The sequence below is a fragment of the Candidatus Clostridium helianthi genome (genome assembly GCF_045310795.1).
In the GTDB taxonomy this organism is placed as follows: Bacteria; Bacillota; Clostridia; order Clostridiales; family Clostridiaceae; genus Clostridium; species Clostridium helianthi.
The window spans coordinates 1-57,671 of sequence record NZ_JBJIAB010000004.1 but is presented as its reverse complement, the minus strand read 5'-3'; the positions used below and the strand labels follow the sequence as shown (position 1 = coordinate 57,671).

The following is a 57,671-nucleotide window of genomic DNA, read 5'->3' as shown; positions in this document are numbered from 1 at the left end:
CCCAAAACTTCATAGCTGGTTTTTCGATAAAATTAATTCTCATCCCTTCAATGGCCATGCATATGAAAAATATAAGAGGAATAGTAATTAATTTATTATCTTACAAAATACCTCCCCAGTCTATCCCCTACACATTTCTAAGGGGGGGCTATCTATTTGGAACTAATTCTCCTTTTTTTATTTATATGTTTTTAGCTTATTGGTATTTCGCAAAAAATTTAAAACTCAGTTTTAAGCAATCTATACTTTCTCAGTCTCTAATAATACTTATTGTAATTCTATTCGTTGTAATAGCATAACTATTAATCAATCTTACCAGCTACATTTACTTTATATTCATTAATTCCTAGTATTCATATTAATCTTCTAACATATTTCTGTTATATATTTTATCTAAATTCTAATAATAAAATTTGAGCGGTTCAATATTCGAATTTAAATTATGAAAGGTGGTTAAATAATGAAAAAATTTACTTTTGCACTTTCTATTATTTTACTAATCACATTTAATATTAATAAACCAACTGCTAATGCTGCATCTCTCCCACAAAACTTTTCGGAAGGATTTTATACCATATCGGATTTAAGTATCATGCAAAATGTTATGTATAATGTTCAGAACCTTTCTCCTAATGAAGTTTTTATGATTATATTCGACGGCAACAAAAGGATACAACAATCTATAAGGTTTGAAGGGCATTCAATGAAATATGTAATGCGTCCTATGAAATATGATTATAAAATTATAATCATTGGTGATGGCAGCATATCATTTTCACCAATGAATATAAATGGCAGATAAATATTCTTTATAGCTATAAATATATATACAAGCTCCTCCTTTAGGAGCTTTTCTGAAATTTTAATATTTTTCTACTTAACATAAACAAGGCGATATGTCATATACTTAGTTGCATCATTTTGAAATTTTCACATTACTTAATTCCTTTAAATAATCCAATTTTATAACTCAACATTTTTATAATTCCATACAAAAATAAAGCTATTTTTATTATATTTTATTAAGACTTTTCCTTTATTAGCAGTCCTTTAACACAAAAAAGAGCCTTAAATATAAGACTCTTAATTCTACATTACTGTTAAACCCATAATTCATGACTTTCTCTTTTTAGCGAATATTGACATTTTCCTAATAGCTTAGAGTTTAACTCACTCTTAACATTTCTATGAATATACTCATAAGCATCATATATATAGAGAATGTCTAAATCTAAATCTTTAGTATGTTTGTTTAAAGTACTCTCTGCATATAAAAAGTGCTTTTGCAAAGATGGTTGAACTATCCACCTAGATTTTTCTTCCCCTAGTTTAATAGACTTATCATTATTCTCAATCATCGATTTCATGTCTTTTAAACACATAAATTTAAATTTTTCTGTAGGAATTCTATTGATTATAAGATAATTTTCTAATCTCTTATAAAGATTTTTCTCAACAGAAATATAGATATTTTCTTTACTTCTTATTCCTTCTTCTATGTAATTATATAAATTAACAATTAAATGCTGCTCTCCATAGTAGTATAAAATAGAATCTCTTTCACCGGTATTTCTTCGATTGGAACTATATAAATTGCTTGTGTTGCAAAATATACAGTCAGATATTAAATCGTCAATAGATTGACTTAAGCAAATTACTTCGTCATCCAATAAGTTATTTTGCTTTTTAGCCAACAAATCATCAAGTCTTTCCTTCCATTCCTTAATATGACATTTCAAACCACAATTATTACATAATACTCTCATTATCTCACCCCATTTTAATTTTAAAACCCTTTTACAATTAAATTATAACATCTTTCTATGTAAATTTATGTCATTACTTGTAAGTTAAAAAAATAATTGCATTTTTTGTAGTTTAAACATACTGTGATTTTCTAAACCCTTCAATATTTTTGTGATTTTTTTAATTCATCTTGAAATAAATAATTATATAGTCTATACTACATTGTTTTTTTATTTCAGGCATTCATATATTCCCCTCTTTATGCTATAATAAAATTAAATAAGTTAGAGTTCAAACTTTCCACTTTGCTTTCTCTAATTATTGATAGGCACTCATAATGAGTGCCTTTTATTTATATGGTGAAAAAATTTTAATATATGAGTTACAAGAAAATGAAGTTTGTTCTTTCATAAAAAAATATCTTGGAATTTATTTCAAGATATTTTTAGTCATCACTTTTTAGTAGTTTCTTAATTCCCAAATTATTATATTTTCTTGATTTATTCCTACTGGTATTTCAAACAGAGAGAACTCAACCACCATGTCAATTAAAAAATTTTGTGATATATAATCTATAACTTTAGATAATCCACTTATTGGCGGATCTCTTTTTTCTTTTAAATCGTAATTATAAATATTATATACTGGCTTTTCCATTGCAATTCTATTTGATATTCCTTTTATATCACTTAACGATGCTCTCATAATAAAATCTCTGTCTATCTCTATGTCACCTTGTAATATTAATCTACCATCTGCAATAGCTAAACTCTCATATACTGCATATCTCTTGTATTTTTTGCTTTTTAGCAACACCTGTTCTTTAGTAAGCATATATAAAAACTTACCTCCTGATACAGATTTATCTCTTATATTATAATATTCATAGGTATTCTCTTCTAAATAACTTTTAATTTCATCTAAAGTTGAATTATCCGTAAATATCTTTTCTGACATTCTATTTAATCCAAGCTTTTTAATCATATAATCACTTTCATATTTATTTCTAATCATGAAATCACTCCATTTTAATTTTGTGTAATAAAAAACACACCTCCATTTCTGAATAATGTGATATTTCTAACCTTTATAGTTATTATAAAACCTTCCTTGTTCCCTATAGAACTTGTCTCTACCGACTTTAATTTATTTTAGCATATTTTAAACAGGTTTTATATTTTATTAATATTCTTTAAAATTGATATAATTAAAATAGGAAGGTTTCCCTTCCTATTCCATTCCTATAAACTCAACTTTTTCAACATTTCTTATGTTAAGTAAGCCCTCTGTCAATGTTTTTATATCTCCATCTACAGTAGATAAATCTATGGTTATGCTTAAGTTAGCATAGCCATTTAAAGGTATACCTTGATTTATTGTCAAGATATCTCCACCTTTTTCTGTAATATAATTGCTTATGTTTGACAAAAGCCCTTTTTCATTCTTAAATATAATATTATAGGTAACTTTTCTACCCTCTGAAGTTTCTGCAAAATCAAATACAAAATCTCTATATTTATAGTAAACACTTCTACTTATTCCTGCTATTTTTACTGCTTCAGTTATTTCTTTTACTTTTCCATCTTTTAATAATTTTTTTGCAAAAAGAACTTTTTCATAAACATCAGGTAAAACCCTTTTATCTATAACCAAGTAATCTCCACTCATCATTTTGTACCTTCTATAATGGTTGCCCCCGCATTATCTAAAGATAACTCTAATATGTTCCATTCCAATCCTTTTATTTGCAAGAATTCTTTAAGCTTATTGCTAAAGCGCTCATCCTTTTCATCGATAATCGCCATGATTGTAGGACCTGCTCCACTTAAATAGCAAGCTAGAGCTCCTAATTCATAACTCTTATTATACACCTCTTCAAAACCAGGAATTAATTTACTCCTGTAATTTTGGTGAAAGGCATCTTTACATGCATACCTTAATAGTTCATATTTTCCGCTAGAAAAACATGCAACCATAAGAGCTGCTCTTGATACATTATATACTCCATCTTTTAAACTTATCTCCTTCGGAAGCACTTTTCTTGCTTCTTCAGTAGATAATCTAAAATTAGGAATTATCGAAATAAACTTAATTCCATTTTTTACATCTATCTTATCATAATAGGTCTTGTTTTCATCAACTATTGCAACAACCATGCCCCCAAGTAAGGCTGGTGCAACATTGTCTGGATGTCCTTCAATTTCTACAGCCATCTCCAACAACTCTTCTTCTGAAAACTTCTTCCCCAAGATTTCGTTAGCTCCTACTAGTCCCCCAACTATACATGTAGAGCTACTTCCAAGACCTCTAGATACTGGAACATTTTGTTTAATTTCACTTATTTCTAATCCTTTTATTTTATAGCCCGCTTTATCAAAACAATATTTCATTGCTTTGTAAATAATATTATCTTCATTACAAAACTCTTCTGGCATTCCATTAAACTTCAAACCATCTTCTATTTCCCTGAATGCAAAATCATTGTATAAATTTAATGCTATTCCAAGCGTGTCGAATCCAGGTCCCATATTTGCTGATGTAGCTGGTACTCTAACTGTAATCATATGTTTATCACCTATGAATTCAAATAAGATAATAGAGCATTTCTCATCTCACTCTTATCCCAAACTTCATCATGTCTTACTTTTGCATTTTCCAAAGTGCTTAAACTATTTGGTATTTTATTATTTGTTGAATCAGATAATTTATTTAGTACTTTAAAATCATCTAATCCCTCTACATCAATATCAAGTGCATTACAAATACTTCTTGGAAATTTAAACGGACTTGCTGTTGAAAGTATTAAAGTTGGTTTGTCGTCTTTAGTTTCTTCTATATACTTCTTTTTAACTACATATGCCACTGCTGTATGAGTATCCATCAAGTAATTATCTTTCTTATAAACTTCCTTTATAGCATCATACACTTCTTCTGTAGTTGCAAAGTTTCCATAAAATTCTTTTATGAAGCTTTTAATTTTTTCATTTACTTCATAAACACCTTTAGTAGTTAGATCTTCCATTAATCTACTAACAACTTCAGTATCTCTACCGCTTGCTTCAAATAATAATCTTTCAAGATTAGATGAAACAAGTATATCCATAGACGGTGATTCTGTTAAAATAAGTTCTCTTTTCTTGTCATATACCCCAGTTTCAAAGAAATCTGTAAGAACTTTATTTTCATTTGATGCACATATAAATTTATCTATTGGTAATCCCATTTGTTTAGCATAATATCCTGCTAATATGTTTCCAAAATTTCCTGTAGGAACTACAACATTTATAGGATCATCTCTTTGTATTACTCCTTGGTTCACTAAATTGAAATATCCATAAAAATAATACACTATTTGAGGTACTAATCTTCCAATATTAATAGAGTTTGCCGATGATAAGATAAATCCTTTTTGAGATAGCCCTTCTCTGAATTCATTATCTCCGAAGATTTCTTTTACGCCTGTCTGAGCATCATCGAAATTCCCCTTTATTCCAATGACCTTAACATTGTTTCCTTCTTGACTTGACATTTGTCTTTCCTGAATTGCACTAACACCATTCTTAGGATAATAAACTACAACTTTAAAACCATCAACATTTTTAAAACCTTCAAGTGCAGCTTTTCCTGTATCTCCTGATGTTGCTGTAAGAATTGTTATATCCTCTTTAACATCACAAATCTTTTTAGCTCTTTTCATGATTTGTGGTAAAAATAACAACGCTGCATCCTTAAATGCACAAGTTGGTCCATGATATAATTCTAAAAAATTGTTCTTTACTTCCACACTGAATCTATCATTATATGCGTCATTAATTGCCCCAGTTAATTCCGCATCATCAATATCTGTGAAAAACTCATTGATAACTTTAAATGCTAGATCTTCATATTTAATATGCGTATCTTCCTTCAATTCATCATAGACTTTAGGAAATTCATCTGGAACATACAATCCGCCATCTTTTGAAATTCCATTAATTATTGCTCTAGCAGATTCTATATTCTTATCCAGACCCCTAGTACTTCTAAACTTCATCTAATATCACCTCAAAATTGTATTAAATATGAAAATATATCTTTATTAATTAACAAATTTAAGTATATATAAACATATTCCACCTGTAATATATATTATCATGTATCCTATAGATAAACAAGTGTTTTTCCATAAAACACATGAAAATCATAATATTTTTTTACATGTAAATGTTTAATGGCATTATTTGGATTGCGCACTCATTAATTCTTAAATCTGGGCACTCTGGTACAAAAATATCATTTTTCTCTAAGCACTCTATAAGAGGAGTAAATTGCTCAAAAAACTTCTCATAAAACTGTTCTTGACCAGTTTTTCTAAGTAAACTTATAGAATCGTGTTCTTCGGTGCACGTTTTTATTACTTTTCCTATAACCCTACACGGACAATTTATATTATCAAATATATTAAATTTATTATTCATAAAATTATCTTTATTGACGTTTAATATTATTGTTCCATTTCCACACTTCATAATTAAATCTGTAGTATTATTATTTTCTAAAATACTTTTCATATAAGTCAGCATTTTTAAACACATTGAAAAATTTATTTTCACATTACACTCTTTAGTTAAATCATCTAAGTATTCTGCTCCAAATATTGTTATCAAATTAATTAGAGTTTCAATATAAGACATAATGCTTTTATTTGTGATTGTTCCTTCAATCTCAATTAGATCTCCTGGATATATGTTATTATTTTCTATATCTCTTTCATTTTTATGCTGCAACTGCTTATTTTCATTGAAGTAGTTAATTAAACTTCCATTTAATACGAATGTAGTATAAGTAGTTTTGACTTGCCTTTCCTCTCTTACACATTGCCTTGCATCTATTTCTTTATCAATATGATGATGCTCAAAATTATTATTAGCATCTAATTCATTTTTATCCTTAAATCCTTTTCTCTCAATTCTTGTAACACTTCCTTGATTAGAATTTTCTATTCTATCTCCCTCATGAAACCCTGCTGATAATGTTCTATCAAAAGCTTGAGTTCTAGTTATTGTTTCTATGAATCCAGTTAACACTAAAGAGGATAAATTTCTAACTAAAATTTCATCCAAATAAACAAGTATACCAAAAGGATTGCTCATATCTTCTCCTTTCAAAAAGGTTAATAACTAATCGTCTCTTCTTATATATTATTCATATTCATACTAATATAAAATATTATTTATACTTTTATTTTTATTAAAAATGTATCCATTTTTTCCCAATAAATTGCAAATTTCTTAATTTGCGAATTATTTAAATCTTTTGTAATATAAATTTATAGTATAAATTTATATTAATATAGAAATTCTAATATAGTCTTTAAGTGTACTTAAATGCCTGTTTTCTATACACATTCTTTAGACTGCCTATATTAGTATTTTGATATTATAAAATCTTTTCAGAAAGGAGATATGCCTAAATTATTATAAATACCTAAGTAAATTTTATTAAATATTAGGCATGCAGTATTTAATGAAGAAGTTTTTTAAAAGATTTTTCTCAATTTTATTTATTGTACTTTTTATTTTTAGTTTATTTTTCTACAAAAGAATTATATTATCGTATAGAATTGCTGATAAATATATTTCTTTAAAAAATCATGTATGGACAATACAGGAATTCAATACTCAAAAGTCATCAAGTTCAATGAATTACAAAGATGTTATTTATAAAAATACTAATGATGTCCCATTAAAACTAGATATTTACGGTCCAATAAATCAAGTATATAAATCTTCGCCAGTACTTGTATATGTTCATGGTGGAAGCTGGGCTTATGGAGATAAAAATATTCCTGATGCATTGAGTCCAGTACTCGATACTTTTAGAGAACAAGGTTATACAATTATAAGTACTTCCTATGAGCTTATGAAAGAAAAGGAAAATTTCAACAAACAAATTTCCGATGTCAAGGATACAATAAGATGGATAAATAAGAATCAGTATTCCTATAATCTTAATACAAGTGAAATAGGCATTATTGGTGTTTCATCCGGCGCGCATCTTTCTCTCATGGCAAGTTACAGTGGTGATGATGAATTTATAGATGATAACGAATTAAGCAATTATTCTTCAAAAGTAAAATACTTAATTGATTTTGCAGGACCAACTGATTTAAGTCTATTAAATACTCAAAATTTAAATTATGATTTATCAAAAATTTTTGCTTCTATTTCAAATAAAGAAGAAGTAATAAAAAAATATAATCCTATAAACTATGTAAGCAAATCGAATCCAAATACTTTGATAATTCATAGTGATTCAGATAATATGGTTCCTTATAAAAGCTCAAAGGAACTTTACGATAAATGTGTTCAGGAGCACTCAAAAGCCAAGCTGATTACATTAAATAGCAGTGCTCACGATTTATCAAATATCTCTAAAGATGATATTATGGACTTTTCTGAAGGATTACTTAAATTTATAATTTTCAATTCACCTTTATAGAGTAAATATTTATAGAAATCGTAGGTAATGTGATGCAACAAATCTAATCCTCAACTGTAATTCGTATATCTGATGCAAGACTTTACCTTCGGTTTCCTTCAGATTATACTTCACGTCGGACATTCTTCTCCTAGACTAATGATTGATACTATCAGCCAAATTACAGGCTATCATCATTAGTACTTTCCAACTCTTTACACATAGGTATAAAAAAATAAAGGGTATGCCCTAATTTCTTTATGGCTCACCCTTAACTTTTTAATGTCCTAAAATATACATCTTATAAAGCGCAGCTATGCACTTATGAAAAGAGCAGATATACTGCAATACAGAACTTTTCTGCATATAAGAACATTCTATGATAATTGGGACTTGTTATATAGTTTCATCTACTTTACCTGACACTTCACCTAGAAAATTAATATTCGTAATTTTTTACATTTTCACATATTACTATATTTATTTTCTTATCCTCTATTACTTTTTTATATGAGCATAAAAATTCATTTAACTCATTATCATTTAAGTCTATACTTTTCTCACTAACTAATATAACATCTAAATTCTCTAGAAGTACTTTCAAATCATTTTTCTCGTTTTTTATGAAATATTCTGACATTGTTTTATTAGATATTCTACTTTTATATTTTTCCTGAAACCCCATTGTCTTTTTAATAGTCTGATAGTCTAAGTTGCTTCCACCCGTATCAAATCCAGGTATTTTAAATTGCCCCTGAATTAAAGAAGGATCTACTCCATATCTTTCTAGAAACTTTTTTTGTATATTTATTAATTTATCTTGTGATATATTATTTTCTTCCATGTAAGCTAATATATTTTTGGAGAAATCAGACATATTCATTTTGCCCTCAGCCAGTTTATAATACATAGAATAAATATAATCTTCGAATTTATCTATGTCTTTATCTTTGACCTTATTTTTTAATTCATTAAAATCTATAATTTTATCAGACACATTAATCCTCTCCTTTGTATTATTATATAATATTAAGTATTTATCTGTTGTACTTTTTTTATTATATTTTATTTAATAATTGCTTACTTATTTTTTTCATTATGATCGTTCATTCTTTCATTTTTAGAAAATACGCATCCACAATAATCTTGCCTATATAATTTATATTGTTTAGAAAGCTCTATAGAACGTTTATACCCTTCTTTCTTCTTAAAGTCAGAATATAAATATTTTACATCATGTTCTTCAGATAAACTTTTACCAATTTCGTTTAATTTAGCAGAATTTTTATGAGGGCTTATAGATAATGTTGTTGTAAAATAGTCATAACCTTTTTCCTTGGCCATTATAGCAGCTTCATTAAGTCTTAATTCATAACAATTAAAACATCTAACTCCACCTTCTTTTTCCTCTTCCAAACCTTTAGTTAACTTATAAAAACTTTCCGTATCATATTTTCCTTCAATAAATCTTATTTCATTTTTGACTTTCATTTCTGATATAAGACCCTTTTGTTCCGCAACTCTTCTAGTATACTCCTCCATTGGGTATATATTAGGATTATAAAAGAAGATAGTTATCTTAAAATATTGTGACAAATATTCCAACACATAGCTACTGCAAGGTGCACAGCAACTATGAAGCAGTAAAGTTGGAACCTCTTCATTTTTTACCAAATTTTCAATTAAGTAATCTAATTCCTTTTGATAATTAATTTTATTCATATGTAAGTCATTCCTTTTATAAGTTTATTAATGCATTTTATTATAAACTCATTTTATTTTCATTTGATGCAAACTCTTCAAATGCTTTTAAGAAAGCATCTATATGACTTTCTTTATGTTGTACACTTAAAAATAATGCTTCAAATTGTGACGGAGGTAAATTAAATCCTGATTTTAACATATGTTCAAAATATCTATTAAATCTATTCACATCACATTTCTTAACATCATCATAAGTTCTAACTTCTTTTAAATCATTAAAGAATAAAGTCATCATTCCTCCAACTCTATTCATTACAACCGGAAGATCATATTTTTTTGATATATTTATTATACCTTCTTCAAGTCTAGCTCCTATATTTTCGATGTGATCATAATAATTCTGATTATTTTTTAACTTATTTAAAGTTGCTATACCTGCTGCCATAACAATTGGATTTCCTGACATAGTTCCAGCTTGATAAACTCCTCCTAAAGGGGATAGATTCTTCATTATTTCTTTTCTTCCACCATATGCACCACATGGAAGTCCGCCCCCCATAATCTTAGCATAAGTAACCAAATCTGGCTTAACGTTAAATAGTGATTGTGCTCCTTTAAATGCTACTCTAAATCCACTCATTACTTCATCAAATATTAGTAGTGAACCATATTGATTACAAAGATCTCTTAGAGTTTCCATAAAATCATTTTCTGACTTTATTACTCCCATATTTCCAGCTACCGGCTCAATAATAACTCCCGCAATTTCATTACCATATTTTTTAAATAATTCTGTAATTTGTTCCTTATCATTATATATACCAATTAACGTATTTTCTATGCTTTCATTAGGTACACCAAGTGAACCTGGTATTCCTCCTGTCATCACTCCTGATCCAGCTTCAATTAAAAAACCATCAAAATGTCCATGATAACATCCTGCAAACTTAACAATTCTTTTTCTCTTTGTGTATCCTCTTGCAAGTTTAACTGCACTCATAGTAGCTTCTGTTCCCGAATTGACCATTCTAATCATCTCAACATTATCCAGATTAGTGCATATAAATTTTGCTAAATCTAATTCTAATTTTGTTGGTGCTCCAAAAGCCAATGCCATTGAACTAACTTCCTTAATAGCTTCTACAACATCATCGTCGCAATGTCCTAGAATTAATGGTCCCCAGGCTAATACGAAATCTATATATTCATTATCTTCCTCATCTTTGATTATTACGCCTTTACCGCTTTTTATAATAGGCGGATTTAAATCAACTCCCTTAAAGGCTCTAACCGGACTGTTAACTCCACCAGGCATGTATTCCTCTGATTCTTTAAATATATCAACGTTTTTCAATTTAACTCCTCCTTAGTCCGCATAAAATCTATAAATATTTATATATATTTATATTTTTATTGTTTCATATTTACATATTATTATATTTAAATTGTAAAAAATTTATATATTTAAATATATATGTTGCAATGCACAATTCACAATTACGACTAAAATTCTTGTAATATTTTTAGAATTATGGTAATAATTATTTTTGCAATATATAAATTTTTTAATTACTATCTATTTGTGTTCTTTTATCTTCTTAGAACTTTTGCTGCCTCTAATGCATGATAAGTAATAATTATATCTGCTCCAGCTCTCTTAATCGATGTTAAAGTTTCCATCATCACTCTTTCTTCATCAATAACACCAAGCTTTCCAGCAGCTTTAATCATAGCATACTCGCCACTTACATTATAAGCTACGAGAGGAAGATTAAAGTTTTCTTTACAATCTCTTATTATGTCTAAGTAAGAAAGCGCTGGCTTAACCATAATGAAATCTGCTCCTTCTTCTATATCCATTTGAGTTTCACGAATGGCTTCCATCCTATTCCCTGGATCCATTTGATATGTCTTTCTATCTCCAAATTGTGGCGCTGAATTTGCAGCATCTCTGAATGGTCCATAAAAAGCCGAGCAATATTTAGCAGAATAACTCATTATGCTAACATTCTTAAAGTTATTCTCATCTAATGCACTTCTTAATGATCCAATTCTTCCGTCCATCATATCTGAAGGAGCTATAATATCTGCACCTGCCTTCGCATGTGATAATGCTATTTTACTTAAATATTCTAATGTTTCATCATTATCTACATATTCATCATGGATTATTCCACAGTGTCCATGTGAAGTGTATTCACACATGCAGACATCAGTAATAATAAGCAATTCTTTATCAAGCTTTTTTATTTCCCTTATTGCTTGTTGAACAATTCCATTATCATTATAACTTTCAGAACCACACTCATCTTTATGGTTTGGAATTCCAAAAAGTAATACTCCAGAAATATTAGCTTCTCTAACTTCTTCAACTACTTCATACAATCTATCAACTGAATAATGATAAACATCTGGCAGTGATGAAATTTCATTTTTTATATTGTCTCCCTCAACAACAAAAATTGGATAAATAAAATCCTTTGAATCTAAACTTGTTTCTCTTACCATATCTCTAATGGCAGCATTAACTCTAAGTCTTCTACCTCTTTTAATCATAACAAACTCCTCCATTATTTTAGCCATCTTCAAAGATGTCACTCATTTTATTTACTATCTAAATTTATATATTAATCATTTTAAAAAATCTATTTCCTCTATTGCAGTAAATTTTCTATCTCTTTCAGAAACCCTTCCTCTGAGTGTTCTTTACATACGTATGCTTTTATTCCATACTTTTCTAAAGGTTCATTAGTCTTTGGTCCTATAGCTATAATCTGCTTTTTCTTAATTTCCTCGATACCTAACATATCAATCATGTTTTCAACTGTTGACGGACTTGTGAAGAATACTATGTCAACTTCATCAAAAGATCTCTTATTAACTACTGATCCACAAACCGTATCATATATATACACTTTATCTACACTCGCACCACAATTTGTTAATTCTTCATAGATATATTTTCTGCTTTTTGCAGAACACGGCAAAAGTAGTGTTTGGTCATCTTTTAAATGAGGTTTTAATATACTTACTAAACCTTCGCCAACAAACTCTCTGGCCTTTGCAAAACAGATAATTCCTCTTTGTTTTAAAGAATTTGCAGTAGCAGCTCCTATTGCAGATATTTTAGCCTTAATTCTTCTTATATCATAATCTTTTTCAATAAGATAATCAAAAAATATTTCTACACTGTTAACTGAAGTAAATACTATATGATCATAATTTTCTATCTTATCTATATAATCATTTAAGTTTTCCGCACTGCTTTCTATCTTAATAGAATTAAAACTTGTAACTTCCGCTCCTAAGTCAACTAATTTATTTTTTAATTTCTCAGATTGTCTCCTTGATCTTGTAATACATATATTCTTTCCAAACAAAGGTTTATTTTCATACCAGTTCAAATCTTTATTTAAATTTACAACTTCACCAACTACAATTATACATGGAGATTGTAATTTAGCATCTTTTACTTTTTGTGAAATATTCTCAAGAGTTCCTACTACCTTTTTTTGCTTAGCTGAAGTTCCTCTCATCACTACTGCACATGGAAAAGTTGGTTCTTTTCCATTATTAATAAGCTCCTCAACTATATTATCTAAATTGCTTAATCCCATCATAAATACTAATGTGCCTTCTTCTTTAGCTAATGCCTTAAAATTCACATTTAAATCTTGCGCAGATTTTCCTGTTATAACATGAAAACTTTGTGCTATCTTTCTGTGAGTTATTGGGATTCCCGCATAATTTAAGACTGCAATAGGAGATGTCACCCCTGGTATTACCTCAAATTCTATATTTTCATCAACTAAAGCCAATACCTCTTCTCCGCCTCTTCCAAAAACATAAGGATCTCCACCTTTAATTCTTCCAACTGTATGCCCTTCTTTTGCAAGCTTAACTAAAAGCTCATTAATCTCTTCCTGAGTTTTTGAATGAGCTCCTGGTTCCTTTCCACAATAATAAATTTCACAATTTGGCTCCAGATAATTTAACACATTATTTGAAACTAACCTATCATAAAGGACAGCTGTGCATCTTTTTAATACCTTGACAGCCTTTAATGTTAATAACTCTTCATCTCCTGGACCTGTACCTATTATATATACTTTACTCATATTCCATCTCTCCTATAGCTCTAATATCTTATTTGCTAATTTTCTTCCTAATTCAATATGATCGTTTTTATCTCCTAAAATATCTTTTTTAACTATTCTTCCGCCTATATCATATATACCAATCATATATAAATCATTACCTTGAATTTCAGAATAAGCTCCAATAAGGCTGTGACAATCACCATTTAGCATTCTCATAAAGCTTCGTTCAGCCTCAACTGTTAGCTTAGCATTTGAATCTTCCATTTTTTCAAAATATTTTTTAGCACTGCTAGTTTTTAAACACTCTATTCCCAAAGCTCCTTGAGCCACTGCTGGTATAAATACTTTAGGATCAAAATACTCAGTGATTATATCTTCTTCATTTAATCTTTTTAATCCTGCGGAAGCTAGTATGATTCCATCTAAATTCTGATTTTTCATTTTCTCTAATCTAGTTTGAACATTTCCTCTAATTGGAACTATCTCCAAATCATTTCTCATAAGCTTTAACTGACAAGCTCTTCTTATACTGCTAGTTCCAATGATTGCACCTTTTCTAAGCTCTTTAAATGGTATATTATCTTTAGAAATTAATACATCCCTTATATCTTCTCTTTCTGTTATAGCCGCTATTTCAAATTCATGACTCAATTCATAAGGTACATCCTTCATACTATGAACTGCGCCATCAGCTCTTTTTTCTAAAAGTGCAATTTCTATATCTTTTACGAATAATCCCTTTCCGCCTATCTTTGCTAAAGAAACATCTAATTTTCTATCCCCTTCAGTAACAATAAGCATTTTTTCACTATCTATATTAAATTTATCCTTTAAACTTCTCATTATTATTTCTGTTTGTGTCTGTGCCAATTTACTTTTTCTTGTTGCTATAGTTAATTTATTCATTAATTTAATTCTACCTCCAAAATTCATTTATCTACAAATCCATTTAAAAATTGATTAAATAATCTACAATTTCCTTCGAAAATCTGCTTCTTAATGCTTTTTCAGCTTCACCCTTATCAAAAGATTTTTTAAATTCATCATTTCCAATAAACGAAGTTATCTGTATTTTAAGCTCTGGAAATGACTTTGCTTTATTTCGTATCAATCCTATATATCTAATAAATTCATCATATTCTTTTATAGTATTTTCTACTTTGTTAGAAAGTAAAACTGCTCCTTTTGGATTTCCATACTTGGTATTTAAAGCAAATACTGCATTTTCTGTACTTCTTTGAATCGGAACAACTCCCATTCCACTTATAAAATCAGATGAATCTATATATATCTTATAGCTCTCTTCACAGTATTTCTTTGCCATTGTTTTTAAATTCTCATCATCTAATGCAATAATTATAAGATGCTTATCTCTTAAAAATTCATAGCTTAAATCTTCATCTATAAGCTTAAGTCTTTCTGGAAATACTTTAGAAAGTTCTATTAATTCTTCATCAAAAGTTTTAGAAATTACCTCGACACAGCATTTATTTCTTACAAAATGTCTTGCTTTTATTATGCCTGCTTTACCTCCGCCAACTATTCCAACTCTTAGCTTTTTAGAAATTAACGAGATATAAGAATACTCTATTCCTTCGTCATAAATATTTTCTCTATTATTCCTATCCATTCTTCACCACATCCTTTTAGAGTCTCTTCTTTGATAACTTCAATTGCCCTATTTATGTAAAAATCAGATGTACTTTTAATTAATTTATGTGCTAAAGCAATATCATTTTTATCTTTGCTTTTATGTGAAAAAGTTTGAACTCTTTTCTCGTAAACATCATTTCCAACAGTTTTTAAGTTTTTGATTACATGAGAAATACTTCTTAATTTTAACCATTCATCATATTCCTTCAGGTATTTATTCATTATATGTCTATTTTCTTCCATCTTGTCTTTTCTTAATTTTTTATTTTCATCATCTATACGACTTATTGTATCAATATTATAAACCTCAGTCCTAGATAATAACGCCACCTCTTTTTCCACATCTCTCGGAACTGATAAATCATATATTACTAACCTACTTCCACTTTCACTAATATCTTCTGTTTTTACAACTGGATGTGGTGCTGAAGTACAGCTTATTATACATTCTATACTATTAATATATTTATTCTTTTCTTCAAAAGTAATTACATTTACTCGTTCATCCTGTATTTCATCTTTTATTTTAGGATTTCTAACAACCAAGTATACAGTTTGGATTTTATGTGAAAGCAAATATTTCATTACAAGCTGTCCAACTTCCCCATAACCTAAAACCATAAATTTAGTACATTCACGCTTAATAGCTTCGCTAACCACTATCGAAGAAGATGATACTGGTATTTCAAACAACTTAGCTTCTTTTCTGAATCGCTTTCCACAAGTAATAGCTTCCTGAAATAATCTATGTAATTCCAATGAAACAGCTTTAAATTCTAAAGCTTCTTCATAAGCGTCTTTAACTTGCCCTAAAATTTGATCTTCTCCTAATATTTTCGAATGAAATCCAGAGCAAACTTCAAATAAATGCCTATAAGCATCCTTATCATTAGTTATAAAAACATATTTTTTATATTCATAGTCCCAATTAAAAATATCAAAAATCTTTTTTAATAATTCTTCTTCATTTAAAGAAGCATTAAAATAAATTTCTGTTCTATTACATGTAGCTAAAATAACTACTTCATTTAGCTCCTTTAATAATTCTCTAAAATACTCGTTATATTTTTTAGACTTAACTATAAATTTTTCTCTAATTTCCAATGGAGTATTTTTTCTTATGCCTATTAAGCCTATCACGTATTTACACCTCACATACTTTTTTATTTACATTTTCTATTTATTTCCAAACGCTACATTCTCAAAAGGAGAAACTGCAGTAACCAAATATAAAATTTGGATCCTCACTTTTGGACTTATTAGCTAAAACTCGACTCACATTCGTTCGCTGAGTAAGTTCGAGTTGCCAAATGATACATTTGGACTCTCACTTAAGTTTATCAGATAGAGATTGTTTTTTCCAAGCAATTCTTATAGGAATTATAGATTAACTCTGATTAATATAGAAATGAAAAATATTTTTCTTACTCTTTATCAAATAAAATTCTAATCAAAGTATATTCCTTAGAATATATTAACATAACATTGTTCTAAAAAAATTTTAAACTTAGATAAACATCTTGTTCTGCTAATATTTTAGTATATACTATTTTAGCTCAAAAAACATTTAATTTATAATTAATTATTAAATATTTATAATCAACTCACATAACTTAATAACTTATACTTTATAGAGATGCAACCCTTTATAAATATTATTGCATAAATTAAACATATTTTTTATTTCTGACATATTTTTGACACATTTCAGGATTATACTAATATCGTAAAGTAGTTAATTATTTACCCCTTATTAATTAATAGAAGTCGTTTATATATTATAATGACTCACCCTAAGCATGGGATCCCCTAAACTTGTGCTTAGGGTTTTTATTTTTTAAGTTTATATCCAACTTATGTTTCTAATTATGCTTTTCCATTTTTTCATAAATGAGTACTTTCTCACCTGATTTCCTGGTTGTACTTAATAAGTTCCGAATTGTGCTTCGCACCCTTTTCATATGTACGTGCTTTTTCATCTAAGATCTTGGTTGCGCTTCGCGCTTTTTTCATACTAAGTTCTTAATTGCGCTTCGCGCTTTTTTTAAAGGTGTGTATTTTTTTGGATTAATTGGGTTATACTCTTAAAAGCAATATCAAATTTGAGAGGTGAAAAAAATTATGCGAATCCCGAAACACATAGGCATCATTCCTGATGGAAATAGACGTTGGGCTTTATCTAACTCATTAAGCAAAGATAAGGGATATGATCACGGAATAAATCCAGGACTTGAGGTCTTTAAATTATGCCAAAAAGAAAATATTCAGGAAGTAACCTTTTATGGATTCACAATTGATAATACCAAACGTCCCAGCGAGCAAAAAGTAGCGTTTACTAAAGCTTGCATTGATTCTGTTATGCTTTTGACGAAAGAAGATTGCGAAATATTAGTCTTAGGTAATACTGAGTCTAACTGCTTTCCAAAAGAACTATTACCCTTCACTAAAAGAAAAAAATTTGGTTTAGGCGGAATAAAGGCAAACTTTCTAATCAATTATGGTTGGGAATGGGATTTAAATTTACTAAAAAGTTCAGATATTTCAAAAAAGCATATTCAACCATATTTACAATCAAAAGATATTTCTAGAATAGATCTTATAATTAGATGGGGTGGGCGAAGAAGATTAAGCGGCTTATTGCCAGTTCAATCAGTTTACTCAGATTTTTATGTTTTAGATAATTACTGGCCTGATTTTAGGAAAGAAGACTTTTATGATGCTTTATCGTGGTACAATGAGCAAGATGTAACTTTAGGTGGCTAATTCCATATATTCAAAATAAGCAATACTAATAGACTTTAGTAGATCCAACTTTTTTCATTCTATATTCCTATATTTTGTGCTCCAGTATAAATTATGTTATCATTAATATCAAATTTATATTTAATATTATATTGGAGTGAAATTTATGTTAAAAATCCTATTTACATATTTATTGATTATCAACCTTCTAGGCTTTCTTATTATGCTTATAGATAAACAAAGAGCTATTCATAAAGAATGGAGAATACCTGAAAAAAATCTCATAGGTATTTCTATTTTGGGTGGCTCTATTGGCATGCTTATTGGAATGTCTAGTTTTAGGCATAAAACAAAGCATAAGAAGTTTACAATTGGAGTTCCATTCATACTTCTTATGCAAATTTTCCTAACTGTACTATATTTAAATTATTAATACTGACATATTAATATTCAAATTTTGTTGAAGAAAATATTATTGCTTTTTCTTTAGTAAATTCTCATGATATTTTCCCAGCGTTAACACTGAAACTATTGAACCTAAAAGCGCAAAAATCATATCCCACTGAGTGTCCCAAATATCTCCTTGAGTTCCTAAAAAGGCAGTTGCACTTTCGCCAGTAATTAATGCGACAATAAATTCTATTATTTCATAGGAAGCACTAATAGCAAGGCAAATTGATATTGTAATAAAATTTGTCCATGCTATATTTTTAGCAATTTTGTTTCTTATGAAAATTTCTCTAATAATTATTGCTGGTATAAATCCTTGTGCAAAATGCCCAAGCCTATCATAGTAGTTTCTGCTCAAGTCAAAAGTATCTCTTAGCCAATTAAATAAAGGCATTTCTGCATATGTATAACGGCCACCCACTATTAATATAACTGCATGAATCCAAATAAGAGTATAAGTTAAGTTAGTAAATACGAATTTATTATAAGTAGTTATTAAGACCATAACTCCTATCACTGCCGGAAGAACCTCTAATACCCATGTAAATCTATCATGAGGATTTATTCCCGATACAACTAAAATTGCAGATATACTTATTAATAATATTAAATGAAAATTCTTTTCCTTCATCAATCTCTCCTTATATACGATTCACAAAATTTAAGAACAAAATAATAAGTGCTTAAAAAGCACTTATATTTATCTATAAAATTTCTAAAGAGCATTAAGATCAAAAGGTGTATTTTGGTATACGCAATAATTTAGCCAGTTTCCAAAAACTATGCTAGCAGGACCTCTCCATGTGTACAACGGTTTTTGATTTATGTCATCATTTTTAAAATAATTTTTAGGTAGAGCTATTTCATCGCCTTTTTCTTTATCTCTTATATACTCATCCATCAATGTATTTCTATCATATTCCATATGTCCAGTTACAAACACATTTCTCCTATCTTTTGTTGCAACTATAAATACTCCAGCTTCCTCCGATTCGGATAAAATTTCAAGATTTGAAACTTTCTCTATATCTTCACGCTTGACTTCAGTATGTCTAGAGTGAGGTGCATAAAATACATCATCTAATCCTCTTGTCAAATCAGCTTTCTCATCATTAACCCAATGTGAGAACACACCAAACATTTTTTCATCTAAGTCATATTTAGGTATATTATAGTGATAATATAGACCTGCCTGTGCCCCCCAACAAATATAGAATGTTGAAAATACATGAGTCTTACTCCATTCCATTATTTCAGTAAGTTCTTTCCAGTATGTAACCTCTTCAAAAGCCATTTGTTCAACTGGAGCTCCAGTTATTATAAGTCCATCAAATTTTTCTTGCTTTATATCATCAAAATAGCTATAAAATTTATTTAGATGCTCCGGCGGTGTATTGTGTGAAGTATAGCTCTTAGTTTGTATTAGACTTACCTCTACTTGTAGTGGCGTGTTAGATAAATATCTTAATAATTGATTTTCTGTTACTATTTTTTTTGGCATTAAATTAAGAATTGCTATTTTTAGCGGTCTGATATCTTGAGTATTAGCCCTTTCATTATTCATTACGAATATGTTTTCATCAGATAAAACCTGAAATGCAGGTAATTCTATAGGAATTTTTATTGGCATCTTTGTTTCCCCCCAATTTGATTATTGCTTATTTTAAATTGTTATTTGATTATTTTTGTATATAAATATTATTATATCAAAATTCCACTTCTTATCAACATTATAAAAATAAATATAATACTAAAATTATGTAAACTTAAATAATATATTTATGTTGCTATCACTTTCACAAGTTAAACTATGAATGTATAACATAAATTCTTTAAACAAATTTATATAGGTTTAAATTCACAATGCACATTTCACAATTCAAAATTACGGCTAAAATTCTTGAAATATTTTCAAAATTATGATAAAGATTTTTTTTGCTACTTACTTGCATAAAACTAATTTTATGGTAATCACTGTTAATAAATCATAGAATTACTTCATTTACAGTTTATAAATGTTTATAATTAACTATTTACAAAAACTTACTATTATTTAATTGTATTTTGACATTAATAATTATACACAATTATTAATTTTTTTTATTTTTTCCACTACTATAATTAAATGATTAAAATCAATAGATCTCTGCAAAATTTCATAAATATCTTTTACTTCTATTTATGCTATACTAATAGATATACAATAAAAGGGGGCATATATAATGGTACTAAAAGAAAATATTTCAGTTGGATTTATTGGAACTTATACCAAAAATGAAAGCAAAGGAATCTATAGAATTAATTTTGATACAATTTCAGGTAATATTGAAAATATCAATTTAGCTTACAATATAGAGAATCCTACATATTTAACTCTAGATAGAGAACGACACATTCTTTACTCAACATGTAAAGTCAAGGAAAAAGCTGGGGTATCTTCATTTAAATATTGGAAAGAAGATAATAAACTACACTTAATAAACTCTAATCTTTCAGAAGAAAAACCACCTTGTCATGTAAGTCTAAATAACAGTCATGAGATTTTAATTTCTTCAAACTATCATGAAAACAAGATGTTTGTCTACAAAACTTTAGATGGCTTGATTTTAAATTCTCCTATGCTTGGAAGTCATAGTGGGTCTAGTGTAAATCAATTAAGGCAGGAAAAACCTCATATTCACTGCTCAATGTTTTCTAATGATGAGAAATATATTTTATCTATTGATTTAGGGATTGATAAAATGATAGTTTCTTCAATAAAAGATGGGAAACTATATCAGAATGAAAGTTTAAGCTATACATTCCCTGCGGGCACAGGGCCAAGACATATTACTTATGCTAATGGAAAACACTATTACTACGTTTTAAGTGAATTAACTTCTGAAATATTTGTTTTTGATTATAAAGTAAAATCAAATATTGCTTTTGAAAATATTCAAACTTTAAGTTCATTACCAAAGGACTACAACGGGACAAAATCTGGTTCCGCAATTCGTATACACAAGAATAATAAATTTCTCTATACCTCAGATAGAGGAAATAATTCTTTAAGTTTATTCCATATAAATTCAGATAATGGAAAGCTTAAGTATATAAACACTATTTCTTGTAATGGTGATTCTCCTAGAGATTTCCAATTGGATCCATCTGGTAAATTCCTACTTTGTGCTAATGAAAATTCCGATAATATATCTATATTTTCTATTAATTCAATAACAGGAGAATTAACTTTTATAAAATCTGAAAACATCCCAACTCCAACATGTATAGAATTTATTTAGTCAAATAATTAATCATATAATTAAAAGTTGGTGCATATTATAATCTAAATTTATAATATGCACCTAACTTTCTTATCTCCATATTATGTACAAAAGCCCTTTGCCTAAACGTTATCACGAATAAATAATATATATTTTTTATTTGTAAACATTTTTACTTTTGACAATATTCACAAATTTCAATTATAATAAGGCAATATATTTTTTAGATACAGTGAATATAACTAATAAAAATGCGTAATAAGGAGGAATTTGATTTGAATAAAGATACATTAATAAATCATATTAAGGCTTCTAATGGAAGTATAAAATGTGATCTCGTAATTAAAAATGTTACCATAATTGATGTTTTTAATAAGAATAGATTCGTAGATACTATTGGTATTAAAGATGGATATATTGTTGGTATTGGTGACTATGATGGGTATGAAATTGTAGATGGAACTAACAAATATATTTGTCCTGGACTTATTGATTCCCATTGCCATATAGAATCTAGTTTAGTCACACCTACTGAATACAGCAAACTGGCGTTATTAAACGGAATCACATCTGTTGTTGCAGATCCTCATGAAATCTCAAATGTTATGGGAACTGATGGTATAAATTTCATGCTTAATTCTTCACAAAACATCCCATTTGATATATACTTTATGCTTCCGTCCTGTGTTCCTGGTACCAGCTTCGAAAACTCTGGTGCAACTTTGCTCTCTAAGGATTTAAAAGATTTTTATAAAAATGATAAAGTTTTAGGTTTAGCTGAAGTTATGGATTATCCTTCAGTCTCAGAATGTGATGATAAGATAATTGATAAGATATACGATTCAATTATTAATAATAAAGTTATTGATGGTCATGGGGCTGGCTTCACATCTATGATGACAAACACCTATAGGACCGCCAATATTTTAACCGATCACGAATGTAATAATGCTGAAGAAGCTCTTGATAAAATCCGACGTGGTATGTATATTCTAATTAGAGAAGGTACCGTTGCTAAAAACTTGAAGGAATTATTACCTGCAGTCAATGAATCTAATAGTAATAGATTTTGCTTCTGCACTGATGATAAGCATATTGACGATATTGCTGCTAATGGATCAATTAATAGCTCAATTATTTATACTATAAACAACTCTAACTTAAATCCAGAAACAGCTATTCAAATGGCAACACTAAATCCATCTCTCTTATACAAACTAAATAACAAGGGAGCAATTGCCCCTGGATACATTGCAGATTTTATATTATTAGATGACTTAGAAAGATTTAAAATATCTCAAGTTTATAAAGAAGGCAAACTAGTTGTAAACAATAATGAACTTGTTAATTTCGATACAGATTCGGTAAAAAACGCAAATAATAGTGCTTTTTATAATTCTATAAATCTTCCACCGCTAAGTGAAAATAGTTTCAAAATTAATATACCAAATAAAAATGCTAAGATATTAAATGCAATAGAAATAATTCCAAATAAATTAGAAAGCATTCACTTAAAACTAAATATTTCAGATATTAATTCAATAAAAGACAATGATTATAAATTTTTCACTTCCTCAACTAAAGATGACTTATTAAAAATTGCAGTTATTGAAAGACATAAGGCTTCCGGCAATTTAGGACTTGGAATCTTAAAAGGTTTAGGAATTTCAGAAGGTGCAATTGGAACCACCATTGCTCATGATTCCCATAATTTAATAATAGCTGGAACAAATGATAAAGATATGCTATTTGCCGCTAAGGAATTGGAGCGAATGGGCGGCGGTATAATTGTAGTTAAAGATAAAAATATTCTTGCTCATATTAAACTTGAAATTGGTGGGCTTATGACAAATAGAACATATGGTGAAATTGAGTTTGATTTAAAGAATCTCCATTCAGCTATCAAAACCATAGCACCACAAATTGATTTCAATCCATTTTTAACATTATCGTTTTTATCATTACCAGTAATACCAGATTTAAAGATTACAGATAAAGGTTTATTTGATGTTATCAATTTTAAGTTTATTGACATTTTTGAATAGTTATAAAGGCAATCTTTAGATTAAGATTGCCTTTATATTCTTATACTAATCAATTTCATATTTCACCCCGGTAATAACTATTGAAATTTCTTTTATAAGATCAATTTTCATACTAATTCTACTTACCCTAGGACTTTCTATTACTCTTACAGTTGGCCTGAGCGGGAATCCTGGTATTGTTTCTTCAACCACAGCAACTTCTTCTGTACTTAATTCTACAATAGTTCCCTTTGGATATGGAATTACTATTCTACAAAATATATTAACTATATTATAATCAAACATTGTTCCTGCATTAGACATTAAATATTCCAGTACATCACTTGGAAACATTGCTCTTTTATTCGGCAAATCTGTTGATAAATTATCATATACATTGGCAATACTTACAATGTTACTTAGTTCAATAATATTATCCTTAGTTAATCCATCTGGATATCCATTTCCATCTGGTCTTTCATGATGTTGAAGAACTATTAATTTACTTAGACTATTAATATTATAAGTAGTTGATAAATACTTATATCCAAGTCTTGGATGTTGTTTTAATATTTCTTTTTCTTCTTCACTTAAACTTCCCTGTTTATCAAATATCTCTCTAGGTACTAATGATTTTCCAATATCATGTATCAATGCGCCTATACATAGGGCCTCCAATTTCTTTTTTGATAATTGAAGCGCAATTCCTATAGTAAGGGATATTACTGCAACATTTACAGAATGAGAATACATATAATTATTCATACTTCGTATATCTACTAATGCAAGCATTACATCCCTTCGATTTAAGATATCATCAATTAAATCTACTGCCATCTTTCCAATATTATAAAAATAACTCTGCTCTTGCCAAGTATAATCACTTTCTTTATTCCTTACTGAATTATTATTAAGTCTTCCTATGTTAGAAAAGGCTTCTTTTATTGTTATAATTGCTTTTTGTCTAAGTTCTGGCTTAATAATATCTTCAATTTCTTCATTACTATATTTATCAACTATATATATTGATAAAATATTTATTTCCTTTATTTTTGCAATTGTATTTTCTCTTAAAACTACTCCAGCTCTAAGTAGAATTCTACCATTAATATCATACAGCGATTTTCCAAGTACTGTGTTTGGCTTTACGTTTTCAATTGGGACTAATCTCAAAGCTTATATTCCCCCTAAATAAATCATTATTATTTATACCATACCCCTAAATATAGATCATATGTACATAACCTTCATTTGCACAACACCCATAATAATTCCCAAATAGCTAATCTCAATTTTTAATTATCAAGCAAATTAAGCCTGCCATATAGGTGCATAAATATATTATATTACCTTAAACATCAAATTTCATTAATTAAATATATTTATTTTATATTCTTTTAATCCCCAACTTGCGTGGACTATTATATACGTTATACTCTCAAGTAACACAATCCCCTTATATTTCAGCCCATTATAAATTTCTACAAAAACAAAACTATTTTCATTATACTTTGAGAAGACTTTGCCTTCATGGGTAATTCCTAAATAATAAAAAGAAATTGTTTCATATTGCCTATCAAAATGTGGTTAGTCAATAATAAAACAATTTCCTATAACTTACTATTTAGATTCATTTAGAATAAATTTTTCTATTACTCTTACTATTCCATCTTCATCGTTTGAATCAGTGATAAAATCCGCAGCTTCTTTAATTTCTTCAGTAGCATTCCCCATTGCTACACCAAGTCCAGCATATTTTACCATTGATAAATCATTACCAGCATCTCCACATGCAATTATTTCTTCTCGCTTTATCCCTAGATATTCACCGAGTTTTTTTAATCCAAGTCCTTTATCTACTTCCTTATGAGTAAATTCTAAGAAGAAAGGTGCACTTTTAAACACACTATATTTCTCATAAATTTCACTAGGTAATTCCTTTATGGCTGGATCTAATATTTCTTGTGGATCTATCATCATGACTTTTATAATATCTTCATTGTCATCAACTTCATCGAAGTTTTTAATAGTAATATTTATTCCATTCATTGTAGCTTCATATTCTGTATATTGACTAGTTTTAGGAGCTATTAATCCATCCTTTGCAGAAAAAGCATGTACATTGACATTGAGTCTTTTGCTTATCTCATATATATATTTTAAATCAGTTCCTTTTAAACATACCTTTGAGACAATTTTTCCTCTAGTATTTTGAACTAATCCTCCATTAAAGCTAAGTACATAGTCCTCACCTTTTTTTAAATCAAGCTCTTCTAAATATCTATTTAACCCATCTAATGGTCTTCCTGATGCTAATACCACCTTAACACCCTTTTCTTCTGCAGCTTTTATAGCTGCCTCAGTATTTTTTGAAACCTTCTTATCAGTTGTAAGTAAAGTTCCATCCATATCTAGTGCAAGTAATTTATACATTTTATTCCTCCATTTATATAATATAATTTACAGCATATTTACTGGTATTTTTTAGATATATATGTTGCGATTAAATTGCTACATTATAAATACTTAAATTACCAAAAGCTATATATATGAATATGTTATTAAAACAATATATTACATATGTTGCAATTCACGATGTACATTTCACAATTCACAATTACGTCTAAACTTCTTACAATATTTTTAGAATTATGATGAAGAATTATTTTTGCAATATATATTATATATTCATTGTTATTATTTCTTATAGTTTACAGGGATTCTATAGGAATTTCAATTATTATTAATAAATCTATTCCAAAATAATATAAAACCTCAAAATTTGTAACTAATAGTAGTTTTCTTTCATATCATGAATTGTATCTAAAACTTATGAGGTAATAGTTATGCTTGAGTCTTTATTATTAGTATCTTCGTTATGCATAGATTCTTTTGTTGCAAGTATTGCTTATGGTACTTCGAAAATTCGTATTCCACCCATATGCGCAGTAGTAATAAATTTAGTATGCACCATTACACTTGCTTGTTCTTTACTTATTGGCTCAATAGTTAAAAGCATACTCCCAAGTAACCTTCCTGCAATTTTAGGATTTGTACTTTTGATGTTACTTGGAATATATAGATTATTTGAATATATTTTTAAATCATATATTTCAAAATGCTCGAAATCCGATAGTCCCTTAACATTTAAGATATTTGACTTTCAATTTGTCTTGCAAGTTTATGCAGATGAAATAAAAGCTGATTTTGATAACTCTAAATGCCTAAATATTAAAGAATCATTTTATCTAGGTTTAGCATTATCATTAGATAGTCTTGCAGTAGGAATTGGATCTAGCCTATGTAACATTAACTATACGGAAGTTTTAGTATTATGCTTTATCATAGGAGTTTCTCTAGTATCTCTTGGGGTAGTTATTGGACGAAAATTTGCTCAAAAAGTACACCTTGAATTATCTTGGTTATCAGGAGCTCTACTTATATTATTAGCAATACTTAGAGTATTAAAATGATAAATTTATACCCAGTTCATATAGTATATTATTACATAAATACTATAAAAACTGGGTATAAAAATTGTATCTATTATTTTCTTTATTCTTTAGAATACATATATGCTCTATTTATATAAATTTACTTCTAATACCTAAAAGCGTAATTATTATCTTTAACTACGATATGTTCGCTTAATAATTATTTTTTAACTTAATACTATAAATTTACAAACCTATTGAACTGCTTATCTAATTCCTCTAGGTCTGATTGTAAAAACTTATGAAAAGTCTCCTTTTCTAACCTATATGAAAATATTGGAGAGTTTAAAAACTTTAAATACTTTTCTGTTACCTCCATAATTTCTTCGTCTGGGACTTTATAAACTTCTCTAAGAAGATCAAAGAATGTACCGCCTTCATACTGCTTTAATCTTCTTTCAGCCGCATACATAACACTCGTATACTTATCCCCACCAAATAAATCTACCTGTTCTTGTATTGATCCATATCCCTTTTTAAGCATATCAATATATTCATCTATAATAGCATCTTTGGAATTTCCTATATTTTTTCTAGCTATTACATTCTTTAAAACCTCATATGCCTTTTCTTCAGATATCCAAAACGCCTGCTCTAATATATCCGTCATCTTATAGAAAGTTTTACCCTTAACATTTGCTCTTGCGCGTTCTTCTATATACTCTAATAATCTCTCTTCAGTAGCCGTTAACATCTCTATCCCCTTCTTCCTAAAGTTCCATTATTTTTCTCAACTGATATATATCTATATTTTCTTCAAAAAGTTTAGATAATCTATCATATTCATTATCTTTATATTCATTTACTTTTTCTATAATTATATCTTCTGTAACAACAATATCGTTGTTCTCTTTAAGAGATTTAACAAATGAACTTATAAATTCTTCTGAATCAAACATACCATGAAGATAAGTTCCTGCAACAATTCTTTCTTTGTCGCATACACCTACGATATCACCGTCTAAATCCTTAATAAAAGGTATTGCTTTCTTACCAATCTTGCTTATTCCATTATGAATTTCATAGCCACTTATAGTGCTACCTTCTATAGACTTAATTGATTTTAGATCACATAAAATATTTCCCTTAGTCTGCTTTGTAACTTTCGTCTCATTAAATCGTGTCTTTATATCCAAAAATCCGAAACCATCCTCTTGAGATATATTACCCTCAACGCCTAATTTATCGAGTATCAACGTTCCAAGCATTTGATACCCTCCACAAATTCCTAAAATGGGTGTACCACTCTCTTTTAATTCTTTTATTTTATCAAATAATTTATTTTCTTTCATACTTCTTAAATCTTCAATTGTATTCTTTGTTCCAGGTATTATAATCAAATTTGGATTTTTTAATTCACTAGGTTTATCCACATATCGTATAGTCACATCTGGAATTCTATCTAAAATACTAAAATCAGTAAAGTTTGACATATGAGAAAGCCTGATAATAGCAATATCTAAAGTTCCAACTTCTTCTTTGTTCCTAATTCTTTCAGTTACACTATCTTCATCATCAATATCAAATTTTTCATATGGCATAACTCCAAGGACTGGAATATTTATAATCTCCTCTAACTGTTTTATTGCAGGTTTAAATAGTTCTATATTACCTCTAAACTTATTAATTATTACCCCTTTTATTCTTTCACGCTCTGATTCGGGTAATAATTGAATTGTACCAACTATAGATGCAAAAACTCCACCTCTATCAATATCGGATACTAAAATTACAGGTGCATCAGCAATTTCTGCCATAGCCATATTAGATATATCACTATCTTTCAAATTTATTTCAGCACAACTTCCAGATCCCTCCAGTACAATTACATCATGCTTTTTACTTAGCTTATCATAAGCTTTCTTAACTCTGACCTTTAAAGTTTCATTAAGTTCCTTGTATTTATAAGGCTCAATATTACAAAAAACTTTTCCATCTGCTATTACTTGTGTATATTCACCACTTGGTTTTAACAAAACCGGATTCATCAAAGCATCTGGCTCTAATTTGCAAGCCTCTGCTTGAACTACTTGAGCTCGTCCCATTTCCAATCCATCTTTTGTTACATAAGAATTTAATGAAATATTTAGGGCCTTAAAAGGAGCTACATTTAACCCTTGATTCTTTAAATATCTACATAGGGCTGTTACTAAAGTACTTTTACCAACAGAAGACGCTGTACCTAAAAACATTATACTTTTTTTATCCATTTCTTTACTCCCCTCAAATTCGAGTTCCAATACTTAACATTTAATTTTTAATCTCTGACTTCCAACATTTGAATTCAAATTTCGAATTATTTTTCCAAGTCCTATCATTAATCTAATAATCCGTTTACTGTTAAATATCCATAATTCTCTGTAACCTCTGTACCATTCTTATTAAATTTGATTGAATTCTTAAATATAGGACCATCAAAAACTAATGTATGATATTCTCCATTTTCTCCACAAGGATCACATCCTAAGTTTTTTATTTCATTAACAACATCTTTGGTTAATTCTTTTCCTAAGAATTCTATTCCTAGCGCCTTTAGATTTACCTTTTTAATTATAGCCTTAAAACCACAGTCTATAAATTCATTAGTAAGCTTTTCCCTATTTTCTTGCCATAAAGGAAATACTCCTTTAATTTCTGCTGCCTTGCACCTATCTAAACACCAGCTTCTATGTGCTTCTATATCTATATCTCCAAATACACAAATTTCAGCGCCTTTATCTTTTGAAGCTTTTAATGCCAGCTCAAATTCTTCTTCATAATTATTCTTATTGCTACAATCTATTTCAATAAGTGGAATTTCCAATTCTTTAGAAATGTCCTGAAAAACATTCCTTGGTATTTTATGAAAATACGAATCATTTTTATTTTCGAAAGTAACTAATAATCCTATTATTTTATAACCACTTTTAATCATTCTATACAAGGCTAAAGTGCAATCTTTTCCCCCGCTGAATGAAACTACAACTTTTTCTTTATCCATACTACCCCTCTTATTTGTTTTTACTTTAATTCAAATTCAGCAGCACATCTTCCGCTAAACTTTACTATTCTATATTTCCCCGCAGTTAAATTCTCTAAATTTTCTAGAGAAATAACTTGACTACTTGTTTTTCCTGGTTCTAAATTATAAGCAATTTCTATAAACATTGGTTCATCTTTAAAAGGGACTTTACTCCATCTATTATCTACAAATTTTTCAACTGCATATTCTACTCCATAATAAGCTGATTCCTTTCCATTGTTTGTAATATACACAGTAATTTCTTTAGTATTTAGACCATATTCATTTTTTTCTGTTTTCATAGTAATATTATTTTTAAATTCATCATTACTTTCCGTCGCATCGCTAGTTGAATTTTTTTCAACCCAAGATCCATCTACTCCTAAATAGTATCCATCAACAGTATCATCGGAAACCATTTCTCCATTTTGGCTTAAATAATACCAAGCCCCTTTATACTGAATCCAACCTGTTTTCATGGCTCCAGATTCACTCATATAATACCACTTGTTATTAACATTAATCCATCCTACAGCCATATTCCCATCGTCTTTAAGGTAATAAAAATTCCCCTTATCATTTACCCATCCAGTTTTTACACTGCCATTTTCATAATAACTCCAGCCATTATTGTTATTGACCCATCCATTGCTAATTTCTGCATTAACTTCATTAGAGATTCCTATACTCATTCCTACAAGCACGCTCATTATTGAAGCAATAAATTTTCTATTCATATCCTGGCTCCTCTCATTATCAAAGCTTAATATTTCATCTGATTCTAACAATAAAATTAACCTATACATAACTTAAATTATTGTTCATTTCTGTGCATTTCAAATATATTTTTCATTATTTTTATCAGTTTGTAATTCTCTTCATGACTTCGTACAGCAATCCTATAATATCTATTATCCAATCCTACATAATTGCTACAACTTCTAATTAATATATTATTCTTTAGTAGTTCTTTTTTCAAATCTATTTTGATCAGAGTTTTTAATAAAACAAAATTCACACTTGGTTCAAAGACTTTAATTCCATCTATTTCTCTTATTTCATTATAAAGGTATTTTTTTTCATGGTCTATAAATTCTATAGATTTCTTTATATAATTCTTTTCATTAAGTGCTGCTTTTGTTGCTATTTCTGCCAAGATATTTATATTCCAAGCAGGAGATATAGTTTCTATCTTCTCTTTTAGTGTTGAATCACTGCAAATAGCATAACCAATTCTTATACCTGGAAGCGCAAAAAATTTGGTCAAAGATTTTATTATAATTAAATTTTTATATTTATCTATATAGGGAATCATTGAAAAACTTTCTTCTCTGAAATCCAAAAACGATTCGTCTATTATTACCCTAACATTATTTCTCTCCGCTTTGTTCAAAATTCTTTTTAATAAATCTATTTCAGTTATAACACCTGTTGGATTATTGGGATTACATATAAATATCAAATCTAAGTTTTCATTTATATCATTTAGAATATCTTCTCTTATATTAAAATCATTTTCTTCTTTCAAATTATAATAAATAATATTACTATTTATTGCCTTTGCTGCCTCTTCATATTCTGAAAAAGTTGGGGCCAAAATTAGTGTATTCTTTGGATTAATTCCTCTTACTGAATTAAATAAAACTTCTGCTGCTCCATTACCTAAAATCAAATTTTCTTTACTAACATTTTCGAACTTTTCTATTGAATCCTTCAATTCAAAATAAGTTATATCAGGATATTTCTCAATTTCATCTATACCTTCAATAATCGCATCTTTTACACTACTTGACATTCCCAATGGATTAATATTAGCTGAAAAATCAATTATGTCTTTGTAATTTATTTTGTTTTCTCTACTTATTTCTTTAGCATTTCCACCATGTCCAAAGCTTGCCATGACTTTCCTCCCTATGCATAGTGCATATATGTTTCAATTAAATTTCTCCACTTCAATCTTAATTTATTTTTAGCTTGTTATAAGCTTAAATATAAATTTACTATTTCAATATATATATTAATTTTAATTTAATATTAACTCTCACATCTCTATATTATAATATTCGTTAATCACCCAAATTTCTGACACTTAAAACATTGTTATCATTAGCTTTCTAAATATTAAAGTAAGTACAAATCCTATAAAAAATGATAAATAGAGGACCTTAGCAGTCTTCTTAACATCATTGATATCAATTTCTTTAATTTTATCTCCTATTGTAGGCTTACTTACAAGTTTTCCAAAATAATAATTTGCCCCTCCAAGCTGTACCCCTAATGCACCAGCTATAGCTGCTTCTGGATGCGCACTATTGGGGCTTGTATGATTATGTCTATCTCTTCTGTATATCTTAAAGCTATTTTTATAATCATATCCTAGAAATGCAGAAGCTAATATTATCAACATTCCTGTTATCCTGGCTGGAATAAAATTAAAAATATCATCCAATTTCGCCGGAAAATACCCAAACTCTATGTATTCATCGTTCTTATATCCAAACATCGAATCTAATGTATTCACCGCTTTATATGCGAATGCGAGAGGCGCTCCAAAAATCATAGCATAAAATAACGGAGCTATGACCCCATCTGCCATATTTTCTGCTATAGTTTCAACAACTGCTCTTATTATTCCTTCTTTACTCAAACTTACAGTGTCTCTCCCCACTATAAATGATAGCTGCTTTCTTGCGCCATCTAAGTCATTTATTAATAAAAACTTAACTACTTTATATCCTTCAACAACTAATGCTTTCGATGATATGCAAAAATATATCAAGATTCCCTCTAAAATAATTCCAAAGTAAATATTAAATTCTCTAGATAAGTTAATAATTGCGAATACAATTGCAAATATTATTGACACAGTAAGAATCCATACAATAAGACCTGCTGCTTTTAAATGCTTTCTAAGGATTCTTCTAAACAGTGCTTCAAGTTTTTTAGCCACATATCCAATTCCTCTAACTGGATGAAGCGGATTATTAGGATCGCCAATTAATAAATCCAAAACAAATCCTATACTAAGTTCAATCATATAGTTCTCCTCGTTATCTTCTTTCGCATCTCCAAAATAGTTCTAATCATATTATCTTGCTATATTTGAGATACATTTTTTATTTCAAATTGCTTGTCTTCTCTAATTTTTATTGTAAGTTCGTACCCTTCTCCATTGCTAGGCTGCCACTCATAGAATTTTTTCTTATTATCATAAAACATTTCCAATAGTATACCTATACTTCCTCCATGAATCACTCCAAAAGCAGTATCTATATTTTCTTTAATGAGATAATTTATAAGCTCCACAAATCCATCATTAACTCTTTTTCTAAATTCTGCTCTGCTCTCTCCACTTGGACATTTTACATTTCCTTCTTTGTCTTCTATCCAAGTTATATACTCTTTTAACAATTTTAGTTCTTCATATGATCTTAATTCAAAATCACCAAAATCATACTCAAAAAACTTGTTTAAAATTTTATACTTATTCTGTGGACAAATGATTTCTAATGTTTGATTTGCTCTCTTTGCCCCACTTGTAAAGTAAAAATCGCACTTTGTATATTTAACCCTTCTAGAAATTTCCCTTAATTGCTCTTTCCCACTTTCACTTAATTCAACATCACTTTTACCACAATATAATTGTCTTTCATTGCAATAAGTTTTTCCATGCCTGACCAAATATAACTTAATTTCGTTCATACCTTAATCGCTATAGTTTTTTCAATTAAATCTATAACTAATTTACCTCTTTCTTTAAATTGTATTATTTTTCAATTCCTCTTCAATTCCAAAAAATATTCTATATACATGGGAAGAATGCTTTGCTAGAAACTGAAGTAATCGCCCAGTTTCTTCTCTCCATATTCTATCAAATTTTTCGATTGGAACAATTCCAGAATTTATTTCGTCACATATTATTATTTTATTTTCTAACAAATCCATTTTATCTTTTAAAACTTCTATTGGGTTAAGCTTATTAGAAACACACGCTTTAACAAAAATATGTAATCCACATATGATTTCCTTATTATATTCTATATTTTCATCCCTACAGAAAAATATCTGTTCATTACTTACTTTATATTTTTCTTTTACATAATCTAATTTTCCATTATAAGCTCCACCAAAAATTAATTTCATAAACGCCACCCTTCCCTTTACGGGATTATTCCTAGTATTAATATTCCAACTACTTCACCTATAACCAAAGCAAATCCGGCAACATCTCCAGATATTCCACCAAATTCTTTTCTGCATTTTTCTACTGACAATTTAATTCCTAAACTCATTAATAAAACTAATATTATTCCATAAATATTTAACAAAATTACTGATATTATTAATGCTATTATCAATGTTATTATCATAATAAGCTTATCATACACATTTGTCCCTTTTTTAAAATAAGTCCCTAAAGTACTTTCTTTTATAGTTGCTCTGCTTAAAAGATAATACGCTACAACACTTCTGCTTATTATTGGAATCAAAATTAATGTATAAAGAGAACTATTTTTTTCTAAAATAGAATATACCCCTCCAAATTGTAAAAAGAACAAAATCACTAGAGATATTACTGCAAACGCTCCTGTAGCTGAATCTTTAAGTATTCTGAGTTTTTCTTCCTTACTTCTCCTTGAAAGAATTGCATCGCAAACATCCATAAAACCATCTAAATGCAGCATTCCTGTTATTATAAATGGTACTATGGTAATTATTGAACTCTTTAAAATTATTGAGATATTTAATATACTCGCTAAATAATATATTATACTCCACAAGATTCCAATTATTAATCCAATCAGTGGGTAAAATTTCATCATATTTTTTACTCCATCATCATCCCATTCAACATATGGAGTTGGAAGTATCGTAAACATGCTTAATGCCATAATAAATCCTTTGTATAATTTCTTCATAAAGTTATTTCCCCTCATGTTTAATATACTTAATTAATCCGAAGCTACATTCTATAACATTCTCACAATACTTTGTTAAACCTCTATTTATAATAGCTAGTTCTTTCTTGAAATTTTCAGTTATTTCATCATATTGTATAGCATCATTAAATATGTAATCACTCACAATAACAACATTCTTCGCATTATTCATAACTTGCTTTATATCATTTAATATCTTATGCGAAGGATTTTTTATAATATTATTTTCAACAAACATCTCATTAGTCAAAAGGGAAGTTATACTATCTATAAGTACAGTATTCTTACAATTGATTGTATTAATCACACTATCCAAATCTCTGGTAGCTTCTAGTGTCTTAAAATTTAATCCTTCTCTACTTTTTTTATGTCTCTCTATTCTATCTTCATCTTCTTTATCATATGGATTCATCGTAGCAATATATATAACTTTGTTTCTACTTAAAGTCAGAGCTATTTTTTCTCCAACTTCTGATTTACCACTCTTAGAACCTCCAATTATCAAATAATTCATATACTCTAATTTAAGCCCAAAATACTATTAAAAATAAATTACTTCTCTATACCTATCCTTGAGCCTATTCCTTTCTCATATGGATGTTTTACAGCTTTAATTTCTGAAACATAATCTGCAAGTTCAACTAACTTTTCATTAGGATTCCTACCAGTTAGAACAACTTCTAATCCCTTTGGTTTGTTTTCTAAAAAATTTATTACCTCACTTAAAGGGATTAAATCTAAATTAGTAGAAGCAATCACTTCATCTAATATCAATAAATCAAAATTTTCTTCTGCAGCCTTCTTCGTAACTTTGAAAAATCTTTCCTCATGTTCTCTTTTAGTTTCTATCTGCTCTTCTTCACTCATAAATTTAAAAAATTTCTTTACAGAAGCTCCTTTAAAAACTTCAAAGTCATTTCCTAGCTTATCAATAGAATTTAACTCTCCAGTCTCATTATCTTTTAAAAATTGTGTTAATAAAACTTTCTTTTGACGTCCAACAGCCCTCATCCCAAGACCCATAGCCGCTGTTGTCTTTCCCTTTCCATCTCCACAATAAATATGAATAAGTCCTAATTCCATAAACACTCTCCTTTCTTATTCATAAAAACAAGTATTTTTATATTCAAAAATGCTACTTATTTATTACTTTATAACAGTTTGTCAAAACAAATATATTATTATCAAATTATTAAAACATAATATTATCAGTTTTAACTGCTTTACATACTCATATTTTCATAGAGTATACAGTTATTATAACATATTCTTTAAGTTCCATATTAACCCCACTATGATGATCTTTTACTTCCTCGCACGACTAGAAATATACAACTTATAAAAAGTAGCTATACACTTATGAAAAGATCAGCTATACTGCAATACGGAACTTTTCTACATAAAAAAACATTCCTTAGTAGTTTTTTACCTATTATTTACTTTCATGTGCCTTATTAAATTATAAATAGTTAATTTAATCCCCTGCAATCATTTAAATATTTATCATTTATTCATAACCTTAAGTTCATCTAAATAACTGTCGTTGATTTCTGCTTCTTCAAAAGTTGCCATGTTATTCATAACCGCACACGCAGATTTCATTATTGAAAATGCTAATGGGCATCCACTTCCTTCTCCAAGTCCCATATCTAAATCTAGTATTGGGCTTAAGCTTAATTCTTTCATTGCAACTTTAAATCCTAATTCTTTTGAATCATGTGAAGTAAACATATAATCTCTAGTTTTTGAATTTAATTTAAAGGCTATAAGCGCAGCAACTGCTGATATAAAGCCATCAATAACAACTGGAACTTTATAATAAGCAGAACCCAAGAATACTCCTGCCATGGCTGCTAAATCAAAGCCTCCAACTTTTGAAACTACATCTATTGGATCATCTTTTTCCGGATTGTTCACCTTTATTGCTTTCTTAATAACTTCCTTCTTTTTCTCAAACGCTTTGTCTGTGATTCCAGCACCTCTTCCTACAACTGTTTCCACTCTTACGTCTGTTAATGCTGACAACACGGCACTACTAGTAGAAGTATTGCCAATCCCCATCTCTCCAACACCAAGAATTTCGTAGCCTAGTTCTTTCGCGTTTTTAACAGCCTCTATTCCAATTAAAATTGCTTTTTCTGCTTCTTCCCGTGTCATTGCAGGTCCCTTTGCAATATTATTAGTTCCTTTTCTTATCTTTTTATTAATTACTCCAGGATAGCTAAAATCACAGTTAATGCCAACATCTATCACCATAAGCTCAGTATCATTTTCTTTTGCAAGAACTGCTACACCAGTTAATCCTTTTGTGAAGTTAATTGTTTGAGCTAAAGTTACCGATTGAGGCGCTGAAGCAACTCCTTCTTCAACCACACCATTATCTGAAGACATTATTATAACCATTTTTTTTGTTATGTTATTTTTCACTTTGCCCGTAATGCCCGCAAGTTTTATAGCAATTTCCTCTAGCTTCCCCAAACTCTTCAGCGGCTTTGCAAGCGATGTCATTCTTCTATCTGCTTCAGCGATTACATAAGCATCTGCTTCTCTTATACTATTAACAATATCTTTTAATTCTTTAGAATTAATGTTCATTTCATTTCCCCCAATTATATACGCTATTATTTTTTGTTTTAATATAACATAAATTCATAAAAAATGCGTACAATTTATTTATTATCTTTAAAATAATTCATCTCACATTCGAAATCTAAAAGCTGAAGATTTTGTTCTTGAATAACTCCTATCAGAAGTTTCGAATAAATTTCTTCTCCCTTGTCATTTTCTACTGTACTATATCCAGCCTTTTCTATAGCATTAGCCTGGTCTAGATAATTAGCTGCCTGAAAAACTCCACTTTGTTTATATCTTTTATTATTGCTGAGAAATTCTCCATAATCTTTTATGGAATCTTCTTTACTATTATATACCCGAAAGTAATCCTCAATCTTTTGTTTATAATATTCTGAGGTACTCATTTTAATTTTTTTTCCTGTCCATCCTGAATCTGCTTTTATTCCAAATAGGTTATTGGCTTTAGTGCTCAAATCGGATTTTCCCCAGCCACTTTCTAATATTGCCTGCGAGATAGTTATAGAAGGGAGAATACCATACTTATCATATATCTCACTTGCCTCTGGATATAAATCATTAATAAATCCTTGCTTAGATTCATCTTTTAAATTATTCTTTTGAGATCCAATATATTTTAAATCATCTATATACTTATATACTTTTTCTTTTTGTTCTTTATCAAAAGATAGCTTATCTAACACTGTATCCAAGTCGACGAGCTTATATTGACTATTTTTAATTTTAACGCTTGTACTATTATTGTTATCTATGAACATATTAGCTAATTGATTTACGCTACTATCCGTTACTTTAGAAAAATCATTTTTGTATCTAACACCATCAATAGCCGCCATGAATTTCCAATTTACTTGAAGTTTACCTTTGCTCGCATTATCTGCATCCTGTATATACATTTTTGTGTTTAAATCCTGCAGGTTTATACTATTATATTTTGCCATATAGCCGCTATAAACTCCAAAAATAGCAAAGGCTATAATACCAAATGCTATAATATTTAGTATAAATCTTTTAAATCCTCTTTTTCTTTTTCTCGTGTTCATAATAATTCTCCCTTTCATCCCACATAAAAAATATATAATTATAAATGAAAAATCATAGCCTCAAAAAAACTTCTCTTAATAAGCTATAAAACGTTATGCTAAAATAATAAAATTACATTCAGAATTTCAGTAAACCAATACTTAATGGTAACTTGTATTATCTATAAGTTATATATTTAAATTATATAATGTAAATATGAATTTCAAATAACTATTTTTATTAAACTTCTATTACTTTTTGCATAATATTTCGACAATCACTTATTCTTTTAAATATATTTTTAAGTGTAATTACTAAAAAAATTATTAATGAATTAACAGCTAGCTTCTTTAACCTAAACATCATATATATGTTGCAATTCATAATTCACAATGCAAATTTCACATTTCACAATTATGGCTAAAATTCTTTTAATATTTTCAGAACTATGATAAAGAATTTTTTTCCAATATATATTCAAAAAAAAAATAAAGAGCCTCTTTTTGTGATATTATCATTATCCCAAGAGTACCCTTTAATTATCATGTATATTAGTTTGCTGGCTCCCATTTGCAGCGGACTGGTGATACAATAGCGCTTTCTTTCTTTAATTCCTTGAATGCATTATCAATTTCTTTACGATCTAAACCAGATAACTTTTCAACCTCACCTGCACTAACTGGCTTTCCAGCCTCTCTCATAACTTCTAAAACTTTTTCCTTAACGCTCATTACTTTAACTCCCTTCAATAAGAATTATTTCTTTTCTTTGATTATATTCCAAAAAAATAATTTAATCAATAATCATTTTCCAATAAAATCTATTATTGATCTTAAATATTCTTCCTCATGTACACAAAATTCATGCGCTCTTATATTAAATTTTGACTTTCCATCAGTTGAAAAAGCTATAATATGGTCATAGCCACCTAATACCAACTTCTTAAATTCACTAAATGATAACTTTACCATCTTCTCCACTTCAAATCCAATATTAAATTTAGGATCTTCTACATTATATAAATATACTTCACATATTTCATTATTTAAGAAGCTACTTAGATTAAATTTTTCTCTTATACTTCCAACAAATCTTAATTTCTTAAAATTAATTTCTATTCCTATTTCTTCCTTAACTTCACGTTTTAATGCATTTTCTATTTTCTCTCCAATCTCAACATGTCCCGCTGCTGAGATATCATATAATCCTGGAAAATCTTTTTTCTTATATGATCTCTGTTGAAAATATATCCATTTCTCATTGCTAGACTCATCTACTATCCAACAATGAACCACCTTATGTAGAAGTCCATTTGCATGTATTTCTGAACGAGAAGCTACACCAATTTCATTTAATTCTTCATCGTAAAATGACAGTTTTTCTTCGCTTTCCGTAAGTATCTCCCCCTTTTATCTATTTTGTTTCGATGAAAAACATTTTTATAGCTATATTAACATCTCTATAGTAAATTTCTCTATCAAACGATTTTCTTCATACAAATACTATTACTATCATTTATATATGGTCCATAGTTTTCAGTTAACTTATATCCCATACTCTCGTATAAACTGACAGCGGCCTTTTGTCTGCTTCCTGTCTGCAAAATAATATTTTTAATATTACTTTCAATTGCTAACTTTTCAATTTCTTTTACTATAATCTTAGCTACTCCTCTGTTTCTATATTCTAATGATACATATACCCTCTTCACTTCCGCTAAATCACAATCAAGAAATTTTAAGCACCCACAGCCTATTGGCTTTTGGTCAACAAATATTATAATTGTCTTTAAATCTATAACTGTATTGTGTGATGAATAATTACTTTGCATATCCCCATATATTTCGAATAACTCATCATCAAGTTGCTTCTCTAAAAACTTAAAATCTACATCTTCCGAAGTAGTTCTTTTGACTATATAATTCATTTTTACCCCCATTTTATTTTTTATATTTCATCAGAAACTCTACTAATTTTTCTTCATGATTAAATACTAATTCATAATTAAATTTTGGTTTTTCTATTACTATTAATTTAATCTTGGCTTCCCGAACTGCTTTAAGCTTTTCTAGAACTCCGCCTTCTTTACCACTGTCTTTAGTCAAAATTGCCTTAATATTATATTGGTAAATAAATGCTTTTTCTAGTTCATACGATATCGGACCTTGAAGCGCTATAATATCTTTAATATTAATTCCCTTTTCGACTATCTTTTCTAATACTTTAGGTGATGGTAAAATTCTATGTATTACTCTATGATTAAACTCTAAATTTACAAACTTAGAAACATTATTTCCGCCTGTAGTATTTAAAATATTCCCATCTATATTCTTTATAATTTCAATAGCCTCATCATAATCCTTAACTCTTACTATATCTTCTCCAGTAATACTCTCAAGAGCACCTAATCTTTCATATCTTACATACTTAATCTTAAGTGAATTTGCGCACTTTAATGCGATCTTTGTAACTTCTTGTGCATAAGGATGAGATGCATCAACTAGTATATCAATTTGATTAATCTCTATCCATTTTAGCATTTCTTCTGCATTCAAAGGTTTTGTGTTTAGTTCCTTTATATTAAATTCCTTGAGTAGCTCTCCTCCATAAGCTGTAGCAGTTGTAACTGCAATGTCACTAGTATATTTATTTATTAACGACAAAATTTTTCTTCCCTCTGAAGTTCCTAATATAAATCCAATCATACTTTCTCCATTCCAGATTGCCAAGACACATTAAGAAAAATAATGAGCCAACCATGCGAATTTATTTCCAATTAATGTAGCGCATCATCGACTCATTATTTTCTTTTATATATCTAAATACAATCTATTTCTATCTTTTATTTTCATAACCTCTAGGTGTTATGAATTTTTCATCTTTATAATAACTTTTTGAATTTCCTACTATTACAATAGACATCATATCTACTATATCTTCATCAAAATCTTTGATAGTAAATAATTTATAACTTTGCCCTTCTCTAAGTGCATGTCTTATTACTGCCACTGGAGTGCTATCCTGCCTAAACTCCCTTATTATATCAATACATTCTCTTAAATAGTCAGGTCTTCCCTTACTTTTAGGATTATATAAGGATATTACAAAGTCTCCTTCTGCTGCAAGTTTTACTCTCTTCTTTATATCTTCATAAGGTGTCATGAGGTCACTTAAGCTAATATTGCAATTATCATGCATAAGAGGTGCCCCAACTACAGAACCTGCTGCACTACTTGCAGTAATACCTGGAATTATCTCCACATCCTCATCTTTTTTAAGTTCAAGTATCAATCCAGCCATTCCATAAATACCTGCATCTCCAGTACTTATTAATGCAACATTTTTATCCTTACATAAATTTAAAGCTTCCTTGCATCTAGCTTCTTCACCTTTCATTCCTGTCGAATATAACTCTTTATCTTTAACTAAGTCTTTTATCATATCTATGTACTTATTGTATCCAACAACAACATCACTATCTTCAATGGCCTTTAGTGCTCTCAGACTCATATTCTCAACACTTCCAGGTCCTATACCTATTACTCTTAATTTTCCCATATTTCAACCAACCTCTTTCGCTTAATTCTTATCCTTCGAATAAAATCTAATTCTTAATTATCATTATCTAATTCTATATTATAGCATTTCACTATAATATAGTTAACTAATTAATATGAGATAGCATTTGAAATCTCAAAAATGCAACTTATTTACTATATATTTTTCTCATCGAAACAATATTGATCAAGGATATTTCATTACCTGAAATAAAGTATTATATTTTGAAATATTGCCGGTTCTCTACTCACATTTCTATATTTATGTGGTATATTGGCTACAAATTTAATAGAATTACCTTTTTTTAACGAATACTTTTGATCCTCAATATCTATTTCTACTTCACCTTGAGTTACTATAATATATTCCTCGACGCCATCGCTGTGTGGAGTAGATATATGATTGCACCCTGGTTCTAATTCTATAGTGAATATTTCAAAACCTTTATTTGCATCAAAAGGAAATATCGGATATAACTTCATTCTAGCATCGTCTTCTATAATCGGATCAATATTATTTTGATCTACTATCTCTAATTCATCCTGCTCTTCATCAATAAAGAACGAAAAAGACACCTTTAATCCAGTTGAAATTTTCCACAAAGTAGATACTGTCGGACTTGATTGTCCTCGCTCTATTTGTCCTAACATAGCCTTACTGACTCCAGTTAATTTTGCCGCTTCATCTAAACTTAATTCTCTCTTATTTCTGATTTCCTTCAATTTACTCCCAATAATCGAATTTAAATTTCTCATATGCTACTCCTTTTCTCAAAAACATTGTATGCTATAACATATATATTATAATATATTGCACAAAATATTGTTCATGTATATAATATAACATATCTTACTAATTTAATTTACAACTTAATTTTAAATATTTTAGGTAAGGAGTTTTTTAAATGACAAAAGCACTCATATTAGGAATTGCAGCATCATTTTTCTTTGCATTTACATTTATATTAAATCAACAAATGAATATTTCTGGAGGAAGTTTTTTATGGAGTTCATCTCTACGGTATATATTTATGCTACCACTCTTGCTTATTATTATGATTATAAATAGACAATTAAATCCAGTATTAAATGATATAATTAATAAACCCATTCAATGGATTACTTGGAGCACAATAGGCTTTGGATTATTTTACACTCCCTTAAGCTTTGCATCTACATATGGTGCATCATGGCTGGTTGCTGGAACTTGGCAATTAACCATAGTTGCTGGTGCTCTTATGTCTCCATTATTTTTTAAAAGTATTAAAACACCCACTGGAATATGCAAAGTAAGGAATACACTTCCCAAAAAATCTCTATTAATGTCCTCTTTAATATTACTAGGTATATTTTTAATGCAGTTTGAAGAAGCAAAAAGTGTCTCTTTTTCAGAAATAATCTCTGTAATTATCCCAGTTATACTAGCTGCATTTGCTTATCCACTTGGTAATCGCAAGATGATGGAAATCTGCAATGACAAATTTAATACCTTTCAAAGAGTATTTGGAATGACTTTATGTAGCATGCCATTTTGGATATTAATATCAACATTCGGTGTATTGTCTGCAGGTATGCCAAGTAAAGGGCAAATGCTTCAATCCTTAATCGTTGCCATTTTTTCAGGGATTATTGCTACAATATTATTTTTTAAAGCAACCGATATAGTAAGTAATGATACACACAAATTAGCCGTCGTGGAATCAACACAATCCGGTGAAGTAATATTTACTCTTATAGGTGGAGTTTTTATATTTCATGATAAATGTCCAACATTTGTTGGACTAGCAGGCATAGTACTAATAGTAATAGGTATGATTTTAAATAGCATTGTTAAATCATAAAATTATTGCGTTTAATAAAAAAGGTAGGTTTTAAACATCTCACACTTATCGATCCATTGATGTCATTACTTTTTATAACTCGAAGTTTTTATATTTCCATTTTCGTAAAAAGCAAGAAGAGATGTTGCTTCTCCTACTTGTTAATAAGTAGTTTTAACAACATCTCTTAATATTTCTTATTCTTCTGCTGGCTTAAAAGTTCCTTCAATAAATTTATTAGGATTAAATATATGCTCTATTCTTGGTAGTGAAATTCCCAAAGTTTCTCTTAGAACATCTTCTACTGTTTCTACAGCTATAATAGTTAATTGTTCCTTAACTTCTTGTGGAACCTCATTTAAATCAACTACATTATCCTTTGGAATTAGTACTTTTATAATTCCAGCTCTTTGAGCTCCTAATAATTTTTCTTTAAGTCCTCCTATTGGAAGAACAGCTCCTCTTAGAGTTATTTCTCCTGTCATTGCAAGTTTTGAATCTACTTTTATACCTGTAACAAGTGATGCAAGTGCAGTAAATAATGCAATTCCTGCTGATGGTCCATCTTTAGGAACAGATCCTGATGGAACATGAATATGAATATCTCTTTCTCTAAAGTTTATAGCATTAATTGGCAATCTTGATTTTAATAAACTTAAAGAGATTTGTGCAGATTCTTTCATAACATCTCCTAACTGTCCAGTTAAGACAATTTGTCCACTTCCTAGCATTCCTGTCGCTTCGATGAAAAGTATTTCTCCTCCTACAGATGTCCAAGCTAATCCAGTTACAACTCCTGGAACATTATCATCTTGAGCCTTATCATGGCTTGAAACTTTTCTTCCTAATAAGTCCTCTAAATCATCTTCTTTAACTTTAAAAGGTAATTCTACCTTATTAGATACAATCTTTTCTGATGCAACTCTCGCAATAGTTGCTATTTGCTTTTTAAGTCCTCTTACTCCAGCCTCTAGAGTATATTCACTTATAATTCTTTCTAATGCCGCATCTTCTATAACAAGCTGAGTATCATTCAACCCATGTTCTTCAAGAACTGCTGGTATTAAGTGATTCTTTCCTATGTGGAATTTCTCATTCATAGTATAACTAGAAATTTGAATTACTTCCATCCTATCTAGTAAAGGTCTTGGTATAGTATCTAGAGAGTTAGCTGTAGCAATAAAGAATACATTAGATAAATCATAAGGTACATCTAAATAGTGATCAGTAAAAGTATCATTTTGTTCTGGATCTAATACTTCTAATAATGCACTTGCAGGATCTCCATTATAGCTAGCCATTAACTTATCCACTTCATCTAAAACCATAACTGGATTTATTTCTCCTGCTTTCTTTATACTTTGAATAATTCTTCCTGGCATTGCACCTACATAAGTTCTTCTATGCCCTCTTATTTCAGCCTCATCACGAACTCCACCTAAACTTAATCTTACATATTTTCTGTTTAAAGCTTCTGCAATACTCTTTCCTAAGCTTGTCTTTCCTACTCCTGGAGGACCTACTAATAATAGAATAGAACCCTTTTTATCATTTTTAAGCTGCATAACTGCTAAATGTTGTATTATTCTATCTTTAACTTTTTCTAACCCATAATGCTGCTCATCTAATATTCTTCTTGCTTCTTCCAAATCAATGTCCTTAAATTCTTGTTTTTTCCAAGGAAGCTGAATTAATAATTCTAAGTAGTTTTTAATCACATTGTATTCAGCACCATTTGGACTTTGGCTTTCTAATTTTCCTAATTCTTCTAAAGCAACTTCTTTTATCTCATCCGGCATCTGGGCCTCTTCAATTCTACTTAAGTAGTTCTTGTCCTTTTTAGATGCTGAGCTTTTTCCTTCATTTAATTCTTCTTGAATAGCTTTTAACTGCTCTCTTAATACTGTTTCCCTATAATTCTTATTAGCTTTTTCTGTGAATTTTTCTGCTAATTCAAATTGTAATTTTAAAGATTCCTTTTGTTTCAATAAATAATCTATAAATTTAAGACCTCTATCCTTTAATGATTGAGTTTCCAACAAATCATATTTTTCCTCACTTGAAATTTGCATGAAATGAGATAAATATCCCATAAGCTTATTCAAATTTTTTTGACCTTCAACAGCCAACATAAACTTTTCTGAGCCCTTAAAATTCTCACTAATTTCACGAGTAACTTTTTTAATATACTCTACCATTTCATCCTTACTTTTTTCTGTAAGATCAATAATATCAGGTGCAAATTCGAATTCAGCTTTAATAAAATCTTCCTCAATACTGAAAGTTTTAATTTCAACTCTATCTAATATTTTAATTTCTGCTTTATATCCCTTTTCTGTTTTTTCAATTGCATTTACTTGAAATGTAACACCAACTCTATGAAAATCTTCTTCCTTTAACTTACTTTGACCAAAGTTTTGTTTTAAAGGTAATGCAATATTAACTATATCTTCATCTGATAAACTTTCAATTTGAGTTTCACTAAATTTATTAAATTTTAATGTATGGTACATTCCAGGTAATAGCACTATATCTGACACAGGAATTACTCTTCCCATATTATTTTTATTATCTAAATTTATCATCATAATCATCCTTCCTATTAGAACATTCTTAAACGAGCATTCATTTAAAGATTGGTTAAGCAATAGCGAGATACTTCTGCAATTATATCTTCACAAAATCTCTCGCACTAAAAAACAGTTCTTTTAATTATATAAGTAATGCGTCTTGTACTATTCTAATGAGTTCCTTTAATAACTCAAATTTTTCATTTTCCTCAATACATGAATTAATAGCAATTGATTTTACTGGATAAAAAAGTATTGCTCTTAAATTATCATTTTGAAGATTTTTAAATACTTTTCTTTCTTTCATTTCATCAAGAAAATTATTTAGGTTATCTATTCCTCTTTTGGTCAAGCATTGATTTGACAAAGCTGGACAATTAGCAAATTGATCTACAAAATGAAAGACTTCTCCATGCTCCTTAATATAAATAAAATACTCTTTAACAATAATTTCGATAACTTGCTGACCATTCATATTATTGTTAAGTTTACTGAGTATGTAATCAAAAATATCTTCAGAATATTCAAGATATATGTCCTGTAACATGACTTCTTTATTCTCATAATATATATATACTGTAGCGGGTGATACCCCTGCCTCTTTTGCTATCTTCGAAATAGAAGCACCGTGAAAGCCTTCCTTAAGAATTAATTTAATAACTGCTTCTTTTATGTTTTTTTGCTTTTCATCGTCTTTCCTTCTCATTTAAACACCTCTATTATTATATTTCTATAATAAACGAACGTTCTTTTATTGTCAATACATATTTCACACATTTTATCTTATTAAATGTTAATTTTCTTTTAAAATCTACATAAAGAAACTAAAAACATAATTTGTCCATTTTTTAATCTGCTACCAAATACATTTATAATAATTATCGAATTAGTTATGTAAAATATTAAAAATCGCTATTAATCTTTAAAATAGCGATTTTTAATATTTTCTAAACTTTTATGTTTAAAATAAGAAGTGACTTAAGCCAAACAATTCCTTACATATTTAATACGTGTCTACATTCGCTAGCGCATTGACTACATACATCAGCACAAGTTTGACAATGTTCATCATCAAATCTTCCGCATTCTTTTGCACAGCTTTCACAGACTGCAGCACATACAGTAGCTATTTCTCTTATATGACCGCTTCCTCTTGAAATAAAACAAGCTGTTGTCGAGCAAATTTCAGCACAATCTTGAAGTGATTTAATACAATACATCCTATCTCTAGCATCACTATGTTGTAAACATAAGTTTAAACATTCCTCACATATTTGTACACATTTGCTGCAAGCATCAATGCAATATTGCATTGGATTTCCTTCTGATATTAATGAATTTGCATTTCTAGTCATAGTTGCTTCCATTTTTGTTTCCTCCTTTATTATTTTATTGATCACAAAATATATTCTCTTCTAACGTACTAAAAATATACTTTGTAATTTCTTCTTAAGTAGCCTATAAAATTCAAAAAGGATATATTGATATTTTTATATAAACTTTTTTAGTTTATATTTGTTATATCTTAAATCTTTGTTCTGAATATATTTGTGCATCTAAAACAGGAGCAGATTAAGTAACATCTGCTCCTAATTTATATATGTTCTATATTTAAATTCTTTTATACAAGCTAACGACATGTACTTCCCAAAACTCATCTACCCATAAACCAACTATTGTATCAACCGAAAAATTCCAATTTTTAATTAAATTTGTGGCTTCTTCTATTTGCCTATAATGCACCTCAGCATCCACTGGATTCGCAGCACAGTCATAATGACCTACCAATCCAATTATTTTGGATTTATGAGCTTTAACCGAAATATTAATCTTATCTTTTAATCTACTTGAATAAAACGGATTTCCTTCTGACACTATCTTGTCCATTCCAGGCTCAGTTATTAAATCTACATACTCCACATTAAAATTTTCTTTTATCCAATTTATTACTGGAATCTGAGTCCTTCCGTCAATACAATTTAAAACTGTTCCAAAGCTTTTTCTCATTCATACCACCTAAAACTATTATTCTTAGGTAAGATATGAATATAAGTCAGCGTTTGCTATAACAGTCCTCAAATAAATATGATATATTATTGTTTTTCAACTACAAAAATAATTATATTCATAATTCTCTATTATAGTCTTAATTGCCTTAGTAGGCTCTTAGATGCACTTTACCTCTATTATATTTCTTTCTATAGTATTATAAAGTTCCTTTAAAATGAAATCTATATTTCATTTTTATCTCTAAATTCAATTTCTGTGCCCTCAGGAGCCTTTAGTTTAAATAAGAAACTATCTTCAACTTTATATATCACTTCATTATTTTTAACCCTAAAATTGTTATAGCCTAAACCTTTAATCCTGTTAAATTCCTCTTGAACATTATCCACTAAAAAGCACATGTGGACTATCCCTTCGCTTAACTTATTCCACTTAGAAAGATCTTCTCCCGTCTTGCTGGTTTGTAACTCAATCATGAATGTTCCTAGTTTTAACCATGTATTATAATCTCTAGTATGAAAATTCTTTGTCTCTTCTACAATCTCAAACCCAAGAATATTTTTATAAAATTCAAGAGATTCTTTGTAACTATTGGTTTGAATGCACACATGGTGCATAGCTTTTATTCCCATTATTTATCCTCCATAATAAATCTATTTATACTTGTAAATTTAGCCCTAATTATTCTATTTAAATACAACATATTGCCCTTCGTACTCTGCAAAAACAGTTTCCTTATTTTTAATAACAACCTTAAGATCTAATCTACTCTTGTTATGTTTCGTGTATGTTTCGAGAAATTCTCTTCTTGTTTCATCCCCAAAAATTTCACATTCTGCAGTAAAATCTTCACGTATAGGAGCCCTATAATTTATATTACTTTTTTTAATTACTATCTGAGCTTTTGGATCAATTTCTTTAATATTTACAAAAACCATAGACCATCCGCATATTGTCATCAAAGTATTTATACTTCCTCCAAACGCTGTTAATTTATCATTTATATTAGGTTTTAATTTAGCAGCAAGTATAACTCTCGACTTAGTAAACTCTGTAACACTTATGCCCATAGCTTCTGTAATTGGTATATTGGTATGTAAAAACTGCTCAAACTCATTCTCACTCATTATCTTACCTCCGCTGTTCATCTACATATATTGTAGACAAAATATAATATTTATAAATTCTATCATATAACTCAATTTAAATCCAATATATTACATAATAGTACAATCAAACAATTATTATTCTAATATTGAAATATAATTGTCTTAACTTGTCAGACATGCTATTGTTATCTATATAAATTCTAATATTAAAGGAGCAATTATGAAAAATATTACACATTATTTATTAGTTTCATTTATTTTAATTTTATTATCATTCATAATGTTTTTTATTCACTATTTAGTATTTGGTCAATTAGAAAACACGATTTATTACTCTTTTATGAGCCTCTGTTTTATCCCTATAAATATATTAGTCGTAACCCTAGTATTTGAGAAGCTTGTAGAAAGACGTACTAAACTTGAACGCTTAAGTAAATTAAATATGTTAGTCGGACTATTTTTTAGTGATATTGGTTTTACTCTATTAGAAATAATAGTAGCTGGTGATGAGAATATACAATACTTAAATTTAGATTTTACAGACCTAAAAACTTCTAATAATAAGCTAAAATCTTATGAACATATAATAGCATTTGAAAAGATTAATTATCCTAGACTTGAAAAACTAGTTCTCGAAAGTAGAGATATTTTATCTAACCTTATAAGTAATGAGAATATATTAGAGCATGAAACCTTTGCTGATTTACTTATGTCTCTAATGCATTTAAGAGATGAAATTGTATTTTTACAATACAAAACACTGACAAAAGATGATTCTACTCACATAAAGGGTGATATTTGCAGAGTCTATAGGGCATTAACTTCTCAATGGATAAATTACCTTTCTCACTTAAAGCAATTTTATCCTTATCAATATAATGGTGCCATCAAATTCAATCCATTTACAACTACTAGTAAATGATAATTAAAGCAGGAGAATTTAAAACTCCTGCTTTAATTATCATTTAAAATTTAAATCCTATTTTACAATATTATGTTTATTTCCTCACCACATTTTTGACACTTATTATCTTTTATAAATACATTAGTTGAATAACCATTCCTCTCAATAAGCAGTTCATTGCAATTATCACAATAAGTATTATTATCAACTCCTTGAATATTTCCTACATACACATGTTTTAAGTATTTCTTTGCTTCATTTTGAGCTTCTGTTATCTTTTCTATTTTTGTAGCCTCATTCTCCATCTTATATCTTGGAAAATATCTGCTTAAATGAAGAGGTATATTTTCATTAACACTAGCTATAAATTCAGCTATTTGCCTTGCTTCTTCTAAAGAATCGTTTTCTTCACTGACAAGTAAAGTAGTAATTTCCACATGACAGTATTCGCTGCACCTTTTTATAGTTTCTAGAACAGGCTCAAGTTTCGCACCACAAATATTATTATAATATCTATTTGTATATCCCTTTAAATCAATATTCATAGCATCTACATAAGGAAGAATCTTTTTAAGTGGCTCTTCATTGATATAGCCATTAGTAACAACCACAACACTTGTATCAGTATTATTCTCTTTTATGCCCTTTGCAGCATCATACATATATTCATACCACATGAAAGGTTCATTATAAGTAAATGCAACACCAATATTGTTTTCTATGGTTGGAATAATATCCATTAATTTTTCAACGCTTATATATTGAGTCTGTGGCTTTCCTTGAGATATCTCATAATTTTGACAAAAGCTACACGTCATATTACACCCAAAGCTTCCAATTGATAAAATATCTTTTGATGGTTTGAAATGATATAAGGGTTTCTTCTCAATGGGATCAACTCCCATTGAAGTTACTTCTCCATAATTTATTGCAATAGGTACTTTAGATTCCAACGTTCTAACTCCACAAATTCCAAACTTGTCTTCATCTATTAAACAATTATGTGGACATATTCTACATCTTACTTTGTCTTTGACTTCCTCATAAAACGGTATCTTTTTTTCCACTATTTATCACCTTCTTTAAATAAAGTATAAGATATTCATAAATATCTTTGATTTTTAAAACTATACTATCTAAACTGCTTAAATGATTTTTCTTTGCAGGCAAAAATGTATAACATAATATGCTATCCATCATATAATATACAAAAAGCATAGAATAACATCCTCATCGTAAATAACAAAACTAATTTTACGCAACTTTCTTTATATAAAATTTCATTTTACTTAACTTATTTAAGGGAGTGAAAACTATGCAATTACTATATTTATTTTTAATAGCAATTCTTAATAGCATCGATAATTTGGGAGTAGGAATAGCATACGGAATAGCTGGAATCAAAGTAAAATTTTCTAAAAACCTATTAATAGCCTTTCTTGCTTTTGCAGTATCTTTTGCAGCCTCTTTATCTGGACAATTTATATCAACCTTCCTTAATGATGAAGAGTGCTCTATCATAAGTATGCTTCTTTTAGTATTAATGGGCATAAAGATGATATACACATCACTTTCTAAAAAGCAAAATGATAACTTTGGCAAAGTAAAGGAGTTGGGCTATAAAGACGCTTTTTCCATAGGTATTGCTCTAGCACTTGATGATGTAAGCAGCTCAGTTAGCTCTGCATTAATAGGATATAGTGCCTTTATGGTATCCTTGCCATATTTCATAATTAGTTTAGCTATATTTTTTTCTGGTAACTTTGCATTGAAATTTATCACAAAGCTAAATATCGGAAATAAACCAACTATTTTAGCCGGTATATTAATGATAATAATAGGAATATCGCAATTTTTTGAATAAATTTGTTTTACCTTATAAATATTAATTACTAAATTTTATATTCTTTTATTATACTAAAAGAGGCGGTTTTCTAATTCTAAAAATAAATTTTTAGTTACCTCCTCTTTAACTTTAAATAAATTTATTATCTATCCTTCCTTATATCTTACAACTTCAAATCTTTCTATCTTATAATCCTCGTCAAAATCTATATCTGCCTTATCACATGCAATTTGCAATTGTTCATCTACAGTATTCACACCTTCAAGATCCGGAAGCAATAACCCTCGTCTCATTCCTAAAGAAACAATGACTCCATATTTTTTAGGATCTAAATCTTCCTTATTACATGGTTCCGAATCCATAAGAACATCTACAGATATATCAATGTCATCCATTTCATCTTCTGAAACTTCTGAAAATCTTGGATCACTCATAGCTGCTTCTATAGAATTTCTTATTATTTCCTCACCCACAGAACCTGTTGTTGGTGCAATTGTTCCTATACATCCCCTAAGGTTACCAAACTTTTTTAAAGATACAAAAACTCCATGTCTTTCGTTTAATAGTTCTTTTGGCAAATTGGAAATGTCTTCTATACTTTTTCCGTGAGAAAAATAATGATTTAGGTTTTCTCTTGCAAGTTTTACATAGGCATTGCTCTCATTTAGCTTTGTCTTCAATTGTTCTTCTTTATATTTTGTTAGCTCGTCTAAATAGTCTCTATCTTGCTGCTGTCTACTAAGTTTCATTACTCCATATCCCACTCCAAAAGTTCCCTGATACGATAAAAGCTGTCCTTTTATTTCTTTACCTTCCATTGCTCCAAGAAGTATATAAACTGAATTTAGCCCACATTGTCCAGCCTCACTAATCATAGTTTTATTCATATTAAAAGCGCCTAAAACATCTCCTTTTTCAAGGTTACCCAAAAGAGCTTTATCAAATAATTCTCCATATGGCGAATACGAATATGGACCTTCATCTTTAAGTTTATGCGAAAGATCTCCACTTGCTATAATAACAGCTTTTCTATTTAATTTTTCTGCTACATTTTTTATCTCCATACCAAATTTATATAAATTAATATCTCCTATCATTGAGTAAGTAATATGAACCAATTTATAATCGTTATAATATTTATTAATGAAATATAGTGGTACTATACTTCCATGGTCTAATTCATAATTAACATTATATCTACGTAATAATTCCGAATCTGCAAGAACTGACGGAATTCCTTCTACATGACATGCTGTTCCAAGCTTGACATTAAACTCCTTATCTATGGGAATATCCATTTTTATGTTTGTACATCTAAATTGGCTTAAATCTCCTGAAATTCTTTCCTCGTCTGATATAGATATTGCATCAGAAAACATTGTAGCATGAGGTGTTATAATTATTATTGTATCTGGTTTAATATCTGCTACTTCTCTTCCTATTTTATTGCATGCTAAACTTGTTTCCTCTATTTTCTTTTCTTCACCTTTACCTATGTCTGGTATAATTATTGGCGGATGTGGCATTAAATAATAACCTAGTATACTTTCCATGTTCTCACCTCCTAATTGGAACTATTCATTTTCTCTAGATTTTTCATTTTCCTTAACTTTCTCTAAATAATTTCTTTGATTTACTATATTTTCTTCGAAATTTTCTACTGCATGTTTAGTGAAATTTCCAACACTCATAATATTCTTAAACTTATTACCTTCACGATTTCTACTCATTAGTCAAACTCTCCTTTCTAAAGAATTATTTAAGATAATTTTCTTTAAATAATATGCTGCAATTCACAATGCACATTTCATAATTCACAATTGCGCCTAAAATTCTTGCAATATTTTTAGAATTATGATGAATGATTATTTTTCTAGATATATACGTTTTCAACCAAAACATTTTCAAAGAAAACCACTTATCTCTCAATTTTATTATTCTTTTTATTACTGATTTTTTTAATCTCTTCTCCAGAATAATGGAAGTTCTGAATTGCTGTAGTCAAATCACTTCCTAAACTACTAATACTGTTTCTTTTATCATAAGGCTTATTCTTCATAAATTTATCTCCCGAGCTCTGATTTATTTTTAAAAATTGGGTAAATTATTTTTATAGAGATAAATTTCTGTAACAAATCATTTCGTTTTTATTATTTCTATAAATATATTTATTATGCTTGCAGCATAATAAACTCATAAGCTGATAGACTATTGTTTACTTCTTATCAATATTAGTCCAAATCCTCATATAAGGGCTAAAATCCTATATATTTAGCGTTATTTGTTATATTATCTTATTTTTAATAGTTTGACTAATATTTTTTAACAATGTTATTATAATAATTATTCTTAAAATAATTATTAATTTACCTACTTTACATACTAAAAGTAAATTAAAAGTATTTAAATTTCGTTTATTTAATTTTAGGAATTATGTATAACTATTTTTGATGTAAAGGATGATTAATGTGAAATCAACTACAAAACATGGAGATGTTGCAAAACTGAGTGCTGGAGGAATACTTATAGCACTAGGTGTAGTTTACGGAGATATTGGAACTTCACCACTTTATGTAATGAAATCAATTATTGAAGGTAATGGGGGCTTGAATAATATATCTGAAAACTTTATTCTTGGATCATTATCTCTAATTTTTTGGACAATTACAATTTTAACAACAATAAAATATGTCCTTATAACTTTAAATGCGGATAATAATGGCGAAGGTGGAATCTTTTCGCTCTTTACCTTAGTCCGAAATCGTGCAAAATGGCTTATAATTCCAGCAATGATTGGTGGATCGGCCTTGTTAGCTGATGGGATGCTAACTCCTGCCGTAACTGTAACTTCAGCAGTGGAAGGATTGGATTTAATTCCAAGTTTTAGCGCTCTCTTTGGTAGTCAGCTTGATATTGTTACAATTGTAATAATCATATTAAGTGCTCTATTTTTCATTCAGCACTTTGGGACTGATTTAATTGGAAAAATGTTTGGTCCAATAATGTTTGTCTGGTTTTCTGCGCTAGCCATATGGGGAATTATTGGTATTTCGCACAATTGGACATTATTGCGTGCCCTATCTCCATATTATGCAATTAACACTCTTTTTAGCAGCGAAAACAAAGCAGGTTTTTTCATACTTGGCAGCATATTTTTAGCAACAACAGGTGCAGAAGCTCTTTACTCAGATCTCGGGCATGTTGGTAAATATAACATCTATGGCTCTTGGCCATTTGTTAAAATATGTTTGCTATTGAATTATTTTGGCCAAGGAGCCTGGTTACTATCAGCTAGGAATAATCCAACTTTTACTAATATGGAAGGCTTAAACCCATTTTTTCAAGTGATTCCGTCTTCCTTTTTAATTTTTGGTATAATACTTTCAACTTTAGCTGCAATTATTGCTTCACAGGCTCTAATTTCGGGCTCTTTTACTCTTGTTTCTGAAGCAATCAAACTAAATTTATTTCCAAGATTACATATTATGTATCCATCCAGTACTAAGGGACAACTTTACATACCTTCGATTAATAGATTTTTATGGATTGTCTGTATCGGAATTGTTCTCTACTTTGGAAATTCTGCAAGGATGGAAGCAGCTTACGGATTATCAATTACGGTTACTATGTTAATGACTACTATTCTTTTATTTAACTATTTACTGAAGAAAAAAACACCACTCATTGTTGCCGTATTGATTCTTGTTTTCTTTAGTGCATTTGAATTTTCTTTCTTCATTGCAAATATTATCAAATTCACTCACGGAGGATTTATTGCTGCTTTAATTGCTTTTGCAATCTTAAGCATTATGTACATTTGGATCAAAGGTTATTATATTAAGATGCGTTTATTAGAACATGTGCCAATTGAAAATTATAAGACCCAACTTAATCAATTGCGCCAAGATAGTGATCGTCCTAAGTATACAACAAATCTTGTATGTTTAACCAGCAGCCATGATCCTGAACAAATCGAAAGAAAAATAATGTATTCTATTTTAGACAAAAGACCTAAAAAAGCAGATGTTTATTGGTTTGTTAATATTGCTGTTACTGATGAGCCTTATGTAGCAGAATATTCAGTAGATACTCTGGGAACATTATATATTGTAAGGGTTCAAATAAGACTTGGATTCAGAGTAGAACAAAAATTGAATGTCTTTCTACGACAAATTTCAACTGAGTTAGTTGAAAATGGTGAAATAAAGATTCAATCTAGAAACTATACAACTATGCCAGATAGAAAAGTCGGTGATTTCCGTTTTCTTTTAATTCAAGAGCAGCTTTCGTATGAAACAGATTTAAATTTCTGGGAAGAATTCATACTTAAAGCAAAATTATTCATAAAAAGATATACAGTTTCTCCAACCAAATGGTTTGGTCTTGAGAATAGTGATGTTGATGTTGAAAAAGTCCCTCTATTCATAGGGAAATATGACCATACAACTTTAAAAAGAACTCCAAAATAACACTATTAAATTAACTAAATGTTTAAATGTAACTGTCCACAATTTAGTGGGCAGTTATATTTTTTCTCTAAAATATTTATTTAATTTTTACAGTTTATTTTTTCTATGGCTTTATATATAAATGAGCAAATTTCATATTTGCTAAATAGCTAATTTTCTAGTTTTAAGTTATTTAAAAAAGGAAAATCACCCCAAGTG

The 57,671-nt window shown here is 28.8% G+C and carries 58 protein-coding genes; 11 read left to right on the top strand and 47 right to left on the bottom strand.

All coding sequences use genetic code 11. The features are described 5' to 3' along the window. The first annotated feature begins 460 nt into the window (after positions 1–460). Positions 461–802, top strand: a complete 342-nt coding sequence (locus ACJDTP_RS04570; protein ID WP_077843472.1) for a hypothetical protein — start codon at positions 461–463, stop codon at positions 800–802. 298 nt (positions 803–1,100) lie between these two features. Here the strand turns inward: ACJDTP_RS04570 and ACJDTP_RS04565 are convergent, their stop codons facing one another. The 6 genes from ACJDTP_RS04565 to ACJDTP_RS04540 all read right to left on the bottom strand — a co-directional run bounded on the left by ACJDTP_RS04565 (position 1,101) and on the right by ACJDTP_RS04540 (position 6,878). Beyond that, complete coding sequence (locus ACJDTP_RS04565) at positions 1,101–1,766, bottom strand: hypothetical protein (protein WP_077837978.1); 666 nt, start codon at positions 1,764–1,766, stop codon at positions 1,101–1,103. A 439-nt stretch (positions 1,767–2,205) separates the two neighbouring features. Further along, positions 2,206–2,760 (bottom strand): hypothetical protein, encoded by a 555-nt coding sequence (locus tag ACJDTP_RS04560; RefSeq protein WP_406760616.1) that lies wholly within the window; start codon positions 2,758–2,760, stop codon positions 2,206–2,208. A 216-nt stretch (positions 2,761–2,976) separates the two neighbouring features. Continuing rightward, positions 2,977–3,414, bottom strand: a complete 438-nt coding sequence (locus ACJDTP_RS04555; RefSeq protein ID WP_023974269.1) for an ACT domain-containing protein — start codon at positions 3,412–3,414, stop codon at positions 2,977–2,979. Further along, on the bottom strand, positions 3,414–4,310 hold the full coding sequence (gene thrB / locus ACJDTP_RS04550; RefSeq protein WP_078114931.1) for a homoserine kinase: 897 nt from the start codon (positions 4,308–4,310) through the stop codon (positions 3,414–3,416). The genes ACJDTP_RS04555 and thrB overlap by 1 nt, the downstream gene beginning before the upstream one ends. 11 nt (positions 4,311–4,321) lie before the next feature. Then, positions 4,322–5,779: a threonine synthase gene (thrC, locus tag ACJDTP_RS04545; protein WP_078114930.1), complete on the bottom strand. Its 1,458-nt coding sequence runs from the start codon at positions 5,777–5,779 to the stop codon at positions 4,322–4,324. A 160-nt stretch (positions 5,780–5,939) separates the two neighbouring features. Continuing rightward, a complete protein-coding gene (locus ACJDTP_RS04540) occupies positions 5,940–6,878 on the bottom strand; it encodes a DUF6414 family protein (protein WP_078114929.1) in 939 nt (312 codons plus the stop codon). Positions 6,879–7,251: 373 nt separating this feature from the next. Here ACJDTP_RS04540 and ACJDTP_RS04535 point away from each other — a divergent pair, with 373 nt between their 5' ends. Beyond that, complete coding sequence (locus ACJDTP_RS04535) at positions 7,252–8,226, top strand: alpha/beta hydrolase fold domain-containing protein (protein WP_406760615.1); 975 nt, start codon at positions 7,252–7,254, stop codon at positions 8,224–8,226. Between the two features lie 418 nt (positions 8,227–8,644). On the opposite strand, the gene ACJDTP_RS04530 is transcribed toward ACJDTP_RS04535, so the two are convergent. The 8 genes from ACJDTP_RS04530 to hemA all read right to left on the bottom strand — a co-directional run bounded on the left by ACJDTP_RS04530 (position 8,645) and on the right by hemA (position 16,802). Then, positions 8,645–9,202 (bottom strand): DUF3867 domain-containing protein, encoded by a 558-nt coding sequence (locus ACJDTP_RS04530; RefSeq protein ID WP_077869239.1) that lies wholly within the window; start codon positions 9,200–9,202, stop codon positions 8,645–8,647. Between the two features lie 83 nt (positions 9,203–9,285). Then, positions 9,286–9,927: an epoxyqueuosine reductase QueH gene (locus tag ACJDTP_RS04525; protein ID WP_077869238.1), complete on the bottom strand. Its 642-nt coding sequence runs from the start codon at positions 9,925–9,927 to the stop codon at positions 9,286–9,288. 40 nt (positions 9,928–9,967) lie between these two features. Next, positions 9,968–11,263: a glutamate-1-semialdehyde 2,1-aminomutase gene (gene hemL, locus ACJDTP_RS04520; RefSeq protein ID WP_077853977.1), complete on the bottom strand. Its 1,296-nt coding sequence runs from the start codon at positions 11,261–11,263 to the stop codon at positions 9,968–9,970. A gap of 236 nt (positions 11,264–11,499) precedes the next feature. Then, positions 11,500–12,465 carry a porphobilinogen synthase gene (gene hemB / locus ACJDTP_RS04515; RefSeq protein ID WP_077853978.1) on the bottom strand — a complete coding sequence of 322 codons (966 nt, stop codon included), beginning with the start codon at positions 12,463–12,465 and terminating at the stop codon, positions 11,500–11,502. Between the two features lie 98 nt (positions 12,466–12,563). Beyond that, complete coding sequence (cobA, locus tag ACJDTP_RS04510) at positions 12,564–14,027, bottom strand: uroporphyrinogen-III C-methyltransferase (RefSeq protein WP_406760614.1); 1,464 nt, start codon at positions 14,025–14,027, stop codon at positions 12,564–12,566. A 12-nt stretch (positions 14,028–14,039) separates the two neighbouring features. Further along, on the bottom strand, positions 14,040–14,915 hold the full coding sequence (gene hemC, locus ACJDTP_RS04505; RefSeq protein WP_103697667.1) for a hydroxymethylbilane synthase: 876 nt from the start codon (positions 14,913–14,915) through the stop codon (positions 14,040–14,042). Positions 14,916–14,958: 43 nt separating this feature from the next. Then, a complete protein-coding gene (locus tag ACJDTP_RS04500; RefSeq protein ID WP_406760613.1) occupies positions 14,959–15,639 on the bottom strand; it encodes an NAD(P)-dependent oxidoreductase in 681 nt (226 codons plus the stop codon). Beyond that, the gene (gene hemA / locus ACJDTP_RS04495; protein WP_406760612.1) at positions 15,597–16,802 is read right to left on the bottom strand and encodes a glutamyl-tRNA reductase; all 1,206 of its coding nucleotides are present in this window, start codon (positions 16,800–16,802) and stop codon (positions 15,597–15,599) included. Before hemA ends, ACJDTP_RS04500 begins: the two co-directional genes overlap by 43 nt. Before the next feature lie 981 nt (positions 16,803–17,783). On the opposite strand from hemA, the gene ACJDTP_RS04490 reads away from it, so the two are divergent. Beyond that, entirely contained in the window at positions 17,784–18,425 is a 642-nt protein-coding gene (locus tag ACJDTP_RS04490) for an undecaprenyl diphosphate synthase family protein (RefSeq protein WP_406760611.1), read from the top strand. Positions 18,426–18,570: 145 nt separating this feature from the next. Next, complete coding sequence (locus ACJDTP_RS04485) at positions 18,571–18,837, top strand: DUF1294 domain-containing protein (RefSeq protein ID WP_077840221.1); 267 nt, start codon at positions 18,571–18,573, stop codon at positions 18,835–18,837. Positions 18,838–18,876: 39 nt separating this feature from the next. On the opposite strand, the gene ACJDTP_RS04480 is transcribed toward ACJDTP_RS04485, so the two are convergent. Then, positions 18,877–19,485, bottom strand: a complete 609-nt coding sequence (locus ACJDTP_RS04480) for a DUF2238 domain-containing protein (RefSeq protein WP_406760610.1) — start codon at positions 19,483–19,485, stop codon at positions 18,877–18,879. 84 nt (positions 19,486–19,569) lie between these two features. After that, complete coding sequence (gene metA / locus ACJDTP_RS04475; protein WP_161222720.1) at positions 19,570–20,484, bottom strand: homoserine O-acetyltransferase MetA; 915 nt, start codon at positions 20,482–20,484, stop codon at positions 19,570–19,572. Between the two features lie 592 nt (positions 20,485–21,076). On the opposite strand from metA, the gene ACJDTP_RS04470 reads away from it, so the two are divergent. Together ACJDTP_RS04470 and ade are read left to right on the top strand one after the other, a co-directional pair. Then, positions 21,077–22,135, top strand: coding sequence for a lactonase family protein (locus ACJDTP_RS04470; RefSeq protein ID WP_406760609.1), 1,059 nt, complete (start codon positions 21,077–21,079; stop codon positions 22,133–22,135). A 257-nt stretch (positions 22,136–22,392) separates the two neighbouring features. Continuing rightward, entirely contained in the window at positions 22,393–24,162 is a 1,770-nt protein-coding gene (gene ade, locus ACJDTP_RS04465) for an adenine deaminase (protein WP_406760608.1), read from the top strand. 45 nt (positions 24,163–24,207) lie between these two features. Here the strand turns inward: ade and ACJDTP_RS04460 are convergent, their stop codons facing one another. Together ACJDTP_RS04460 and yidA are read right to left on the bottom strand one after the other, a co-directional pair. Continuing rightward, a complete protein-coding gene (locus ACJDTP_RS04460) occupies positions 24,208–25,314 on the bottom strand; it encodes an HD-GYP domain-containing protein (RefSeq protein WP_017211561.1) in 1,107 nt (368 codons plus the stop codon). 447 nt (positions 25,315–25,761) lie between these two features. Continuing rightward, positions 25,762–26,574 carry a sugar-phosphatase gene (gene yidA / locus ACJDTP_RS04455; protein ID WP_103697659.1) on the bottom strand — a complete coding sequence of 271 codons (813 nt, stop codon included), beginning with the start codon at positions 26,572–26,574 and terminating at the stop codon, positions 25,762–25,764. A gap of 413 nt (positions 26,575–26,987) precedes the next feature. Here yidA and ytaF point away from each other — a divergent pair, with 413 nt between their 5' ends. Beyond that, on the top strand, positions 26,988–27,614 hold the full coding sequence (gene ytaF, locus ACJDTP_RS04450; RefSeq protein ID WP_011968608.1) for a sporulation membrane protein YtaF: 627 nt from the start codon (positions 26,988–26,990) through the stop codon (positions 27,612–27,614). 199 nt (positions 27,615–27,813) lie between these two features. Here the strand turns inward: ytaF and ACJDTP_RS04445 are convergent, their stop codons facing one another. The 19 genes from ACJDTP_RS04445 to ACJDTP_RS04355 form a co-directional block, all read right to left on the bottom strand. Beyond that, a complete protein-coding gene (locus tag ACJDTP_RS04445; RefSeq protein ID WP_017211563.1) occupies positions 27,814–28,329 on the bottom strand; it encodes a hypothetical protein in 516 nt (171 codons plus the stop codon). A 16-nt stretch (positions 28,330–28,345) separates the two neighbouring features. Next, positions 28,346–29,845, bottom strand: coding sequence for a cobyric acid synthase (locus ACJDTP_RS04440; RefSeq protein ID WP_077839368.1), 1,500 nt, complete (start codon positions 29,843–29,845; stop codon positions 28,346–28,348). A gap of 107 nt (positions 29,846–29,952) precedes the next feature. Beyond that, a complete protein-coding gene (locus ACJDTP_RS04435; RefSeq protein ID WP_103697658.1) occupies positions 29,953–30,615 on the bottom strand; it encodes a Dph6-related ATP pyrophosphatase in 663 nt (220 codons plus the stop codon). Between the two features lie 20 nt (positions 30,616–30,635). Further along, positions 30,636–31,373 carry an immunoglobulin-like domain-containing protein gene (locus tag ACJDTP_RS04430; protein WP_406760607.1) on the bottom strand — a complete coding sequence of 246 codons (738 nt, stop codon included), beginning with the start codon at positions 31,371–31,373 and terminating at the stop codon, positions 30,636–30,638. A 77-nt stretch (positions 31,374–31,450) separates the two neighbouring features. Then, on the bottom strand, positions 31,451–32,536 hold the full coding sequence (cobD, locus tag ACJDTP_RS04425; RefSeq protein WP_103697656.1) for a threonine-phosphate decarboxylase CobD: 1,086 nt from the start codon (positions 32,534–32,536) through the stop codon (positions 31,451–31,453). A gap of 189 nt (positions 32,537–32,725) precedes the next feature. Further along, the gene (cbiB, locus tag ACJDTP_RS04420; protein ID WP_406760606.1) at positions 32,726–33,673 is read right to left on the bottom strand and encodes an adenosylcobinamide-phosphate synthase CbiB; all 948 of its coding nucleotides are present in this window, start codon (positions 33,671–33,673) and stop codon (positions 32,726–32,728) included. 59 nt (positions 33,674–33,732) lie between these two features. Beyond that, positions 33,733–34,338, bottom strand: coding sequence for a histidine phosphatase family protein (locus ACJDTP_RS04415; protein ID WP_103697655.1), 606 nt, complete (start codon positions 34,336–34,338; stop codon positions 33,733–33,735). Positions 34,339–34,392: 54 nt separating this feature from the next. Next, positions 34,393–34,779, bottom strand: coding sequence for a bifunctional adenosylcobinamide kinase/adenosylcobinamide-phosphate guanylyltransferase (locus ACJDTP_RS04410; protein ID WP_078114907.1), 387 nt, complete (start codon positions 34,777–34,779; stop codon positions 34,393–34,395). A gap of 17 nt (positions 34,780–34,796) precedes the next feature. Continuing rightward, positions 34,797–35,555: an adenosylcobinamide-GDP ribazoletransferase gene (locus tag ACJDTP_RS04405; RefSeq protein WP_078114906.1), complete on the bottom strand. Its 759-nt coding sequence runs from the start codon at positions 35,553–35,555 to the stop codon at positions 34,797–34,799. 4 nt (positions 35,556–35,559) lie between these two features. Next, positions 35,560–36,090: a bifunctional adenosylcobinamide kinase/adenosylcobinamide-phosphate guanylyltransferase gene (locus tag ACJDTP_RS04400; RefSeq protein WP_406760605.1), complete on the bottom strand. Its 531-nt coding sequence runs from the start codon at positions 36,088–36,090 to the stop codon at positions 35,560–35,562. 38 nt (positions 36,091–36,128) lie between these two features. Beyond that, entirely contained in the window at positions 36,129–36,659 is a 531-nt protein-coding gene (locus ACJDTP_RS04395; RefSeq protein WP_078114904.1) for a cob(I)yrinic acid a,c-diamide adenosyltransferase, read from the bottom strand. Positions 36,660–37,079: 420 nt separating this feature from the next. Next, entirely contained in the window at positions 37,080–38,171 is a 1,092-nt protein-coding gene (gene cobT / locus ACJDTP_RS04390) for a nicotinate-nucleotide--dimethylbenzimidazole phosphoribosyltransferase (protein ID WP_406760604.1), read from the bottom strand. 74 nt (positions 38,172–38,245) lie between these two features. Next, the gene (locus ACJDTP_RS04385) at positions 38,246–39,211 is read right to left on the bottom strand and encodes a glycoside hydrolase family 73 protein (RefSeq protein ID WP_406760603.1); all 966 of its coding nucleotides are present in this window, start codon (positions 39,209–39,211) and stop codon (positions 38,246–38,248) included. A gap of 531 nt (positions 39,212–39,742) precedes the next feature. Continuing rightward, positions 39,743–39,922, bottom strand: a complete 180-nt coding sequence (locus tag ACJDTP_RS04380; protein ID WP_026889282.1) for a transcriptional regulator — start codon at positions 39,920–39,922, stop codon at positions 39,743–39,745. A 72-nt stretch (positions 39,923–39,994) separates the two neighbouring features. After that, positions 39,995–40,486: an NUDIX hydrolase gene (locus ACJDTP_RS04375; protein WP_161222718.1), complete on the bottom strand. Its 492-nt coding sequence runs from the start codon at positions 40,484–40,486 to the stop codon at positions 39,995–39,997. Positions 40,487–40,668: 182 nt separating this feature from the next. Further along, positions 40,669–41,118, bottom strand: a complete 450-nt coding sequence (locus tag ACJDTP_RS04370) for a GNAT family N-acetyltransferase (RefSeq protein ID WP_161222717.1) — start codon at positions 41,116–41,118, stop codon at positions 40,669–40,671. A 13-nt stretch (positions 41,119–41,131) separates the two neighbouring features. After that, complete coding sequence (locus ACJDTP_RS04365) at positions 41,132–41,896, bottom strand: cobalt-precorrin-6A reductase (RefSeq protein ID WP_078114898.1); 765 nt, start codon at positions 41,894–41,896, stop codon at positions 41,132–41,134. Between the two features lie 130 nt (positions 41,897–42,026). After that, on the bottom strand, positions 42,027–42,749 hold the full coding sequence (gene cobJ, locus ACJDTP_RS04360) for a precorrin-3B C(17)-methyltransferase (RefSeq protein ID WP_077843435.1): 723 nt from the start codon (positions 42,747–42,749) through the stop codon (positions 42,027–42,029). Between the two features lie 200 nt (positions 42,750–42,949). Next, complete coding sequence (locus tag ACJDTP_RS04355; protein WP_078114897.1) at positions 42,950–43,504, bottom strand: helix-turn-helix domain-containing protein; 555 nt, start codon at positions 43,502–43,504, stop codon at positions 42,950–42,952. 149 nt (positions 43,505–43,653) lie between these two features. On the opposite strand from ACJDTP_RS04355, the gene ACJDTP_RS04350 reads away from it, so the two are divergent. Next, positions 43,654–44,589, top strand: a complete 936-nt coding sequence (locus ACJDTP_RS04350) for a DMT family transporter (protein WP_406760602.1) — start codon at positions 43,654–43,656, stop codon at positions 44,587–44,589. A 176-nt stretch (positions 44,590–44,765) separates the two neighbouring features. On the opposite strand, the gene lon is transcribed toward ACJDTP_RS04350, so the two are convergent. From lon to ACJDTP_RS04320, 6 genes are all read right to left on the bottom strand, one after another. Further along, positions 44,766–47,153 (bottom strand): endopeptidase La, encoded by a 2,388-nt coding sequence (lon, locus tag ACJDTP_RS04345; RefSeq protein WP_406760695.1) that lies wholly within the window; start codon positions 47,151–47,153, stop codon positions 44,766–44,768. Between the two features lie 127 nt (positions 47,154–47,280). Continuing rightward, positions 47,281–47,844, bottom strand: coding sequence for a TetR/AcrR family transcriptional regulator (locus ACJDTP_RS04340; RefSeq protein WP_023976668.1), 564 nt, complete (start codon positions 47,842–47,844; stop codon positions 47,281–47,283). Positions 47,845–48,133: 289 nt separating this feature from the next. Then, positions 48,134–48,505 carry a four-helix bundle copper-binding protein gene (locus tag ACJDTP_RS04335; protein ID WP_023976669.1) on the bottom strand — a complete coding sequence of 124 codons (372 nt, stop codon included), beginning with the start codon at positions 48,503–48,505 and terminating at the stop codon, positions 48,134–48,136. Between the two features lie 244 nt (positions 48,506–48,749). Then, positions 48,750–49,145, bottom strand: coding sequence for a carbonic anhydrase (locus tag ACJDTP_RS04330; protein WP_026889274.1), 396 nt, complete (start codon positions 49,143–49,145; stop codon positions 48,750–48,752). 224 nt (positions 49,146–49,369) lie between these two features. After that, on the bottom strand, positions 49,370–49,777 hold the full coding sequence (locus tag ACJDTP_RS04325) for a VOC family protein (RefSeq protein ID WP_103697647.1): 408 nt from the start codon (positions 49,775–49,777) through the stop codon (positions 49,370–49,372). A 54-nt stretch (positions 49,778–49,831) separates the two neighbouring features. Continuing rightward, positions 49,832–50,272, bottom strand: a complete 441-nt coding sequence (locus tag ACJDTP_RS04320; protein WP_103697646.1) for a YiiD C-terminal domain-containing protein — start codon at positions 50,270–50,272, stop codon at positions 49,832–49,834. A 202-nt stretch (positions 50,273–50,474) separates the two neighbouring features. On the opposite strand from ACJDTP_RS04320, the gene ACJDTP_RS04315 reads away from it, so the two are divergent. Further along, positions 50,475–51,176, top strand: coding sequence for a hypothetical protein (locus ACJDTP_RS04315; RefSeq protein WP_103697645.1), 702 nt, complete (start codon positions 50,475–50,477; stop codon positions 51,174–51,176). Positions 51,177–51,238: 62 nt separating this feature from the next. Here the strand turns inward: ACJDTP_RS04315 and amrS are convergent, their stop codons facing one another. Next, positions 51,239–52,225, bottom strand: a complete 987-nt coding sequence (gene amrS, locus ACJDTP_RS04310) for an AmmeMemoRadiSam system radical SAM enzyme (RefSeq protein WP_406760601.1) — start codon at positions 52,223–52,225, stop codon at positions 51,239–51,241. Between the two features lie 248 nt (positions 52,226–52,473). On the opposite strand from amrS, the gene ACJDTP_RS04305 reads away from it, so the two are divergent. Next, positions 52,474–53,022 (top strand): manganese efflux pump, encoded by a 549-nt coding sequence (locus ACJDTP_RS04305; RefSeq protein ID WP_103697643.1) that lies wholly within the window; start codon positions 52,474–52,476, stop codon positions 53,020–53,022. A 128-nt stretch (positions 53,023–53,150) separates the two neighbouring features. On the opposite strand, the gene amrA is transcribed toward ACJDTP_RS04305, so the two are convergent. The 3 genes from amrA to ACJDTP_RS04290 all read right to left on the bottom strand — a co-directional run bounded on the left by amrA (position 53,151) and on the right by ACJDTP_RS04290 (position 55,063). After that, a complete protein-coding gene (gene amrA / locus ACJDTP_RS04300) occupies positions 53,151–54,557 on the bottom strand; it encodes an AmmeMemoRadiSam system protein A (protein WP_103697642.1) in 1,407 nt (468 codons plus the stop codon). Between the two features lie 21 nt (positions 54,558–54,578). Next, entirely contained in the window at positions 54,579–54,734 is a 156-nt protein-coding gene (locus tag ACJDTP_RS04295; RefSeq protein WP_168983397.1) for a hypothetical protein, read from the bottom strand. Positions 54,735–54,922: 188 nt separating this feature from the next. Next, positions 54,923–55,063, bottom strand: a complete 141-nt coding sequence (locus ACJDTP_RS04290) for a hypothetical protein (RefSeq protein WP_168983396.1) — start codon at positions 55,061–55,063, stop codon at positions 54,923–54,925. A gap of 409 nt (positions 55,064–55,472) precedes the next feature. On the opposite strand from ACJDTP_RS04290, the gene ACJDTP_RS04285 reads away from it, so the two are divergent. Next, the gene (locus ACJDTP_RS04285) at positions 55,473–57,473 is read left to right on the top strand and encodes a KUP/HAK/KT family potassium transporter (protein WP_319801733.1); all 2,001 of its coding nucleotides are present in this window, start codon (positions 55,473–55,475) and stop codon (positions 57,471–57,473) included. Positions 57,474–57,671: the final 198 nt, after the last annotated feature.

What these genes read in the sequence shown, in the direction of transcription:
- ACJDTP_RS04570 (WP_077843472.1), top strand. Translation starts at nt 461, where the DNA reads ATGAAAAAATTTACTTTTGCACTTTCTATTATTTTACTAATCACATTT.
- ACJDTP_RS04565 (WP_077837978.1), bottom strand. Translation starts at nt 1,766, where the DNA reads ATGAGAGTATTATGTAATAATTGTGGTTTGAAATGTCATATTAAGGAA.
- ACJDTP_RS04560 (WP_406760616.1), bottom strand. Translation starts at nt 2,760, where the DNA reads ATGATTAGAAATAAATATGAAAGTGATTATATGATTAAAAAGCTTGGA.
- ACJDTP_RS04555 (WP_023974269.1), bottom strand. Translation starts at nt 3,414, where the DNA reads ATGAGTGGAGATTACTTGGTTATAGATAAAAGGGTTTTACCTGATGTT.
- thrB (WP_078114931.1), bottom strand. Translation starts at nt 4,310, where the DNA reads ATGATTACAGTTAGAGTACCAGCTACATCAGCAAATATGGGACCTGGA.
- thrC (WP_078114930.1), bottom strand. Translation starts at nt 5,779, where the DNA reads ATGAAGTTTAGAAGTACTAGGGGTCTGGATAAGAATATAGAATCTGCT.
- ACJDTP_RS04540 (WP_078114929.1), bottom strand. Translation starts at nt 6,878, where the DNA reads ATGAGCAATCCTTTTGGTATACTTGTTTATTTGGATGAAATTTTAGTT.
- ACJDTP_RS04535 (WP_406760615.1), top strand. Translation starts at nt 7,252, where the DNA reads ATGAAGAAGTTTTTTAAAAGATTTTTCTCAATTTTATTTATTGTACTT.
- ACJDTP_RS04525 (WP_077869238.1), bottom strand. Translation starts at nt 9,927, where the DNA reads ATGAATAAAATTAATTATCAAAAGGAATTAGATTACTTAATTGAAAAT.
- hemB (WP_077853978.1), bottom strand. Translation starts at nt 12,465, where the DNA reads ATGATTAAAAGAGGTAGAAGACTTAGAGTTAATGCTGCCATTAGAGAT.
- cobA (WP_406760614.1), bottom strand. Translation starts at nt 14,027, where the DNA reads ATGAGTAAAGTATATATAATAGGTACAGGTCCAGGAGATGAAGAGTTA.
- hemC (WP_103697667.1), bottom strand. Translation starts at nt 14,915, where the DNA reads ATGAATAAATTAACTATAGCAACAAGAAAAAGTAAATTGGCACAGACA.
- ACJDTP_RS04500 (WP_406760613.1), bottom strand. Translation starts at nt 15,639, where the DNA reads ATGGATAGGAATAATAGAGAAAATATTTATGACGAAGGAATAGAGTAT.
- ACJDTP_RS04490 (WP_406760611.1), top strand. Translation starts at nt 17,784, where the DNA reads ATGCGAATCCCGAAACACATAGGCATCATTCCTGATGGAAATAGACGT.
- ACJDTP_RS04485 (WP_077840221.1), top strand. Translation starts at nt 18,571, where the DNA reads ATGTTAAAAATCCTATTTACATATTTATTGATTATCAACCTTCTAGGC.
- ACJDTP_RS04480 (WP_406760610.1), bottom strand. Translation starts at nt 19,485, where the DNA reads ATGAAGGAAAAGAATTTTCATTTAATATTATTAATAAGTATATCTGCA.
- metA (WP_161222720.1), bottom strand. Translation starts at nt 20,484, where the DNA reads ATGCCAATAAAAATTCCTATAGAATTACCTGCATTTCAGGTTTTATCT.
- ACJDTP_RS04470 (WP_406760609.1), top strand. Translation starts at nt 21,077, where the DNA reads ATGGTACTAAAAGAAAATATTTCAGTTGGATTTATTGGAACTTATACC.
- yidA (WP_103697659.1), bottom strand. Translation starts at nt 26,574, where the DNA reads ATGTATAAATTACTTGCACTAGATATGGATGGAACTTTACTTACAACT.
- ytaF (WP_011968608.1), top strand. Translation starts at nt 26,988, where the DNA reads ATGCTTGAGTCTTTATTATTAGTATCTTCGTTATGCATAGATTCTTTT.
- ACJDTP_RS04445 (WP_017211563.1), bottom strand. Translation starts at nt 28,329, where the DNA reads ATGTTAACGGCTACTGAAGAGAGATTATTAGAGTATATAGAAGAACGC.
- ACJDTP_RS04440 (WP_077839368.1), bottom strand. Translation starts at nt 29,845, where the DNA reads ATGGATAAAAAAAGTATAATGTTTTTAGGTACAGCGTCTTCTGTTGGT.
- ACJDTP_RS04435 (WP_103697658.1), bottom strand. Translation starts at nt 30,615, where the DNA reads ATGGATAAAGAAAAAGTTGTAGTTTCATTCAGCGGGGGAAAAGATTGC.
- ACJDTP_RS04430 (WP_406760607.1), bottom strand. Translation starts at nt 31,373, where the DNA reads ATGAATAGAAAATTTATTGCTTCAATAATGAGCGTGCTTGTAGGAATG.
- cobD (WP_103697656.1), bottom strand. Translation starts at nt 32,536, where the DNA reads ATGGCAAGCTTTGGACATGGTGGAAATGCTAAAGAAATAAGTAGAGAA.
- cbiB (WP_406760606.1), bottom strand. Translation starts at nt 33,673, where the DNA reads ATGATTGAACTTAGTATAGGATTTGTTTTGGATTTATTAATTGGCGAT.
- ACJDTP_RS04415 (WP_103697655.1), bottom strand. Translation starts at nt 34,338, where the DNA reads ATGAACGAAATTAAGTTATATTTGGTCAGGCATGGAAAAACTTATTGC.
- ACJDTP_RS04410 (WP_078114907.1), bottom strand. Translation starts at nt 34,779, where the DNA reads ATGAAATTAATTTTTGGTGGAGCTTATAATGGAAAATTAGATTATGTA.
- ACJDTP_RS04405 (WP_078114906.1), bottom strand. Translation starts at nt 35,555, where the DNA reads ATGAAGAAATTATACAAAGGATTTATTATGGCATTAAGCATGTTTACG.
- ACJDTP_RS04400 (WP_406760605.1), bottom strand. Translation starts at nt 36,090, where the DNA reads ATGAATTATTTGATAATTGGAGGTTCTAAGAGTGGTAAATCAGAAGTT.
- ACJDTP_RS04395 (WP_078114904.1), bottom strand. Translation starts at nt 36,659, where the DNA reads ATGGAATTAGGACTTATTCATATTTATTGTGGAGATGGAAAGGGAAAG.
- cobT (WP_406760604.1), bottom strand. Translation starts at nt 38,171, where the DNA reads ATGAACATTAATTCTAAAGAATTAAAAGATATTGTTAATAGTATAAGA.
- ACJDTP_RS04385 (WP_406760603.1), bottom strand. Translation starts at nt 39,211, where the DNA reads ATGAACACGAGAAAAAGAAAAAGAGGATTTAAAAGATTTATACTAAAT.
- ACJDTP_RS04380 (WP_026889282.1), bottom strand. Translation starts at nt 39,922, where the DNA reads ATGAGCGTTAAGGAAAAAGTTTTAGAAGTTATGAGAGAGGCTGGAAAG.
- ACJDTP_RS04370 (WP_161222717.1), bottom strand. Translation starts at nt 41,118, where the DNA reads ATGAATTATATAGTCAAAAGAACTACTTCGGAAGATGTAGATTTTAAG.
- ACJDTP_RS04365 (WP_078114898.1), bottom strand. Translation starts at nt 41,896, where the DNA reads ATGATTGGATTTATATTAGGAACTTCAGAGGGAAGAAAAATTTTGTCG.
- cobJ (WP_077843435.1), bottom strand. Translation starts at nt 42,749, where the DNA reads ATGGGAAAATTAAGAGTAATAGGTATAGGACCTGGAAGTGTTGAGAAT.
- ACJDTP_RS04355 (WP_078114897.1), bottom strand. Translation starts at nt 43,504, where the DNA reads ATGAGAAATTTAAATTCGATTATTGGGAGTAAATTGAAGGAAATCAGA.
- ACJDTP_RS04350 (WP_406760602.1), top strand. Translation starts at nt 43,654, where the DNA reads ATGACAAAAGCACTCATATTAGGAATTGCAGCATCATTTTTCTTTGCA.
- lon (WP_406760695.1), bottom strand. Translation starts at nt 47,153, where the DNA reads ATGATAAATTTAGATAATAAAAATAATATGGGAAGAGTAATTCCTGTG.
- ACJDTP_RS04340 (WP_023976668.1), bottom strand. Translation starts at nt 47,844, where the DNA reads ATGAGAAGGAAAGACGATGAAAAGCAAAAAAACATAAAAGAAGCAGTT.
- ACJDTP_RS04335 (WP_023976669.1), bottom strand. Translation starts at nt 48,505, where the DNA reads ATGGAAGCAACTATGACTAGAAATGCAAATTCATTAATATCAGAAGGA.
- ACJDTP_RS04330 (WP_026889274.1), bottom strand. Translation starts at nt 49,145, where the DNA reads ATGAGAAAAAGCTTTGGAACAGTTTTAAATTGTATTGACGGAAGGACT.
- ACJDTP_RS04325 (WP_103697647.1), bottom strand. Translation starts at nt 49,777, where the DNA reads ATGGGAATAAAAGCTATGCACCATGTGTGCATTCAAACCAATAGTTAC.
- ACJDTP_RS04320 (WP_103697646.1), bottom strand. Translation starts at nt 50,272, where the DNA reads ATGAGTGAGAATGAGTTTGAGCAGTTTTTACATACCAATATACCAATT.
- ACJDTP_RS04315 (WP_103697645.1), top strand. Translation starts at nt 50,475, where the DNA reads ATGAAAAATATTACACATTATTTATTAGTTTCATTTATTTTAATTTTA.
- ACJDTP_RS04305 (WP_103697643.1), top strand. Translation starts at nt 52,474, where the DNA reads ATGCAATTACTATATTTATTTTTAATAGCAATTCTTAATAGCATCGAT.
- amrA (WP_103697642.1), bottom strand. Translation starts at nt 54,557, where the DNA reads ATGGAAAGTATACTAGGTTATTATTTAATGCCACATCCGCCAATAATT.
- ACJDTP_RS04295 (WP_168983397.1), bottom strand. Translation starts at nt 54,734, where the DNA reads ATGAGTAGAAATCGTGAAGGTAATAAGTTTAAGAATATTATGAGTGTT.
- ACJDTP_RS04290 (WP_168983396.1), bottom strand. Translation starts at nt 55,063, where the DNA reads ATGAAGAATAAGCCTTATGATAAAAGAAACAGTATTAGTAGTTTAGGA.